At 42.8% G+C, this 57,671-nt stretch carries 46 protein-coding genes and 1 tRNA gene (1 of these 47 running past the window's edge); 32 read left to right on the forward strand and 15 right to left on the reverse strand.

Annotation, left to right across the window (positions count from 1 at the left end):
- Positions 1-201: 201 nt before the first annotated feature.
- From DXA54_RS10405 to nadB, 8 genes are all read right to left on the reverse strand, one after another.
- Complete coding sequence (locus DXA54_RS10405) at positions 202-1,905, reverse strand: hypothetical protein (RefSeq protein ID WP_117513312.1); 1,704 nt, start codon at positions 1,903-1,905, stop codon at positions 202-204.
- 59 nt (positions 1,906-1,964) lie between these two features.
- Entirely contained in the window at positions 1,965-3,518 is a 1,554-nt protein-coding gene (locus DXA54_RS10410; protein WP_117513314.1) for a RagB/SusD family nutrient uptake outer membrane protein, read from the reverse strand.
- Between the two features lie 24 nt (positions 3,519-3,542).
- Positions 3,543-6,611 (reverse strand): SusC/RagA family TonB-linked outer membrane protein, encoded by a 3,069-nt coding sequence (locus DXA54_RS10415; RefSeq protein ID WP_120079416.1) that lies wholly within the window; start codon positions 6,609-6,611, stop codon positions 3,543-3,545.
- A 17-nt stretch (positions 6,612-6,628) separates the two neighbouring features.
- Entirely contained in the window at positions 6,629-8,362 is a 1,734-nt protein-coding gene (locus DXA54_RS10420; protein WP_120079418.1) for a hypothetical protein, read from the reverse strand.
- Entirely contained in the window at positions 8,346-9,608 is a 1,263-nt protein-coding gene (locus DXA54_RS10425) for an MFS transporter (RefSeq protein ID WP_120079420.1), read from the reverse strand. Before DXA54_RS10425 ends, DXA54_RS10420 begins: the two co-directional genes overlap by 17 nt.
- The gene (locus DXA54_RS10430; RefSeq protein WP_120079422.1) at positions 9,608-10,669 is read right to left on the reverse strand and encodes a glycoside hydrolase family 130 protein; all 1,062 of its coding nucleotides are present in this window, start codon (positions 10,667-10,669) and stop codon (positions 9,608-9,610) included. The genes DXA54_RS10425 and DXA54_RS10430 overlap by 1 nt, the downstream gene beginning before the upstream one ends.
- A gap of 467 nt (positions 10,670-11,136) precedes the next feature.
- A complete protein-coding gene (locus DXA54_RS10435) occupies positions 11,137-11,412 on the reverse strand; it encodes a DUF4884 domain-containing protein (RefSeq protein WP_004312856.1) in 276 nt (91 codons plus the stop codon).
- 2 nt (positions 11,413-11,414) lie between these two features.
- Entirely contained in the window at positions 11,415-12,986 is a 1,572-nt protein-coding gene (gene nadB, locus DXA54_RS10440) for an L-aspartate oxidase (protein WP_004298834.1), read from the reverse strand.
- A 106-nt stretch (positions 12,987-13,092) separates the two neighbouring features.
- On the opposite strand from nadB, the gene DXA54_RS10445 reads away from it, so the two are divergent.
- The 4 genes from DXA54_RS10445 (at position 13,093) to dacB (ending at position 17,579) form a co-directional block, all read left to right on the forward strand.
- A complete protein-coding gene (locus tag DXA54_RS10445) occupies positions 13,093-13,503 on the forward strand; it encodes a PH domain-containing protein (RefSeq protein ID WP_004302851.1) in 411 nt (136 codons plus the stop codon).
- A 13-nt stretch (positions 13,504-13,516) separates the two neighbouring features.
- Positions 13,517-14,860: a dihydrolipoyl dehydrogenase gene (gene lpdA / locus DXA54_RS10450; RefSeq protein ID WP_004302853.1), complete on the forward strand. Its 1,344-nt coding sequence runs from the start codon at positions 13,517-13,519 to the stop codon at positions 14,858-14,860.
- A gap of 63 nt (positions 14,861-14,923) precedes the next feature.
- On the forward strand, positions 14,924-16,126 hold the full coding sequence (locus DXA54_RS10455; protein ID WP_004302855.1) for a TlpA disulfide reductase family protein: 1,203 nt from the start codon (positions 14,924-14,926) through the stop codon (positions 16,124-16,126).
- 46 nt (positions 16,127-16,172) lie between these two features.
- On the forward strand, positions 16,173-17,579 hold the full coding sequence (dacB, locus tag DXA54_RS10460; RefSeq protein ID WP_120079424.1) for a D-alanyl-D-alanine carboxypeptidase/D-alanyl-D-alanine-endopeptidase: 1,407 nt from the start codon (positions 16,173-16,175) through the stop codon (positions 17,577-17,579).
- 234 nt (positions 17,580-17,813) lie between these two features.
- On the opposite strand, the gene DXA54_RS10465 is transcribed toward dacB, so the two are convergent.
- Together DXA54_RS10465 and DXA54_RS10470 are read right to left on the reverse strand one after the other, a co-directional pair.
- Positions 17,814-19,313 carry an acetyl-CoA hydrolase/transferase family protein gene (locus DXA54_RS10465; protein WP_022198929.1) on the reverse strand — a complete coding sequence of 500 codons (1,500 nt, stop codon included), beginning with the start codon at positions 19,311-19,313 and terminating at the stop codon, positions 17,814-17,816.
- A gap of 134 nt (positions 19,314-19,447) precedes the next feature.
- A complete protein-coding gene (locus DXA54_RS10470) occupies positions 19,448-19,918 on the reverse strand; it encodes a hypothetical protein (RefSeq protein WP_004302860.1) in 471 nt (156 codons plus the stop codon).
- Positions 19,919-20,254: 336 nt separating this feature from the next.
- Between DXA54_RS10470 and miaB the strand changes: the two genes are divergently transcribed.
- A complete protein-coding gene (gene miaB, locus DXA54_RS10475) occupies positions 20,255-21,628 on the forward strand; it encodes a tRNA (N6-isopentenyl adenosine(37)-C2)-methylthiotransferase MiaB (protein ID WP_120079426.1) in 1,374 nt (457 codons plus the stop codon).
- Positions 21,629-21,702: 74 nt separating this feature from the next.
- Here miaB and DXA54_RS10480 read toward each other — a convergent pair whose 3' ends face one another.
- Positions 21,703-22,416, reverse strand: coding sequence for a S24 family peptidase (locus DXA54_RS10480; protein ID WP_022198927.1), 714 nt, complete (start codon positions 22,414-22,416; stop codon positions 21,703-21,705).
- A gap of 483 nt (positions 22,417-22,899) precedes the next feature.
- Here DXA54_RS10480 and DXA54_RS10485 point away from each other — a divergent pair, with 483 nt between their 5' ends.
- The 16 genes from DXA54_RS10485 (at position 22,900) to folK (ending at position 41,049) form a co-directional block, all read left to right on the forward strand.
- Entirely contained in the window at positions 22,900-23,301 is a 402-nt protein-coding gene (locus DXA54_RS10485) for a hypothetical protein (RefSeq protein ID WP_120079428.1), read from the forward strand.
- 21 nt (positions 23,302-23,322) lie between these two features.
- A complete protein-coding gene (locus tag DXA54_RS10490; protein ID WP_120079430.1) occupies positions 23,323-24,192 on the forward strand; it encodes a DUF4373 domain-containing protein in 870 nt (289 codons plus the stop codon).
- 204 nt (positions 24,193-24,396) lie between these two features.
- Positions 24,397-24,915: an HU family DNA-binding protein gene (locus DXA54_RS10495; RefSeq protein ID WP_120079432.1), complete on the forward strand. Its 519-nt coding sequence runs from the start codon at positions 24,397-24,399 to the stop codon at positions 24,913-24,915.
- 101 nt (positions 24,916-25,016) lie between these two features.
- Positions 25,017-25,553 (forward strand): N-acetylmuramoyl-L-alanine amidase, encoded by a 537-nt coding sequence (locus DXA54_RS10500; protein ID WP_120079434.1) that lies wholly within the window; start codon positions 25,017-25,019, stop codon positions 25,551-25,553.
- A 5-nt stretch (positions 25,554-25,558) separates the two neighbouring features.
- Positions 25,559-25,654, forward strand: a complete 96-nt coding sequence (locus DXA54_RS28190; protein WP_005681936.1) for a smalltalk protein — start codon at positions 25,559-25,561, stop codon at positions 25,652-25,654.
- Between the two features lie 119 nt (positions 25,655-25,773).
- Entirely contained in the window at positions 25,774-28,929 is a 3,156-nt protein-coding gene (locus DXA54_RS10505; RefSeq protein WP_004307786.1) for a hypothetical protein, read from the forward strand.
- Positions 28,930-28,976: 47 nt separating this feature from the next.
- The gene (locus tag DXA54_RS10510) at positions 28,977-33,932 is read left to right on the forward strand and encodes a DUF6443 domain-containing protein (RefSeq protein ID WP_120079436.1); all 4,956 of its coding nucleotides are present in this window, start codon (positions 28,977-28,979) and stop codon (positions 33,930-33,932) included.
- A 559-nt stretch (positions 33,933-34,491) separates the two neighbouring features.
- Positions 34,492-34,959 (forward strand): Imm65 family immunity protein, encoded by a 468-nt coding sequence (locus tag DXA54_RS10520; protein ID WP_008646987.1) that lies wholly within the window; start codon positions 34,492-34,494, stop codon positions 34,957-34,959.
- Between the two features lie 92 nt (positions 34,960-35,051).
- Complete coding sequence (locus tag DXA54_RS10525; RefSeq protein WP_008646988.1) at positions 35,052-35,381, forward strand: DUF6984 family protein; 330 nt, start codon at positions 35,052-35,054, stop codon at positions 35,379-35,381.
- Between the two features lie 387 nt (positions 35,382-35,768).
- Positions 35,769-36,668, forward strand: coding sequence for a methyltransferase domain-containing protein (locus DXA54_RS10530; RefSeq protein ID WP_120079438.1), 900 nt, complete (start codon positions 35,769-35,771; stop codon positions 36,666-36,668).
- 3 nt (positions 36,669-36,671) lie between these two features.
- Complete coding sequence (locus DXA54_RS10535) at positions 36,672-37,553, forward strand: cell division protein FtsX (RefSeq protein ID WP_004302888.1); 882 nt, start codon at positions 36,672-36,674, stop codon at positions 37,551-37,553.
- Positions 37,554-37,666: 113 nt separating this feature from the next.
- On the forward strand, positions 37,667-37,909 hold the full coding sequence (locus DXA54_RS10540) for a DUF3098 domain-containing protein (protein WP_004298881.1): 243 nt from the start codon (positions 37,667-37,669) through the stop codon (positions 37,907-37,909).
- Between the two features lie 2 nt (positions 37,910-37,911).
- Positions 37,912-38,766 carry an undecaprenyl-diphosphate phosphatase gene (locus DXA54_RS10545; protein WP_004313684.1) on the forward strand — a complete coding sequence of 285 codons (855 nt, stop codon included), beginning with the start codon at positions 37,912-37,914 and terminating at the stop codon, positions 38,764-38,766.
- Positions 38,766-39,488 carry a tRNA pseudouridine(55) synthase TruB gene (truB, locus tag DXA54_RS10550; protein WP_120079440.1) on the forward strand — a complete coding sequence of 241 codons (723 nt, stop codon included), beginning with the start codon at positions 38,766-38,768 and terminating at the stop codon, positions 39,486-39,488. The genes DXA54_RS10545 and truB overlap by 1 nt, the downstream gene beginning before the upstream one ends.
- A 17-nt stretch (positions 39,489-39,505) precedes the next feature.
- Complete coding sequence (gene queA / locus DXA54_RS10555) at positions 39,506-40,564, forward strand: tRNA preQ1(34) S-adenosylmethionine ribosyltransferase-isomerase QueA (RefSeq protein ID WP_004298889.1); 1,059 nt, start codon at positions 39,506-39,508, stop codon at positions 40,562-40,564.
- Entirely contained in the window at positions 40,564-41,049 is a 486-nt protein-coding gene (gene folK / locus DXA54_RS10560; RefSeq protein WP_004307794.1) for a 2-amino-4-hydroxy-6-hydroxymethyldihydropteridine diphosphokinase, read from the forward strand. The genes queA and folK overlap by 1 nt, the downstream gene beginning before the upstream one ends.
- Here the strand turns inward: folK and DXA54_RS10565 are convergent.
- Complete coding sequence (locus DXA54_RS10565; RefSeq protein ID WP_004302899.1) at positions 41,024-41,212, reverse strand: hypothetical protein; 189 nt, start codon at positions 41,210-41,212, stop codon at positions 41,024-41,026. The two genes, folK and DXA54_RS10565, sit on opposite strands and share 26 nt — an antisense overlap.
- Before the next feature lie 230 nt (positions 41,213-41,442).
- Here DXA54_RS10565 and metK point away from each other — a divergent pair, with 230 nt between their 5' ends.
- The 11 genes from metK (at position 41,443) to DXA54_RS10620 (ending at position 50,692) form a co-directional block, all read left to right on the forward strand.
- Positions 41,443-42,735: a methionine adenosyltransferase gene (metK, locus tag DXA54_RS10570; RefSeq protein WP_004298895.1), complete on the forward strand. Its 1,293-nt coding sequence runs from the start codon at positions 41,443-41,445 to the stop codon at positions 42,733-42,735.
- A gap of 180 nt (positions 42,736-42,915) precedes the next feature.
- Positions 42,916-44,580 (forward strand): tetratricopeptide repeat protein, encoded by a 1,665-nt coding sequence (locus DXA54_RS10575; RefSeq protein WP_118161564.1) that lies wholly within the window; start codon positions 42,916-42,918, stop codon positions 44,578-44,580.
- A gap of 126 nt (positions 44,581-44,706) precedes the next feature.
- A complete protein-coding gene (locus DXA54_RS10580; protein ID WP_004298899.1) occupies positions 44,707-45,078 on the forward strand; it encodes a DUF3244 domain-containing protein in 372 nt (123 codons plus the stop codon).
- A 504-nt stretch (positions 45,079-45,582) separates the two neighbouring features.
- A complete protein-coding gene (locus DXA54_RS10585; protein WP_032855770.1) occupies positions 45,583-46,170 on the forward strand; it encodes a TIGR00730 family Rossman fold protein in 588 nt (195 codons plus the stop codon).
- Positions 46,167-47,000 carry a DUF4271 domain-containing protein gene (locus tag DXA54_RS10590; RefSeq protein ID WP_004307800.1) on the forward strand — a complete coding sequence of 278 codons (834 nt, stop codon included), beginning with the start codon at positions 46,167-46,169 and terminating at the stop codon, positions 46,998-47,000. The genes DXA54_RS10585 and DXA54_RS10590 overlap by 4 nt, the downstream gene beginning before the upstream one ends.
- 4 nt (positions 47,001-47,004) lie before the next feature.
- Positions 47,005-47,751 carry a uroporphyrinogen-III synthase gene (locus tag DXA54_RS10595; RefSeq protein ID WP_004307801.1) on the forward strand — a complete coding sequence of 249 codons (747 nt, stop codon included), beginning with the start codon at positions 47,005-47,007 and terminating at the stop codon, positions 47,749-47,751.
- 5 nt (positions 47,752-47,756) lie between these two features.
- The gene (gene rnpA, locus DXA54_RS10600) at positions 47,757-48,146 is read left to right on the forward strand and encodes a ribonuclease P protein component (protein WP_004298908.1); all 390 of its coding nucleotides are present in this window, start codon (positions 47,757-47,759) and stop codon (positions 48,144-48,146) included.
- On the forward strand, positions 48,143-48,418 hold the full coding sequence (yidD, locus tag DXA54_RS10605) for a membrane protein insertion efficiency factor YidD (protein ID WP_004298909.1): 276 nt from the start codon (positions 48,143-48,145) through the stop codon (positions 48,416-48,418). Before rnpA ends, yidD begins: the two co-directional genes overlap by 4 nt.
- A gap of 24 nt (positions 48,419-48,442) precedes the next feature.
- Complete coding sequence (locus DXA54_RS10610) at positions 48,443-49,135, forward strand: TatD family hydrolase (RefSeq protein WP_008647001.1); 693 nt, start codon at positions 48,443-48,445, stop codon at positions 49,133-49,135.
- A gap of 86 nt (positions 49,136-49,221) precedes the next feature.
- Positions 49,222-50,514 carry a tyrosine--tRNA ligase gene (tyrS, locus tag DXA54_RS10615; RefSeq protein WP_008647003.1) on the forward strand — a complete coding sequence of 431 codons (1,293 nt, stop codon included), beginning with the start codon at positions 49,222-49,224 and terminating at the stop codon, positions 50,512-50,514.
- Between the two features lie 107 nt (positions 50,515-50,621).
- Positions 50,622-50,692 (forward strand) — tRNA-Gln (locus tag DXA54_RS10620).
- Between the two features lie 572 nt (positions 50,693-51,264).
- Here DXA54_RS10620 and DXA54_RS10635 read toward each other — a convergent pair.
- The 3 genes in view from DXA54_RS10635 to DXA54_RS10645 are tightly spaced (at most 27 nt apart) and all read right to left on the reverse strand, a layout consistent with a single transcriptional unit that may run on beyond the window.
- A complete protein-coding gene (locus tag DXA54_RS10635) occupies positions 51,265-53,370 on the reverse strand; it encodes a sensor histidine kinase (protein WP_008647007.1) in 2,106 nt (701 codons plus the stop codon).
- A 27-nt stretch (positions 53,371-53,397) separates the two neighbouring features.
- Complete coding sequence (locus DXA54_RS10640) at positions 53,398-54,987, reverse strand: RagB/SusD family nutrient uptake outer membrane protein (RefSeq protein ID WP_008647009.1); 1,590 nt, start codon at positions 54,985-54,987, stop codon at positions 53,398-53,400.
- Positions 54,988-54,991: 4 nt separating this feature from the next.
- Positions 54,992-57,671, reverse strand: partial view of a SusC/RagA family TonB-linked outer membrane protein gene (locus tag DXA54_RS10645; protein WP_120079442.1) — the 3' portion only. Its footprint extends 674 nt past the window's final position; 2,680 of the gene's 3,354 nt are visible here — the last part of the coding sequence; the start codon falls outside the window, past its right edge — the gene reads right to left on this strand; the stop codon is at positions 54,992-54,994.

Below are 57,671 nucleotides of genomic sequence, written 5' to 3' on the forward strand. Positions count from 1 at the left end.
TATTTATTCACAATAGAAGAAGTACCACCAAATTTGACGAAGAACCATCAGAATAAAAAATAATTGTGCGTATAAGATGTTTCTCATGTAAATGAATGTTATTTATACGGTTAGGATAATAGCAAATATAAGGAATTTATTTTATTCCGCGCATATTTTCATCGGTAACGGAGGACTTATACAATTGTGGAATAGTCAAAATTACAAACGATAATCTACGATTTCACCGTCAACAATCAATTTACCATGTTTCTTTGTTTTTTTAGCGGAAGCAGGAATACAAACAATAGTTACGGCATTGTCCGGGTTCAGGATAATGCTTGTTTCGCCGGTACAATTTTTCTTTATGTATTTTTTGGATACCAGATCGTACAAGTCCGTCGGTTCCGTAAAGTGTTGATTCAAAGTTACCTCTTTTGCTTCAAAATAAGGATTGAATAAAAGATAAGTAGGATATTTTCTTGTGGAATAAAAGTCTGTGGCATTACAATCCAATTGAAGAATACATTCCACATTAGTAGTATCTACAATAGAGGCTAGCATACCCACCCAGGCCGAGCCATACAAGCAAATATCTGTAGCTGAAGACATGGTTTTTACTTGATCCCCAATAGCATAGGGACCCTCATCGGACAATAATCCCTGGAACGGTTCAAAATGATTGCCATGATACAAATCCTTCCTCAATCCTTCATAGCAAATGACGTGTTGAGGATCACCTTCCCAGATAGAACTCGACTGACGGTTGCGGGGGTGCTCGTCTGCATAAAATAAGCGGCAGGCGTTTGCCAGGTTCAGCATCCACTTGCCTATTGTGGAAGCATAAGCCGGGTTGTATTTTACAATTGGGACAAGTGCGGCAGCTTGTGAAAAGGTGTTCATGGCAAAAGCATATTGTTCATCCTTTTTTTGTCCTACCAATCCGTGTACGTCGTATTTGTTCCAACGCTCACACATCACTCCCCATCCGTCACGGTCTGAATTATTACCGTCGAAGCACCAGTTCAGCATTTTCAGCTCATCATAAGTAGTTCCAAGTTCCGCATTCATGCACACTGCCAGATAAGCCCCATAGGGCATCATTATCTCATAGAAAGTACCTTCTTTCTGGGGACGGTTTTGCAAGAATGCCATGCATTGGCGTGTAGCATTCAGATACTTTTTATCTCCGTATTTAATCCAGGAGATGTATTGCAACCAAGCAAGTCCTGCGGCTGCATCCGGTTCACGCCATACTTTATTATGGTACCCTTTACGGTTCTTAAAGTTGAAGGCGGTGAAGTTGAAGTCCGGATATTCTCTACCTTCACTCAAGTCTTGGATAGCAGCATACCAATTGTCAACAGTGATCTTCATCGGCTCCTGCATCTCTGTTTTTTGAGGATATAAATCTACCAGCATCGAATAAGCCATTGCCGGCCATATCTCGTACCAGAAACTTTCTCCGGCTTTCCTGTCGAGGCCGTTCAATATAAGATTGGTTCCGTTCTTCTTGTTGAAGAATTGTCGTATCATTGATACATAATCTTTTCCGTCATCATTGCTTTTGTCTACTCCTATCAGACTTGCACTAATGAGTGAGCCCATAGTGGGAAGAGATTCATAAGAATTTCCTCCTAACCGTCTTTTATCTACGTAGCTTGGAAGTCCGAAAGTGCGGAATGGAAAGTTTACTTGCGAATCGTCCCACCAGATAAGAGGCAGGTTCTGCCCTTTGGCGTTGAAATCGTAAAATAGTCTGTCCTGTTTCGTGGCTATATCTTTCCAGTTTTTCATTTTATAGGGGAAAGGTATATTGGGCATATACTGTACTAAGCGGATCTCTTTTTGTTCTATCGGCTTTTGTGCCGGCAGGTTGTTGAGAAAGAAAAAACCTGCTACGAGAAATAATAATGTCTTTTTCATGGTCAGTTGGTTGTTAAAAAAGGGCGGATTTTATAATCCGCCCCCTCATTTTATTCATATTAAAAACCCGGATTTTGGGAAAGAATATTGTTGCTCTTATCCCTTTCACCTTGCGGTATCGGAAACAGATAATCTCTGTCGTCCCTAAAATTGGCACCTTTCGAGGTATTATATTTGGTTGCATAAGCACGCATAACGGTTCCGAAACGTTTTTGTCTCATCAGATCATCCCGTCTCCATCCTTCCATCGCTAATTCACAACGGCGTTCCTTCCAGATGATTTCTTTCAGACGCTCTTGGTCGGTTTCTGTTATGTCGGGCAGTGTATTAGTTGTTGTAGCAGGGATATACGCCTGTTGATCTCTTCTCGGATCTATCGGATTAGTTTTGCGGGCTCTTTCTCTTACATCATTCAGGTAAGGAAGTGCAAGCCCTGGTTTTCCATTTTCGTTTAATACTTCGGCATACATCAAGAGAACATCGGAATAACGGATCAAACGAATGTTGTAACTAATCATCCAGACGTCGAAACCTGTTTTTTCTACTGCTGGCACAGTCATCTTGTAATCATGATAACCGCTTGGAGATTCAGCATTGTCCTGCGCTTCAGTATCACCTTTATATCTATCACCAGTTTGTGTGAATACATAAGTAATACGTGGGTCATCTGCGTCAAAGGCATCATGGAGATCTTGGGTTGGTACGTGAAATCCATATCCTTGATAACCGGAGATGCGTCTGCTTGTGAAGAAGTGAGGGACATTGGTACCTGTGGCTATGTTTTTGTCATATACTTTGTTAGCAATCTCAAATACTGATTCCGAGCTGTTTTCATATTCAGTACGCCAGTTCATGCCGTAATCGCTCAACAATGTATAGTCTTTGTCTACTTCAATAATATCATGAAGTACAGTTTCGGCAGAGGCAAAATCACCTTTGAACATGTATGTTTTAGCAAGCATTGTTTTAGCAAAGCCACGTGTTGCACGATAAGCATCATCTTCAGAGTAATCTCCTTTTGCAGGAAGTGCGGAGGCATCAGTTAAATCATTTACAATACATTCATATACCTTCTCCAATGGGGAGCGGGGTATTTGCAGTATTTCAGCGGGTTGCATCGGCGTAGTGATTAGAGGCACTTCTCCGAATGTAGTGACCAGACAATAGTACCCGAATGCTCTCAATGCTTTTGCCTCGTTTGCATAACGTTTCAATAGTTCTTCGTTTCCTATTGCATCAGGAGCATAATAAATCACATCGTTACAGCGATTGATTAATCTGTACAGAATCTCCCAACGACGTCCTACTTCACCATTGGTTGTGTAGATCGTAAAGTCGGACAAGTCGCGTACTTCGGCACGGTCACCGTCATTTCCTCCTCCTTTTAGAGCATCATCCGTACTGCAATCACCTACAAAATAATGATTTAATGCATATTCATTCCAAGTTGTACGTAATTGAAGATAAGCTCCAGTCAAGGCTTGTTCAATATCGCTTTCCTTCTGATAATAATTATCGCTTGTGGTTTTACCATAACTTGGTTCGTCGAGAGAGCAGCTATACAACCCCACTCCGGCAAGAGCCCAGCATATTATAAATAATATTTTTCTCATAATGTAATGTCTTTTTAGCTAGATTTAAAATTGCAAATTAACTCCAAAAGTGAATGTACGTGAAGACGGATAACGTGTAGTATCCACTCCCATATCCAATGGGTTATTGATACCCAGTTCCGGATCAAGTCCGGAATAACCGGTTAAAGTAAATATATTCTGACCGCTCACATAGAATCTACAACTTGAAAACAGTTTGCTCTTCTGGCAAATGTGACTCGGCAGTGTATAACCTATTTGCATATTCTGCAAACGCAGGTAAGAACCGTTCTCCACATAGAAAGAAGAACCTCTCATATTGTTGTTAGAGTCAGAGTTGGTTATGCGTGGATATACAGCATCCAAATCCCCGTCTTTTGTCCATGCTTTTGTGTAAGCATCCGCCAACGCATTCTGGCGTCCTGCTGAAGCAAGGCTTCCTTTAGCAACGTTCCAGATGTCATTTCCAATAGTTCCCTGGAATGCCATACTTACATCAAAGTTCTTATAACTGAATCCTAAGTTGAAACCATAAATGAGGTCCGGATTAGGATCACCGATAAAAGTACGGTCATCATCATCGTTCAATTCGCCTGATTCTCCTAATTTGGCAAACTTAAAATCACCCGGTTGTGCATTAGGCTGAATCTTGGTACCATTCTTATCCACATAATTGTCTATCTCTTCCTGATTCTGGAATATTCCTATTTGTTTGTACCCCCAGAAACGTCCGATAGGACCTCCTACATACGTACGGCTGGTATTCCCACTCAAATATTCCGATGTAAGTTTGGTTACCTCTGTCTTATAAGTAGACATGTTCAGCCCTACATTGTAATTAAAGTCTTTTCCTATCTGGTTACGGTAGTTGACTACTATTTCAAAACCGGTATTCTTCAAGTCTCCCGCATTAAAGAAGGGGCTGTTAGGGAAGGCGCCAAAAGAAGGAATAGGCATATTCAGCAACATGTCACTTGTTTTCTTTACATAAAAGTCCATACTTACATCAAGGCTGTTTTTAAAGAAAGACATATCTAAACCGACATTGGTTTGCTGGCTGGTTTCCCATTTGATATCTGCATTTCCCACATAAGTCGGGACGTAACCTTGTGAGTACCCGTTTCCAAAGTACCACTGATTCTCATTATTGGTGCCAATCAACGTAAGAGGCGCGTCTCTATCAATTCGTTGGTTACCATTCTGTCCCCAACCTACACGCAGTTTTAAATTGGAAATTGTATTTTCAATGTTCAGGTTCTTAAAGAATTCTTCATTGCTCACTCTCCAACCTAATGAAACTGATGGGAAATAGCCCCAACGGTTACGTTTGGCAAATCTTGAAGAACCGTCGGCACGGAAATTGACTGTAGCAAGGTATCTGTCATCATATACATAGTTGATACGTCCCAGGTACGACAACATAGAAGATGTTTCTTTACCTCCCGAGGTGTTATCTCCGGCTGTTTGTGCATCAAGTATCTGATAGATTTCATCGTTACCTAAAGCCTTTCTCTTAAATGCATTAATGCCTTCGCTGCTGTTCTTCTCATAAGTCATGGCAACCATTGCGTCCAGTTTATGCCTGCCTATTGTCGTGTTGTAGTTAAGGCGTTGTTCCACTTGATAATTAGAAGTAACAGCGCTATTATTATTCAATTGAGTTTCTTTATTATATTTACTTTCCTGATTCGCTAAGTTATCTTCCGAAAAAGTAGACGAATAGACAGGGCGGAAGTCTTTGAAAGTATCATGGTATCTTTCGAAGCTATACTGTACCCGATAGCTCAATCCTTTATACAATTTGATTTGGGCAAACACATTACCAAATACATTGAATATGTCATTGTATCTATTAGGAAGTTCGAGCATGGCTACCGGATTAGGGTCGTAAGACCACTCGGTAGGCGCATATTTGTTATATTCGTAATTTTCAGAAGACGGATCTACCAACGGGCTGATAACAGGGGTAAAAGGATCAGCTTTTTGAATGAAATCGAATGAAGGAATTGCTCCTGCGTCACGTTTTCTTATCTTTGCCAGATTGACATTGGCGCCAACAGTGATAAATTTGTTAATATCATATTCAAGATTCGCTTTAAGTGAAAGTCTCTTGAATTCAGTAGTGATGATTGCACCCTGATCGTCTACATATCCTAAACTTAAAGAAGATCTCGAATTATCTGTCCCCTTACGGATGCTTAGATTATAGTTCTGGTTGAAAGCTGTACGGGTTACTTCATTCCACCAGTTGGTATTATAACCTTTCTGATACTGATTGGTAAACTTATCCTTCATTGAGTTTTGAAAGCTTGCATCATTTTCATACGCTTTCATGATGAAGTTGTAGTATTGGTCGCTGTTCATCATGTTCAATGCTTTATAACTGTTTTTTACACCTACATAAGCATCCAATGTTACAGTCGTTTCACCTTTCACCCCTCCCTTGGTAGTAATGAGGATTACTCCATTAGAACCTCTCGAACCATAGATAGCGCAGGCTGAAGCATCTTTTAATACTTCCATACGTTCAATATCAGATGGATTCAGGCTGCTGATGTTATCCATGAACTGTCCATCAACTACGTACAATGGATTGTTGTCATTGACGGTCCCTAAACCTCTCACGCGGATCACTGCATCCGATCCCGGCTGGCCGGAACTGGCGGCAACAAATACGCCGGCTGCCTTACCTGTAAGTAGTTCGGATGCATTGGACACTGCATAGTTCTTAATATCCTTACTACTTATAGAAGCCAAAGCACCGGTAAGGTCACTCTTTCTTTGAGTACCGTAACCAATCACTACAACCTCATCCAATTCATTATCGGACACTAGATTTACATTGTACGTTCCGCTATTTGTTACGTCTACAATTTCAGTTTTAAAACCTACATACGAGAATGAAATTTTATTTGACGATACTTTTAATGTATATCTACCGTCAAAATCAGTGATAGTACCATTGGTCGTTCCCACTTCAAGAACAGAAACTCCAATTAAAGCCTCTCCGGTATTACTGTCGTATACCACACCCGAAATACTCTTGGTTTGCTGTGCAAAGACATTTGTGCAAACAGCAAGAATAAGAATGAATAATAATAAATGCTTACTCATAGTTTATACACTTAGATTTAATTATATGAAATGATATTTTGTTTATTCGCAATAATCTTACCATCTTTCAGTTCTAATTCTGTTCCGGCGGGGAGTTCCACAATTACTCTTGCGTCGTTGGCCAGGATCTCAACGGAGCCATTTGTCTTTATATTTTTTGCTATATATTCTTTGGCAACAATATCAAACAAATCGCATGGTTGGGTAGCTTGATAAGTAATGGTTTTGGTCTCTTTATGAGGGTTATAATAGAGATAGACCGGATAAGGTTTCTCTGTATAGAAGTCTGTGATATTACAATCCAACCGGAGAATACCCTCCACATTCGTTTGACAAACAATGGCCCCCAAAATACCAACAGGAGAAGAGCTGTAAACACTGAACATGCTTTCCGTCGGATTACCTTTTATCCATTTGGGACCATCGCCGATTGCAACCGGACTAACCCCTTTTAATGATGCTTTTCCATAGTCATCCGTTTTTCGTAAACCTTCATAAGAAACATTATCATAAGTAATGTCCTTCAATTCCGGAGCCCATTGATGTGTTTCATCTATTTCCCCCGGATAGAACAAACGACATGCACTTGCATTGTTCAACATCCACTTGCCGATAGCTTTTGCATATTGAGGCTGATATTTCACCATCGGAATGAAAGGCCAGGCGGGTTTGATACTGTTCATAAGGAATGCATATCCTCCGCCGTCTGTGATACTTCCTTGCAGACCACTTACATCATAATCACCCCATTTTCCTACAATAATCCCCCAACCGGTTCTTCCTGCAGGGCTTTTACATCCGTCAAATACCCAATCAAGAAGTTTGGCTACATCATAGTTAGCCCCCTCTACTGCATTCAAATAGGCTGCCGTATACACTCCGAGTGGTAAAAGAGCCTCGTAAAAACGGCTTTCTTTCTGGGCAAGCAGGGCTTCGATAGCACTCTTACTATGTTGCAGATAACGTGGATCGCCAAACTTATGATAAGCACACAACAATACATAAGCATGGCCACCGGCGGCGTCTTGTTGCAATGGAATATTATTCACCATTCCTTTCATTTGTGCATAGTCAAAATAAGAATAGTCGTAATTTCCATTCAATACGGAATCTGCTTTAACAAACTGCTCCGCAATGCTTTTTTGTATCTTCTCTGCCCCGTCTACATTGGGGAAAACATCGCAAATAGCATAATATAAGGCATTGGGTAATACATCATACCACCAGTCGCGGCCATAGCCTCCTCCTAAAAGGGCTACTGACGGAGTCGTATTGTTCATGACTATATTCCAGCCGTTATCAGAATTGAAATAATTCTGCACCATTTTTACATAGTTATATCCGTCTTGATTCGTCTTGTCAATCCCTACAAGGCCGGCACCAAGAATAGCAGCCAATGAGTTCAGACTTTCATGGAACTCTCCGTTATTGGCATTCTTTCCCTGACGAATATCTTTAATGGCAGTATATAAGCCAAATGTAGTCTGGTCCATATTTCTGCGGGCGTCATCTAACCAGATTAATGGTCCGACTTCACTTTTATTATTCCAGTCAAAAATAAACTGGTCATACTTTTGGGCTTTTTGCTTCCAGTCCAGCATTTTATAAGTTTCAGGCATATCAGGCATAGAGTCTACCCTATGGATGGAAACCTGCTTTACCTTTTCACCAAAGTTATTTCCGTTGCCCGAGCAAGATGCCAGAAAACAAACGGTCATAAGTACAAAAACACCTTTACTTGTCATTTTCATGTTCAATAGTATCAGTTTGATTAGTAATATTCTTAGCCAAAGGATATGCCGCTAATTGTAATCCGGCAACAATCACCAGCGCATATTTCAATGCAAAATCCTGCGATACACAATAAGCAAGGAAGATAAACAGTAGTAAACCGAAAGCTCTTCCAAGGAAAAGGCCGAACTCATGACTTAGGATATATGCATAATCGTTTCTATTCTCAATCTTTGCAACTGCATCAATTGTTCTCATCATAATGGGGAAGTAAGCCAGGTCGAACAAAGGCTGGAATATCACTTTGCAAAGGACGAAAAGGATCACTCCCGTAGCAGAGAAGAGAATACCGTTGAATAGTGTACCGACAAAGAATACGATTAGTCCTCCTACAAATATTTTCAAACGGTCTTGCGGGCGGGCCATACGTCCTAATACATACACCAGGACAGCGGTCAATGCTCCGCTAACTCCCTGAATCAATCCTAACGCTCCTTCATCTCCTACCAGCTTCAATACCAATATAGCCGGTGCCGTTACTAAAAAACCTTGAACCATTCCTTTCAATCCGGCTAGCCACAGCATTTTTTTCCAAAGTATGTTGAAGCGGAAATAGAGGAAGTTCGTTTCTTTGGGGTTCTCGAATTTACCTTTCCACAGTGTCATGCAGGCGATAACGGTAATGACTACTGCTGCCATCGTAACTACACAGTAAGAGGTATTGATATTGAAGAGGAATCCGAAAACTTCTTTTCCATCTATCTGGCTGATAAATGCGCCTATAATTAAAGGAACACCGATGGAGGTAATAGAAAAGAAGAAAGACTCTAGTCCGAAGAAATAGTTACGGCTGTTGTCGTTGGTATTATAGAGAGCCAGCAGGTATCGGTTGGTCCAGAAGAAACCAGAAGCTGCTCCCATTAAAAAGCCGGCCAGACCAAGTTCGACGAAGCCAAGTGACTTGATAGTCATCATACCGAACATGGAAATGCCACTTACCAGGATTCCTACCGAATAAAGCGTCTTCACACTGTATTTCTTTAGCAGATAACCGTTAACAAGAGAGGTAGTAATGATGCCTATATACATTGCCAGCTGATAAAAAGCAACCATCACGGGGTCACTCGTATTTCTCATGATATAGGCTCCCACAAAGATTTCTACTATCGGTAGTACCAATGCATAAAGCATATTGGTAACCAACAGTGTTCTCATGTTAGGTTCCTGTTGCTTAAAGAACAGATATTCTTTTTTCAGTTTATTCATTACTTCTTTTGTGTCTGTTTTTTTAATACGTTTAATATCTCTGAAATGGAAAGCTCTGCCTTACAAATCACTTCATCGCTTGCTCCATAATACATGGTTATCGTATCGCCGTCCACCAAATGCCCATTAGTGAAAACTACATTTCCGAAGAAACCTGTTTGCTCATAAGCGGCGATAGGTTCCATGATAGGTTCTTCACTTCTTGCAATCACTTTCGATGGGTCATTTAAATCGAGTAATAAAGCCCCCAAGCAATAACGGTGATTAAAATCGGCTCCATGATAAATCTCCAGCCAGCCTTCTTCTGTCTTTATTGGAGCTGCCCCTGCCCCTACACGTGCGCAATCCCACATTCCGTCACGAGTGGTTGCCACACATTTGTGATTTCCCCAATGCAAGCGGTCGGGCGATTCTGCCAACCATATATAATTGCCACCAAGTTCGGGACTGCTTGGGCGATGAAGAGCGAAATACTTGTCACCTATCTTCTGTTCGAACAATGCACAATCTTTATTATGCGGTGGGAATATCATTCCATGCCGTGTATAGTTTTTCCAATCATTGGTGTGAATCAGTCCGACCCCTACAGCTACCGACGATACTTCTGTGAAAGTAAGGTAAAAACCATCTTCGGTTGTTGCAACACGGCAATCCTCAATGCCGAATGCTTCCAGCTCTCCTTTTCCGAAAATGGGTGGAAATTCCGGTTCATCTTTGAAGTGAATACCGTCGGTACTTGAAACCAATCGTAAGTAAGACATCGTAGTCAGATAATTCTTTCCTTTGTAACCGATAACGCGTGGGTCTGAAGCATCCAAATCGGGATCATTCTTTAAAAACGAAACCACTTCTATTTTTCCTTGTTCATTGTATATAGGAAAACTGATAATTCCTTCTTTCTGTATAGGTCTCTCTGCGACGCGCAAAAGTAACCAAATTTTGCCTTGATATTTGAAAACTCCGGGATTTAACAAACATGTAATTTCCATTCCGTTGATTCCCGCTTTTAAATCTTTTGGAGCCAGTAGGGGGTTCTGCTCACATCTTTTAGCTATATCCATAATATTTCGATTAGTGATTATTTCTGTGAACAAAAGTATGAGATGAGAGACAGGAAAGCGTTTACTATATTCTCAAAGAGGTGTACACATGCTCAAGAACATGTTTTTAAGAGGATGATATTAGGGAATGATTTTAGAAGAGGCAGAGATATTCGTATTTATATGCTGTTGCTATTTAAATACTTGATTTATAGATGGATGCGCAGTTCGTTGAAGTGTATTATATTCTCATAAGTGTATAGTATAGTTTCTTTGAGGAGTGCAAAAGAAACATATAAAGATAAAAAAATAAGAGGCCAAACTCAAAAATATAATTTGAGGAAGCCTCTTGTTTTTTCTTTTTAATAAAAATAATACTGTAAATCCTATTTCTTCACGTACGGATAATCTATCGTACATAATCTGTCAGAGTTTGTTTGATAGAGGTGAAGCCGTTAAAAAGAAATTTGTTAGACAGCCTCTTTTCGTTATCGGTTTGGTATACTGTCTTTATAAATAGTAATTGTCCTTTTTCTTGTTGAATCATTCTTGATACTGGTTACATCTCCCCGGGTCGTGAAATACACATAGTTTCCCAGATCGAGAAAACGGTACACTTTCACTCCGTCGTGCTCGAACAGATAACTGACTTCATAAGTCTGGTTATTTTCCGATTTTCCGCTTTTCAGTGGAATACCTGCATAGCAGGAAGCTAGTCCCGTTATGCAGAAGAAAAGAATAAAGGTCCGAATCAATGTTTTCATAATCATTTCTTCACGTGAGGATAATCTATCGTATAATGTAATCCGCGGCTTTCCTTACGTTCCATTGCTTGGCGCATAATCAGATAACCCACATTCACCATATTACGCAATTCGCAGATTTCTCTGGACGCTACGCTGCGTTTGAACAGGCTTTCAGTCTCTTCGTAGATAATATCGAGTCTGTCCCAGGCACGTTTTAGACGGAGGTCGCTGCGGACAATACCTACATACGTACTCATAATCTGGTTCACTTCCTTCATACTTTGCGTAATGAGCACCATTTCTTCCGGCGAACGGGTTCCTTCATCGTTCCATTCGGGAATATCTTCATTATAAGAATATTGATCGACCACTTGTAGACTGTGCTTGGCGGCAGCGTCGGCATATACGACTGCTTCTATCAGTGAGTTGGAAGCCAGGCGGTTGCCTCCATGCAATCCTGTGCAGGAACATTCTCCCACGGCATAAAGACGTTCGATGGAAGATTGTCCGTCCAAGTCGACAAGGATACCTCCGCAGAGATAATGGGCGGCCGGGGCTACCGGGATATAATCTTTCGTGATGTCGATGCCCAGGCTAAGACATTTTTCGTAGATATTGGGGAAGTGTTTCTTTGTTTCTTCGGGATCTTTGTGGGTGACGTCCAGATATACATGGTCGTCTCCACGGTTCTTCATCTCGTTGTCGATGGCGCGTGCCACGATGTCACGGGGAGCGAGTGAAAGACGGGGATCATATTTCTGCATGAACTCTTTGCCGTCCATTGTACGCAGTACACCTCCGTAACCACGCATTGCTTCCGTTATCAGGAAAGAAGGGCGGTCTCCCGGATGATACAGGGCGGTAGGGTGGAATTGTACAAACTCCATATCCTTCACCGTACCTTTGGCACGGTAAACCATGGCGATACCGTCTCCGGTAGCGACTAGCGGGTTAGTGGTTGTTTTATAAACGGCTCCTACTCCACCGGTAGCCATCAGCGTCACTTTAGCAAGATAGGTATCTACTTTTCCCGTTTTCGGATCGAGGATATAAGCACCATAACATTTGATGTCCGGTGTCTGGCGGGTTACAGTCACTCCCAGGTGATGCTGTGTCAAGATTTCAATGGCAAACTGGTTTTCGATGACCGTGATATTCGGATGGCGTTGTACGGCTTTAATCAGGCTGTCTTGAATTTCTGCTCCTGTATTGTCTTTATGGTGAAGAATACGGAACTCCGAATGTCCGCCTTCGCGGTGCAAGTCAAATTCGCCTTTCTCGTTTTTGTCAAAATCCACTCCCCACTTAATCAGTTCTTCAATTTGTGCGGGAGCTTCGCGCACTACCTTTTCTACTGCGGCACGGTTACTGATCCAGTCGCCGGCAATCATTGTGTCTTCAATGTGCTTGTCGAAATTATCCACCAGAAGGTTGGTGACGGAGGCTACACCTCCCTGGGCGAAGTACGTATTGGCTTCTTCCAGCCCACTTTTACAGATAAGAGCAACTTTACCTTTGTGCGCCACTTTCAGCGCAAAACTCATACCGGCAATTCCGGAACCGATAACGAGGAAATCGAATTTTCTTACCATAATCTTGTTATTTCTCACCGCAAAGCTACAAAATAAGTTACTTCGTTGTACTTTTCGTTGTCACTAATTCATAAAATTGCTACCTTGCAGGCAAAAATCTGACAAAATGAATCGAATATTTCATGCGCGCATCGCCTGGTACCAATATTTCCTGTTGGTGGTGCTTACTGTGAATGCCGTCGGCGCATTGTGGTGTAAGTATATCTTGGTGGCAGTACTGTTTATGTTGATGCTGATTGTAGTGATCGAACAAATTATACACACTACTTATACATTGACAACAAATGGTGATCTGGAAGTCTCACGTGGTCGTTTTATTCGCAAGAAGATCATCCCGCTTTCCGAAATTACTGCAGTCAGGAAATACCATTCCATGAAATTCGGCCGTTTCTCGGTGACGGATTATATCCTGATAGAATACGGAAAAGGAAAGTTTGTTTCGGTGATGCCTGTCAAGGAACAGGAATTTGCAGAACTACTCGAAAAGAGAATGTTTGAAAAGAAGATAAAAGAGTAACTGATTATATACTATGAAATATCAAGTGATTATCATCGGTGGCGGTCCTGCGGGATATACGGCTGCCGAAGCTGCCGGTAAAGGCGGTTTGAGCGTATTGCTTATCGAAAAGAATAGTCTGGGTGGCGTCTGTCTGAACGAAGGCTGTATTCCTACGAAAACATTGTTGTATTCGGCAAAGACTTATGACAGTGCAAAACATGCATCGAAGTATGCAGTCAATATCCCGGAAGTCTCTTTCGATTTGCCTAAGATAATAGCTCGTAAAAGTAAGGTAGTGCGTAAACTGGTGCTGGGAGTGAAAGCGAAGCTGACTGCCAACAATGTTACAATCGTATCGGGAGAAGCGCAGATCATTGATAAAAATACGGTTCGCTGCGGGGAGGAAATTTACGAAGGGGAGAACCTGATACTTTGTACAGGCTCGGAAACTTTCATTCCCCCTATTCCGGGAGTGGACGCGGTGAACTACTGGACGCACAGGGATGCTTTGGACAGTAAAGAATTGCCGGCTTCTTTGGCTATTGTTGGTGGCGGGGTAATCGGTATGGAGTTTGCGTCGTTCTTCAATAGTTTGGGAGTACAGGTGACGGTGGTTGAGATGATGGACGAAATCCTGGGTGGAATGGATAAGGAGCTTTCCGCTTTGCTCCGTGCAGAATATACAAAACGAGGTATTAAATTCCTGCTTAGTACGAGAGTGGTCGGCTTGTCGCAAACGGAAGAAGGAGCTGTTGTTTCTTATGAGAACGCAGAGGGAAACGGCAGTGTCATTGCAGAAAAGCTGTTGATGAGCGTCGGTCGCCGTCCTGTGACGAAAGGTTTCGGGCTCGAAAACCTGAATTTGGAGCAGACGGAGCGTGGTGCTATCAGAGTTAATGAAAAGATGCAGACTTCTGTGCCGGACGTGTATGTTTGTGGTGACCTGACAGGATTCTCTTTGCTCGCCCATACGGCTGTTCGTGAAGCGGAAGTTGCCGTACATTCCATCTTGGGAAAGGAAGATGCCATGAGTTATCGGGCTATTCCGGGCGTAGTCTATACCAATCCGGAGATTGCCGGAGTGGGTGAAACGGAGGAGTCGGCCTCAACGAAAGGAATCAATTATCAGGTTATCAAACTTCCGATGGCTTACTCCGGCCGTTTTGTGGCGGAGAATGAAGGCGTGAACGGAGTCTGCAAAGTATTGCTGGATGAACAGCAGCGGGTGATTGGCGCTCATGTGTTGGGAAATCCGGCTTCGGAGATTATCACTCTTGCGGGAACTGCCATTGAACTCGGACTGACGGCAGCGCAATGGAAAAAGATTGTTTTCCCACATCCCACGGTAGGAGAAATCTTCCGGGAAGCTCTATAAATGGATTCCGATATCTGGCATCAGTCATTGATGCGGGTATCTTACTTATAAATCGAATATATGATGAGAAAATATATAATCACTCCGGTCTTATTGGCAATAGTTTGTATGGTGATGTGTCGTTGTACATCCAATCGTAAAGCGTCAGTTGCTGCCAATGAATATTTGATTCAGGGCGAACTGGCCAATCTTCCTGACAGCATTGTGATCGGCCTGTACGAGGAAGACGGAAATATTCTCAACTGTGTCTTGAGAGATACGCTTATGAATGGGCAGTTCTCTTTCCGCGACACGGTTTCTACCACACGGAAAATGCTGATTATGTCTGATAACCGGGGCTTCCCGGGTACATGGCTGGAAGTGTGGATCGCACCGGGGGAATACATCGAAATCAAGGGGCAGGATAAACTAGTGAAAACATGGGAAGTAGTAAGCGATGTGCCGGAACAGCAGGAAGAAAATCGCTTTACGGCTTGCGCGATGGCCCAACAGAAAGAATTGATGCAATACATGGCAGCGGAATATGACTGGCAACGGATGATGTTCATAGACCATCCGGGCGACCGGGAGTTTGAAAGTCAGGCGTGGGCCAAGATAGATTCTATCCGGAAACTGTCCATGCCGTTGCAGCAGGAAATCTGGAAAAAGGAAATGGAATACATGGAAGAAGCTCCCGTCTCCCCGGTGTGGATGGATAGATTATTGTTGTTTGCTTCCATGATGAAATATGAAACCATCATGCCTTATAAAGAAGAGGTGAAAAAACTCTATGCCCGAATGTCTGAAGCCGATAAACAAACAGGCGACGGACAGGAGATTACAGCCTATGTTTATCCTCCCGCTACCGTAGGAGTTGGAGATATGATGGTGGATGGAGACCTATATGATGCGAATGATTCTCTCCGTCATATTTCCGAGTTCAAAGGAAAATTCATCTTACTCGATTTCTGGAGTAGCGGGTGTGGTCCTTGCGTGGAGTCGATACCTGAAATGGAGAAGGTGATGGATCTGTACAAGGATAAAATGACTGTGATTAGTATTAGTGAGGACCCGAAAGCACGTTGGAAAGAGTATATCAAGACGAAAGGAATGGGCGGTAACCAGTGGAACGAACTTCGTAAAGGACGTACCGGTCTTGCCCTAAACTATCAGGTACGGGGAATCCCTCATTATGTATTGATTGCCCCTGATGGAAAAATCCAGGATGTATGGTCCGGCTATGGCGCCGGTTCGCTTCTTGGACAGGTAGAGAAAAACTTGAAATAGATAGAGGTAAGATACGATCATTTGTTGATGTCATAAACAGTGTTATATGAAAAAAAGTCTTTTGTTAGTCGCCCTTTCAGTTTGTTTGTTGCCACTTTGGGGACAACAGAATTTCTCCCGGATAGATTCGCTTATCAAGAAGATGCTCCCCGAAGCATCCGAAGTCGGCATATCCGTCTACGATCTGACGGCTAAGAAATCACTTTATAACTATCGTGCGGAGAAACTTTCACGTCCTGCCTCTACCATGAAGCTGTTGACGGCTATTACCGCACTTTCCCGCCCCGAAGCCAACGAGCCTTTCCGCACCGAAGTATGGCACGATGGCGTGATAGAGCATGATACCTTGCAAGGCAACCTGTATGTGGTAGGCGGATTCGATCCGGAATTTGACAGCCAGTCGATGGATTCATTGATAGAAGAGGTAATCACTTTCCCTTTTTCGGTTATTAACGGGCAGGTCTATGGTGACGTTTCAATGAAAGACTCCCTTTATTGGGGCAGCGGATGGGCGTGGGACGATACACCTGCGGGTTATCAGCCTTATCTCTCTCCGCTGATGTTCTGCAAGGGGACTGTACAGGTTTCCGTAGTTCCATCCACGGTGCAGGGCGATACGGCAAGTGTTTCCTGCCAGCCTCTGTCTTCCTATTATACAGTGACGAATCAGACGAAAACACGTACCTCTTCTGCCGGGAAATTCTCTTTCACAAGAGACTGGCTGACGAATGGAAACAACCTCCTTATTTCGGGTAATGTCACTTCGATTCGAAAAGATGATGTCAACATCTATGATTCTCCCCGTTTCTTTATGCACACTTTCCTGGAACGCCTTCGTGGGAAAGGAATCACGACTCCCCAGTCGTATGGCTTTGCCGAATTACCTCGCGACAGTGTGAGAGTAGAGCGTATGGCTTGCTGGAACACTTCTGTGCAGAAAGTGCTGAACCAACTGATGAAAGAGAGTGATAACCTCAATGCGGAAGCATTTCTCTGTCGCCTGGGAGCGCAGGCTACGGGAAAGAAGCAAGTAGCTGCCGAAGATGGTATTGTCGAAATAATGAAGCTGATCCGCCGCTTGGGGCATGACCCGAAAGACTATAAGATTGCCGACGGTTGCGGACTGTCCAATTATAATTACCTCTCTCCTGCCCTGCTGGTGGACTTTCTAAAATATGCGTACTCGCAAACAGAAGTGTTTCAGATGTTGTATAAATCACTTCCCGTTGGTGGGGTGGACGGAACTTTGAAATTCCGGATGAAAAGTACTCCTGCCTTTCGGAATGTTCATGCCAAAACAGGCTCGTTTACGGCAATAAATGCGCTTGCAGGCTATCTGAAGATGAAGAACGGACATGAAGTGGCATTTGCCATTATGAACCAGAATGTACTTTCGGCGGCTAAAGCGAGAGCATTTCAGGATAAGGTGTGTGAGGTGATTATTGGGAAATAGGCTGATATGAATACATTAGCCCGTACAACCAAAGTGGAATTCCGTTGTTGAATCCGATTTCTATGTTGTCAAGGGGCAGGTACTATTTTCCATGGAGGGCTCTTTATTGATTCTTCTATAAAAAGACAATTGTATTCTCTAATAAGCAAAAATCGTAGGATTTTGTTTACCAGAGAATACAATTATACTTGTTTTGAATCGAATACTGTAAATTCTATACTATATATATTATATTTACTTTGAGTATTCAGCCCAATTAGTATTCTTCATATCGCCACTCTTAGCCAACTCTGCGTGCATACCAAGTGCAGCCTGAATAGCGTGTGGAGTCTGTGCCCGGTTACCGGCCAGTTTGAGGTAATCCCAAAGAAGCTCTTTGTAGTCAGGATGTGCACAGTTTTCGATGATGGCTTGTGCGCGTTCTTTCGGGCTCTTGCCACGAAGATCGGCAACACCTTGCTCGGTGATAACGATGTTGACATCGTGCTCCGTGTGGTCGTGGTGGGATACCATCGGTACGATCGCGCTGATCTTCCCTTCTTTGGCCACAGACGGACAAGTGAAGATAGAGATGTAAGCGTTGCGGGTAAAGTCTCCCGAACCACCGATACCGTTCATCATTTTTGTTCCGCCGATATGGGTAGAGTTTACGTTGCCGTACAGGTCAACTTCGATGGCTGTATTGATAGAAATGATACCGAGGCGGCGTACTATTTCCGGGCTGTTTGAGATTTCCGACGGACGGAGAACCAGTTTGTCGCGGAAGAAATCCATATCGTTGTAGATGCCTTCCAGACAGTCATTTGTAACAGTCAGTGAACAGGCGCTACCGAATTTGATGCGTCCTTCGCGAATCAATCCGATCACGGAATTCTGGATTACCTCTGTGTACATTTCGAATGCAGGAATCGTTTTATCACGTCCCAATGCACCGAGTACGGCGTTGGCGATGTTTCCTACACCCGATTGCAAAGGCAAGAAACTGGACGGGATAATACCGCGTTTCATGTCGGCTGCAAGGAAGTCGGCAACATTCTGGCCGATTTTGTCGGTCAACGGATCAGCGGCAGCGAAAGAACGCGCTTCGTCCGGCCAGTTGGTTTCCACTACGCCTATAATCTTTTTCGGGTCTACCTGAACGTAAGGCAGTCCGATACGGTCACTCGGTTTATAGATCGGTATTTCGCGGCGGTAAGGCGGGTCGAGCGGTTCGTATACGTCGTGCATACCCATACCGGATTTGCTGTGTGCGCTGTTCAACTCCACGATGATCTGGTCGGCAAGACGGCAGATGGTCGGGGCGATGCCACCGGCGGCAGTCAGATAAATTTTTCCGTCCGGAGTTACTTCGCAGGCTTCGATGATGGCTACGTTCACTTTGCCCATGAACCCGTAGCGCACTTCCTGTGCCATTTGTGAGAGGTGTATGTCGTTGTAGGCAATCTCTCCGTTGTTCACAGCTTTGCGGAAGTCGGCGTTGGTAGTATAAGGAGCGCGGTAGCGGATGGCTTTGGCACGTGACAGTACGCCGTCACAGGATTCCCCTGTCGATGCGCCTGTGAAAATTCCTACTTGAAACGGGTTTCCTTTCGCATGTTCTGCTTCAGCAATTTTTGCGAGTTCGGCTGTTACAGCCTTGGCCGTTCCGGCGGGAGTAAATCCGCTTAGGCCGATGTTGTAGCCATGTTTGATTAGGCTTGCAGCTTCCGCTGCCGAAATACGATTGAGTGACATAAATAGTAAATTTCGTGTTAAATACAGTTGATATTTTTATTGATAATTAATTCTCTGTTTGTACGGCCTTGTACCAATGCTTGGCAATGACTCGTCACATAATGATTCGAAACTCAATGAGTTTACGGGCTCTCTCAATACTTCCGTTGAAGTATCTCTCCCCAGATAATAGCGCGGCGGGCTTCTTCTGCGGAGTGAATCGTGAAATCATGTTCGTTATCAGTTGATTCGGTGTGAGAGTTATAATGAGAACCTTGTTGGGAATTTCGTTTATCTTGCGCGGCACTGTTTGCCAGGGATGCGGAAACGGATATTTCTTCTTTTTTTCTTTTCTGCTGCGCCGCTGGTTTCGCCGTCTGTTTGGGAGACTGTTGCGGTGGCGTCTGTTTCAGGGGTTTAGGCTGGAATAATTCTTCCAGCGACTTGGGGCCACCCCATGCCTCGGGCATAGGAACTGCATCCGGAGCTACTTCAACGGGGGATGGCATCGGGGAAACGGGGCGTTTATTCTTAGCTTTTTTCGATTTACTATTCTTATTCACCTCTTTGAATATTCCCACAAGAATGACACCTGCTATCAAGAGAAATTTCAAAAAATCTTCCATTGTGTTTCACTGCTAATTAGTTATCTGCCAAAGTTACGTATTTTATCTGGTTCAGGCTAACATTTTATTATGAAAAAAGGGCAGCTTCACAGCTCCCCTTAATTTTTTTAACCTAAACCTTAACTATGAAAAAATCTAATGTTTCTTTCATTGCACAAATGTGAAAAATAAATTTAAATATGCCAAGCATATCGCCTAAAAATGTTTATTCTCTTAACATAAATTACAAATTTGCTTGCCAAATCATAAGTTTTTGCGTTATTTTGATATCAATTCACTACTTATTGAAAGCGAAGCCGTATCTTTGCATCCGAATTTTTAAACTAAGATTTGAGTATGAACGAATTAACGGGAGCGGACTTTAAATCCGCAACTGAAATGAAGGATGACAACAAAAAGTTGTTTATCGAAACCTATGGCTGCCAGATGAACGTAGCCGACAGTGAGGTGATTGCCTCGGTGATGCAAATGGCGGGTTATTCCGTAGCCGAAACGCTGGAGGAAGCCGATGCCGTGTTTATGAATACCTGTTCCATCCGCGACAATGCGGAGCAGAAGATTCTGAATCGCCTGGAGTTTTTCCACTCGCTGAAGAAAAAGAAAAAGCATCTGATTGTAGGTGTACTGGGCTGTATGGCCGAACGGGTAAAGGATGATCTGATAACGAATCATCATGTAGACCTCGTTGTGGGGCCGGATGCTTACCTGACGTTGCCCGACCTGATTGCGGCCGTAGAAACCGGTGAAAAAGCAATCAATGTGGAACTATCTACTACCGAGACTTATCGGGATGTGATTCCGTCGCGTATCTGCGGCAATCATATTTCGGGTTTTGTATCCATCATGCGTGGCTGCAATAACTTCTGCACCTATTGTATCGTGCCCTATACTCGTGGACGCGAGCGCAGCCGTGACGTAGAAAGCATCCTGAATGAAGTAGCAGACCTCGTGGCGAAAGGCTATAAGGAAGTCACCCTGTTGGGGCAGAACGTCAACTCTTACCGTTTTGAAAGACCGACAGGCGAAGTGGGTACTTTCCCGATGTTGCTCCGAACAGTGGCCGAGGCTGCTCCGGGAGTGCGTATTCGTTTCACGACTTCCCATCCGAAGGATATGAGTGATGAAACGCTGGAAGTGATTGCGCAAGTTCCGAATGTGTGTAAACATATCCATCTGCCTGTGCAGAGCGGCAGTTCGCGTATTCTGAAACTGATGAACCGTAAGTATACCCGTGAGTGGTATCTGGACCGGGTGGCAGCTATCAAACGTATCATCCCCGATTGCGGACTGACTACCGATATTTTCTCCGGTTTTCATTCTGAAACGGAAGAGGATCATGCCTTGTCACTTTCGCTGATGGAAGAATGTGGATATGATGCTGCTTTCATGTTTAAATACTCCGAACGTCCGGGAACGTATGCGTCCAAGCATCTCGAAGATAATGTGCCCGAAGAGGTGAAAGTGCGTCGCCTGAACGAGATTATCGCTTTGCAGAACCGTCTGTCTGCCGAATCCAACCAGCGTTGCATCGGTAAAACCTATGAAGTGCTTGTGGAAGGAGTCTCCAAGCGTTCGCGCGACCAGCTGTTCGGTCGTACGGAGCAGAACCGTGTGGTGGTGTTCGACAGAGGTGCGCACCGTGTCGGTGATTTCGTCAATGTGCGTGTCACGGAGGCCAGCTCGGCTACGCTGAAGGGGGAAGAAATCTGATTTCACCACAGAGGACACGGAGGTCTTTTTTCTTCCTTGAAACTCTGTGTCTTCTGCATTCTTTGTGGTAAAACTTACATCATCATGTGTCTCCTGATGGAGAACTTCACAATCGCCATCGCATTGATGGACGCGAATGGAATATCCATCGGCTCATGATGAGTATTATAGCTCACGAGCTTGAGATACCCTTCTTTTTCCGAACGATTCACGTACTTCACCGCCAGATACTCGTCTCCGTCAATCATAAACGACACCAGGTATATTTCCCCGTAAATCACGTTGTCGAAACTGCTAATTTCCTTGTATCCGATAATATCTCCCGATTTCAGTATGGGATACATGCTGTCTCCGTTGACGTAGACCGCCCCGTCGCAGACGGAAATATTGGGAATCCATATCTTCCCCAGTGCATATTGCTGTTTGTTGGTGAATAATGTTTTCAGGTTCGCCGCCGCCGTAATATCGTATAATGTCACGCTACGGTCGTCTATTGGTTCGGGCGTTTTCGGATTGTGTATAATTTCGACTTCTCCCTGTACCAGCTCGCTTTGGCAAAATCTCGGCTGATGTTTCGGATTTCCTTTTCCCAATAATAGCCAGTTATAGTCCACCTTGTCTCCGAATTTGTCAAGCAGCAGACGGAAATCAATACTGTTTCGTGCTCCCCAATTGGTAACTGTTGCTCTCGAAACTTCCAGGTATTCAGCTAGTTCGCTGTCTCTCTTTAAGTTCAATACCTGTTTGGCACGCTTGATGATACCTAATACATCCAAATTTGTATCCATTCTGTTTTTTTTATTTAAAAGACTAATCTCGGATTTACAAATGGCAGCTATAAAAATGGCTGCCTCAAAAATATGTTTACTATATGTTTATAATCAATGATTTGTGAAATAGTTGAGGTTTAATATTGAAAATTGATATTTTATTTATGAAAAATATTCTATCTTTGTCCCATTGATTAATAGAAAACGTTTCAAAAATATAAATTAAAAACGGATATGCCATGCAATACTTCAAGAAAAACACAAAAAACTTGAAATTTTCTCATCCGCCACCTGCGGAAAGCTTACTGATGCCTGTTAACAGCTATTCTCTCAAGTATTAATAGCTATTTCTCTAACCATTAATATCTGAAACGCCAGATGTTAATACCTGGCAATAGGATAACAAAAGGATAACATATTGTATACGAATACTCCGTATTTGAATGATTACAGACCTGACTGATAAAAACTAGCATTTATAATTTATAATTGGATAACAAAATGAAAAGCTCAAAAGTACAAACACTGTGCGTTTGCGGATGTTGCAAACGCTCTCTTCCGGCAAGTGCCTTTTATATCAATAAGAAAACCGGCCTTCCCGGCAACTACTGTAAGGAATGTCGTAAAACTGTCAGCCGGAACCATCGGAAGAACGAGAAACGCTCCCTTGCATGCGACAGGGAAAGCAATTATCCGGTAATAACCTCTACGGAAAATCCCACGTTGCGACGGGAACTTATTCTGCATGCCCTTGAAACCGTAGCTGCCAGCATTGAACGGAAAAGGCGGAAAGTCCGTGAATCGGAATTTGAATCCGAATCAGGTTCTGAATTCCAATCCGAATCAGTCTTTGAATTGGAATTAGAATTAAAATCAGGATCAAAATTAGAATTGGCAGACTGATTTATAAAAACAATTTATATCATGGGACGAATAAAACAAGGGCTTGACTATTTCCCTTTGAATACCGATTTTATGCACGACCGTGTCGTACGCCGTGTGATGAAGCGTGAAGGCGATTCCGCCTTCACGATCCTGCTCTATACCCTGTCTTATCTATATTCGGGCGAGGGTTATTATATTCATGTCGATGATGACTTCTATGACGAACTCTCCGACCAGCTCTTCAGCACGGATAACGATAGTGTCCGCCGGGTGCTTCGTCTGTTTGTGGAGTACGGTTTCTTCGATTCCTCTCTCTACGAACGTTACGGCATCCTGACTTCCGCCGACATTCAGCGGCAGTTCCTTTTTATCACTAAACGCCGCAGCCGCCGTCATATTTCTCCGGACTACTGTCTGCTGCCGGATGAGGAAACCGTACACTCCACCCTTCCGGATGCTGTTGCAGAAACCCCGGATATTGTAACGCAAACCCTCGATACTGTAACAGAATCCCCGGGTACTGCAACAAAAAGCACCTTCATAAAAAGAAAAGAAAAAGAAAGGAAAGAAAACATCCTCCCTAACCCTCCTTTGCCCAAAGGAGGGGATGAGGGAGAAGAAGGAGGAGATTTTTCTAACAGAAAACCGGCGAAGAAGAAACACGAACTGACACAGTCGGATATTGACCGGATGCAAGCTCCTGCTGACGGACACCCGCGCAACCTTTCCGGACTATTGGATAACCTTCGCCTTTATCATATTCCTCCCTCCGAACAGTATGCAATCGTGCTGAAAAGTAATTACGGAGAAATCGGTGGTAAGGTTTGGAAGGGTTTCGGTGTCATTCGGGCAAGTGCCGGAAAGATCAAACTGCCCGGCCATTATTTGTTGAGTGTCCTGAATAACTGAATTAATGAAGGTTATGATGCTGTTGTATTGTGTAATATGTTGTAAATTAGTAATATAACAGCAAGTTCCTATATTAACGAATTTATTAACGCACACTTTTAAAATCTCTTGCACAGACAGAAATAAGGTCTTATATTTGCATTGTCGATAAGCTTAAAGACACAGACAAACTAGAATTATTAACGACTAAAAACTATTACAATTATGCCAGTATTGTACAAACCCTTCCAGTCAACTCTGGAAGACAAAAAAAGCGGTAAAAAACTCTTCTACCCCCGAGTTGTACGTTCGGGAAACGTAGATTCCGCACAACTTTCGAAAGAGATAGCAGCCTACTCTTCCCTCTCTCCGGGTGACGTAAAAAACACACTCGACAACCTGGTGACGGTGATGGGTCAACACTTGCAATCTTCGGAAAGCGTAAGCGTGGACGGTCTTGGTACCTTCCGTATGGTGATGGTGGCTCGTGGCAAAGGTGTGGAAACCTCTGACGAAGTGTCGGCTGCACAGGCTACGCTTACCGTCCGTTTCCAACCGGCGACTACCAGGAACCTTGACCGCACTACCGCTACCCGTTCGATGGTGACCGGTGCGAAGTGTGCCCGTTATGATAAACTTGTTTCCGATGCGGGTAGTGCGGAAGGCGGCAACTCCGGTGGAAGCGACAAGCCCGGTGGAGGCGGTAATGAAGGAGGCGGAGAAGCGCCCGATCCGGCTGCATAAATGGCGTCACAGCAGTGAAGAGTACACAAAATGTAAACGACAAACTTCGTAGGCTTAACTAAACATTTGACTTTTAACTAAACTAGAAATCATCCACTAACATGAGGATTATCAACTTGATTGTGGTGCATTGCAGCGCCACGAGGGAGGATTGTACACTTTCTCCGGAAGATTTGGACTGGTTGCACCGGCGTCGCGGATTCAATGGAACAGGCTATCACTATTATATCCGCAAGGATGGAACAGTGCACCTTACCCGGCCCGTGGAACGCATCGGAGCACACGCCAAAGGTTTCAACGCTCACTCGATAGGTATCTGCTATGAAGGTGGTCTGGACTGCCGGGGACGCCCGACAGATACCCGGACTCCGGCACAACGGGCTACGCTCCGGCAACTCGTTGGGCAACTACAGGAGAAATTCCCTGGCTGCCGGGTATGCGGACACCGGGATCTTTCACCGGACTTGAACGGAAACGGTGAGATAGAGCCGGAAGAATGGATTAAACAGTGCCCGTGCTTTGAGGTGGCAAAGGAATTCAATGAGTTCGGAGCATTTGCCGATAGAACTGATGAGACTGGAAGTACGGAGAAACACAGAGTAACACAACACATTAAAGAACAGAAAGGAGGTAAATGATGGCAATGAAGAAATCAGTATGGGATATGATCCTGAAGGTGGTTATCGCAGTGGCTTCGGCTTTGGCAGGCGTTTTGGGCGCTAATGCGATGAATTTGTAAAGCAGAAAATTAAGTAGTAGTCCTTCCATAGATCATGATTGTGTGAAATGGAAGGACTCTGCTAATTCATTTTGTATTGACTAAACTATTTTATTGATAAATAATAGAAAAAACGAGTTATGAATAATCTATATACGAATAAAAAAATAATACTAAAGAGGCTGTTTCTTATATTATCAGCCTTTTTCGCGGTTTTATCTGCTAAGGGGCAGAGTGAAGATGGAATAAAGCTGGATGTTCCACGACTTGTACCACTTTCCCCAACGGCTACGGCTATGGTGAAATATCAGTCTTATCCTATAGATCATTGCACAGGAGTGCCTGACATAACAATTCCCTTGTATGATATAGTTGCAGGGGAGGTTACCATACCTGTTACTTTGTCTTATCATGCTTCGGGGCTTAAGCCCAAAGAAGGAAGCGGATATGCGGGAGCAGGATGGACATTGAATCTCGAACCGTCTATAGCCCGCCAGGTGATCGGGGTAGCAGACAATGACTATTATGGATGGTTTGATCGATATTTTTCTCAAAATACAGTCCCCGGTGATGAAAGAGACCGATTGATTTATTATGGGGAGATGGTAGATAATAAACGGGATACGCGTCCGGATAAGTTTACTTATAAGTTGCCGGGTGGCGGTGGAAGCGGATATTTTTCAGACAGGTCTTCCCCTCTTATTACTGTGCCTCATAACAGCGATGTGGTAAGGTATGCTGAAAGTGATATGAATATAACAGATGGAAATGGAGTCAAATATCTGTTCAATGGCGTACACGAGACGATGAATGATATTATTACCCGCTGGATGTGTACCTCTATTTGTTCAGCCCGTTATCCACATCCTACATTGGTTAGTTTTCAGTATCAAACCCTTCAGAATCAATGGGAACCTAGTGCTTATTATAATTTGAATGACAGGCTGGTCTTTGATGAAAGGGATAAAGACGGGAGTCCCAAATTGTATCTGATGGAACAAAAAAGCGGTGGCAATAACTATTATCAAATTACGGCAGGCAGATCGTCAGGTTCTTCCTCCTTGCCCAATGCCAATAAAGAGAGCGTTTCGAGCTATGTAGCGAATATGAGTTACCCGTCAGGTAGTTACTGTGCGGAGGGTAGGATGAGTACTACCCGATTGGCACAGGTGAATTTTATGGGAAACAGATTGTCTGTCAGTTATAAAGCAGTAGGTGAAGTGCCTAACAATACAAGTGTATTAGATAAAATGCAAGTGACGGATGAGAATGGAGAACTGGTGCGTACCATTAACTTTTATGTAACTCCCTATAATGGAAAAACCTCTTTGACTAAACTTGATTCTGTACGTATCTCCGCTCCCGGTGTAGAATCGCAAACTTATTCATTCAGGTATGTGGGTGTAAACAGCGTTCCTTCCATCTATACGAAGGCTGTAGATCATTGGGGATTTATGAACGGTTCGGAAGCGAGTGCTAATGGTAGTAAGTTGACAGTGCCGAACTTTTCGAAAAGAATACCTTTACCGGATACCAATAACACGGGAAGAAAAGACACTGTATTATTTGAGAATGCAGTCGGAATAGACCGTGAAGCGTCTGGTAACATTGTGGGTATTCTTGACCGGATAACAGATCCGCAAGGTATTGAAACCTCTTTCTCTTACGAAGGCAATTACGGCGCGTTTCGTGACAATAGCCAACAGCCGGAGTATCGAGACTACCTCTATCCGGTTGGCGGATTGCGGGTGAAGAGTATAGAAACCTATGATCCGAAGACAAGGAAAAGGCTCTGTAAGAATTATAGATATGGCCTGACGGTTATCAATAATGAGAAGTATGAATCCGTTTGGGGCGGCGGTGCTATTAAACACATAGTTACAGAGCGTGATTATTGTTCTACGGTAACGCAAGTAATGGACGACGGGCAAAGCCTTTGGAACGAATATTTGACAGTCTATCATTCGATGCCTGTCTCTAATATTACCTTTCGTAACGGAAGTCCGGTAATGTACAATATTGTCAGTGAAGAGATATTGGGAGGAGGCATTTCACAAAAGACCGTCTATTACTATGATGTGGATGCACATGCTTTTGAGGACGTTCTGCATTGGGAAAGTGGGGAGAATACATCCGCTTCTGTCCGGGAGTTTATGTTGAATCAACCGGAAAGCGTATTGAATCGACTTGGGCGGATGCTTCCCGGACATCCTTATGAACCTTCTGATGATTTTGTTACAGGCTATTTTGAGACCAATCAGAGAAATGGGGCTCTTATGGGTATAGACCGTTTCGACGGGCAAGAGCTAGTGTCATCTACCCGATACGAATATAAAAAAGTAATCGCGGGCCCGTATAATATTCCTGTGGATCTTCCTGTCCGGAAGCTGATAGTGGATGTTGATTTGTACATGAAAAAACCGAATAGCCTGCTTGGCAAGCCGGTATTTGTGGCTGACAATGACAATACCCATTCTGCTACGAATATGAGGACTACTTATTATTTGGATTGTGAAACGTATTGGGCACTTGATAAAGAAACGACACAATATTATTGCAAAGTGAACGGGAGACAACGGGTAATGTCGACGGAAAAGCAATATGCGTATGACGACCGCCATCTCTCCAATCCAGGTTCTTCGTTGAAGCCACGTAGGGTGGACTTTACAAACAGTGACGGCGTACAATTCTCGGATCATTATACTTATCTGGATGGTTATCCTGCCATACTCTCTTTGCATAAACACGTCGAAGACGAGCAATGCACGGAAAAGAGGATCTTGTTTAAGTCCGGCACCTGCCTCCCGGTGAGGGTGCAATTTAAAACTGACCGAATGGCGGACTTTCGTGATGAAGTCGTTTACCAATCGTATGACAGTAATAGTAATGTATGCGAAATTATGGCAAAAGACGATACGCCTGTTCTCTTCATTTGGGGATATCGCAACCGCTATCCTATAGCCAAGATAGAGAATGCTACCCGGCAGCAGGTGAGTGTGGCGCTTGGTTATGATGGAGACATCGAAGACGTTTTCGGTGATTGGGCCTCACTTGCCGTACCTACTGAAGAGATATGGGATAAGATAAACTCTCTTCGTGAGAGACTTCCCGGTAATACGCGGGTTACCACCTATGAATATGTCCCTTTGCAGGGAGTTGTTTCCATTACCGATCCCAATAATGTCATAACGAAATTTGAATATGATAATTATAGTCGGCTGACAGATAGTTATTATCTGGATGCGGACGCCCGTAAGGTAATGCTTCAACAGTATATTTATCATTTTGGTAAATGATAAGTAATTCAATGAATGGTTTAACTTGATAATGAAATTGATTTTTTATGAAAACTTATATATGTTTATTTTTCTTGTTATTCTGCTCTGTCTATTCGTGGGGACAGTCTTTGGAAGAACGAATGGCAACAGCTATTGACATTGGTACCTATTCGGAACCGTTTACTTATGAAGATACCCAAAGTACAGCTAATTTTAACTGTGGATTTATACCTCCGACCGATATGGATGATACGAGGGTGTTTATATCCAAGGATATTTTTTACAAACTAACAGTGACGCAGCCTATGAAGATTAGAGCCAGTGCAAAACCCAGTATCACTGATAGTGGTACTGTTTTCTTGCTCAATTCTTCGGGCATCCTCTTGAGTCGTACGATTTATGTGGAGGAAGCATGGGGAGATTATGGATATGGTTTGCTGCCTGGCGTGTACTATCTGGTTGCTAAACCTAACATCTATGAAGGGTATAAACCGGTGGATGCGGAAGATGTTACTATTTATGTAAAGACAACCCCTCGTGAATTGGGTGAAGATTTTTACAATCCGTTTGAGTTAGGGACATTTGGTGAGAATTTTGCATTGGCTGATTCTGCAAATACGATAGATTATCAATGTGATTATAATGCCAGTGATAACTATTGGGATAATTATTCTCGGCATGATGTAGTTTATCGCTTCACCCTGACAGAACCGATGGAGATTTGCCTGGATGATGATGGAACTGAATGTCCTTGGGAAGGGGATTCTTACAGTGTTCACCTTCTTTCAGCTTTGCATGATCCTGTTGTTCCCATCCGCACGCAAAAGCTTGGTACAGACTACGAGCTGAATGTGTATGATTTGGGAGCGGGCACCTATTATATTTATGTTTATGCTGACACGCCTATTTGGGCCGTGTATTATAGAATGAACTTGAGTGGGCGTACGTATGCTCCCGGAGTCAGTTTTTCTCGTCCTATTGATATAGGTAGCCGGGCGGACAGCTTTCAATATACAGATGTTCAGAACTCGGAACTCATGTCCGGCAATTTTCCGGAGAAAGCCGGCAATGAAGTTTTCTATCGGTTGGAGATTGAAAATCCGATGGAACTGACCGTTGATAATTGCGGTTCGGAAGTTGCGGACACCTATTTGAAAGTGTTTTCCCAAACGCAGAAGTTGCTGTATTTCAATGACGATTCGGATGGTGACGGAGCTTGTGCAAATGCCAAAAGTGCCCGTATTCATATACCCGTGTTGCTCCCGGGCGTCTACTATATTGTGACCGACGCGGAAAAGAACGGCAACATTTCCCTGTCCATAAACGGGCGACTTCTTGCACAAACGGGAGACACAAAAGCACTTGCTATCGACGCTGGAACATATAAGGCGGGACTCTTCTTTTCCGATACCCGAGATACCTCTGTAGACTATACGGATGCTTATCCGGCAAGACCTGCGAATGACGTTTTTTATAAGTTGGTATTGCAAAAGGAGATGGATGTGGTGTTTAGTCACTGTGGTTCGGAACTGGAAGATACTTATATGAGCATCTTGAATGGAGCCGGTGAGCTCCTTTACAGCAATGACGATTATGCGGGAGAAGGTCAGTGTGAGAATGAGAAACATGCCCGCATTGAGGTCAAGAAACTTCCTTCAGGCACCTATTATGTTGTTTCGGAAGGCAGTGTCGATAACGGACGGATCACGACGACGATAGAGGCACCGAACTTTAGTGATGCTTTGTGTACGACCGAGGGGCAGCCCTGTGTGATTACTCTGACTCCCACTGTCTCCACAGATGATCTCTCCCAATTGCACACCTGTGATTATCTTCGCGAGATACAGTATTTTGACCATTTCGGGAATCCTTCACTTCATATATCTCATGGCTTCACTCCTTATAAAACCGACCTGCTCACATTGCAGGAGTATGACGGAATCAACCGCGAATCTAAACTTTGGCTTCCGGTAGCAGAATCGACTGGTGGCGGTGCTTTTCTTCCATCCGCAGAAGTCAGTGAGGCCGTTTGTAAAGCAAGCTATTACGAGAAAGATAGCTCTCCCTTCAGCTATCCTGAATACGATAGTTCTTCATTGAACCGAATTGTCAAGAAGTATGGTCCCGGAGTTGCTTGGCAGAATCATCCGGTCAAAACAGACGTGTTGACCAATATAGAACGTAAAAACGCAGTTGATCGGGTAGACAGTTGCTTTATCGTGTGCCGTTATAGGATAAAGAATGACAGTTTGGTTTGTGCGGGTGAATATGATGCCGGAACATTGGAAGTGGTTCGTGCGATAGACGAAGACAATCATGTGAGTTATGAATTTAAAGACAAGGCCGGTCGCATAGTTCTCGTTCGTCAGTCTGATGATAATCAACTATCTTATGATACGTACCATGTTTATGATAACTATGGCAACCTGTGTATGATGTTGCCTCCGATGGCAGCCGATTATTTTTTCGATGAAGGAGAATGGTCTGAAACGGCTCCCGTTCTTCAGCAATATGCCTATATTTATCATTACGATAAGTATAACCGCTGTATTTACAAGAAACTTCCGGGATGCGATCCTGTTTATACCGTTTATGATGCTGCCGATCATCCTGTCTTTACTCAAGACGGCGAACAGCGTGAGCGGAACGAATGGAGTTTCAGTATTCCCGATGCTTTCGGTCGGACAGTATTGACCGGAGTTTGTACGAATACGTTGGATTATGTTTCTAATTCTTTAGATACTATCGTCGTGTATGCCGATTGGGCAAAAGAAGAGAACGGGTTGAAAGGCTATCAATTGAAAGGTGTAACCTTAGAGTCTCCGTGTCTCCTTTCTGCCAACTATTACGACCACTATGAGTTTTTGGGCAAGAACGGCATCCCTAATGATATGACCACTGTTTACGTAGAGGAAACAGGCTATGGCAAGCGGAATGCAGGTGGTTGTAAAGGACAGCTGACCGGGATTTGGACATCGCTCCTCTCTGCCCGTCCGGGTACTTTTACGTATTCGGTAATGTATTATGACGACCGTTACCGGATAATCCAGCAAAGGGGTAATAATGAGTTGGGTGGTACGGAGATTGTCCATACAGCTTATAATTTCTCGGGAAATCCCTTGGAAGAAAAACGTATACATACATTTCCTGGTACTGGACCAACCGTAGAATTGCACCGGCATACGTATGACCATGCCAACCGTCTATTGAAGACTAGCTATCAGTTGAATGATAATACTCCTATTGTTTTAGTAGACAATGTGTATGATGAGATAGGTCGTTTGAAAACAGATAAACGTAATGGTGTATATGAGTTACGAACCGACTATGCATATAATCTTCGTTCGTGGATAAAAGGCATTAATGGTCCTTTGTTTAACCAAACGCTTAACTATCAGGAAACGCTAGAGGGGACTACTCCCTGTTATAATGGTAATATCAGCCGCATGTGTTGGCGTAGTGGCGAAAATGGTATGGCTACAGTTATTGATCCGCAAGAAAAGGGTTACAGTTTCACTTATGACGGTCTTTCCCGTTTGAAAGATGCTATTTATGGAGAAGGTACTAACTTAAAACAGAACCGTAACCGTTTCAACGAACAGATAACCGGCTATGACAAAATGGGTAATATCTTGGGGCTGCTTAGATACGGTCAAACGGGTACGGATTCTTATGGTTTGGTTGATAATCTGAATTTGATCTACCATGGCAATCAATTACAGTCGGTTTATGACAATGCCACCAACTCTGTATTTGGTAACGGTATGGAGTTTAAGGATAATGTCAATGAAACGGTAGAGTATGAATATGATAAAAATGGCAATCTGGCTAAAGATTTGAACAAAAAAATATCTGAAATTCAATATAATATCTTAAATTTGCCTAGTCACATTAGCTTTGCTGATGGAAGTAGTATTGAATATGAATATGCTGCAGACGGCAGGAAAGTCCGTACCACGCATACTATAAACAATAACGTCACGTCCACCGTTTATTGTGGTAATGCGATCTATGAGAATGGCAGTTTGAAGATGCTCTTGAATGAGGCGGGATATTATAGTTTCCAAGATAATAAGTTTCATTTCTATCTGAAAGATCATCAAGGTAATGTAAGGGTTGTTACTGACGAGGCCGGTAATGTTGATGAAGTGAATGATTATTATCCTTTTGGTGGTTTAATGTCTAATGGATGTAATAACGTTCAGCCATATAAGTATAATGGTAAAGAGTTGGATCAGAAAGGTGGATTGGATTGGTATGATTATGGGGCAAGAATGTATGATGCAACATTGGGAAGATTTATGAAGACTGATAGATTTTTAGAAAAGTATGTTTCTCTATCTCCTTATCAATATGGAGCAAATAATCCAGTGAATAATATAGATATAAACGGAGATAGTATTTGGTATACTTTAAATGACAATATTGTGACTATGCATGTAACTGCCAAAATATTCAATAATTCAAGTGATAATATAAATATGAAGAGAGCTGCCAAAGATATAGTTTCTGATATAAAAAGTACTTATGAAGGAGAATTTGAATGGAGTGATGGCAAAACTTATAATTTAAAGGTTGATATGGATCTCAAAGTGGTAACTTCTATGAAGGATGTTGAAAGTGCAGACCATTTATTTGTATTGGCGGATAGTGATGGTGAAGGGGCTCGTGGAGTTACAAGTATGTCTGGTGGAAAAGTAATGACTTTGGCGTCAAGGGATTTTGCGAATAATAATTTATTGTCTAATAATCTGTCTCACAATAACACCTTTACTGCAACTCATGAATTTGGACATGCAGCCGGATTGCTACATTCAAAGAATCCATTTAATATAATGAAACAAGGAGGTGTTTTTCACAATAGTAATTCAACACAAAGAAAAGTTATGCTGCAACAACAATATAATATAAATAGAGGTAGTAATTCCTTGAATTATATGAATAGAAAAATACCTTATCCATATGTTCACTATGATAATAATATTGTTGATGTCTATAGTTTAGGTCTTAAATGGAGATGATATAAATGAATTTGAAAAATAGAAAAGTATTAATGGTAACAGTCGGGCTGATGTTATTATGTGTATGTATTGTTTGTTTTGCATCTAGATCTACATTGATCTTTGTAGGGAACTCGTATGAAAATAGCCAAGATATTAATACTATTATTTCATTGAATGATAAAATAATATATAGTGGTTTTATAAAGGCTTATGAACTTCCAAGATTGTTAGAAAAAAGAAATATGAAAATTGGCTTTTATAAAGTTTCTGCAAAGCTAAATAATGTATTGATAGAACAGCGATTTTTTTATTTTTTACAAAAAACTATTTGGATAGATTTTGATTGTGCAAACAGTAACTCTTTATTAATTTCGAAATATTACAGGCAAATTCCATTGTAATTTAGCACTATCTCCTACCCAGCGCAGAAATGCAGTTTATCTAAAAGATAATGGACTAAAGAAAGATAGAAAAGGAATGTTGTACGAATATACTAAAAATCAAAGTCGGGTAAAATCTATTCGAATATTGGGTAATACAGATTTAGTACGATATGTAAAATATTAATAATATACTTATGAAAAACTTGGTTTATGTTATCTTATTTATTTTATTGGGAGGATGTGTTTCCCCCTCTTTTTCGCCAGTGGAGATACATCAACGAGTGGCAGAACAAGTTAAAGTATTGATAGATAGTGGATATCTACAAACTCCATATATTGAAATAAATGAAGTATTATCAAATGATTCCAGCATTATTTATAGTATTAAAGGGGCGGATTCTCCAGGTTCGGATGGTGCAGAGTTACCTTCTAAAGTGATGACCTATAAAGGGAAATATCTTTGTTTTATAGAATTAGATGAGCAGGAAATGTCGCGAACTGAATTGTTTGAAAAAGGAATTGTGGCAGATTCTAATTTTCATGAGAATCTCCATTTGGACGATGGGTGGGTATTGGCTCTTCGAAAATATGAAAATGGGTCAACTTTGGTAAAAAAGGTATTATCATCGGCTTTTCTTTTTGAATATCCGCAACTTTGGTAGACCTTTCAATCAGATTATTAGAATAGGTGGTCGAAATATACAGTATACAGCTTTTAAACTTTCTGATGGAACATTTAATATAGGAAGAATACATGAAATTTTATAGAATACCGACTAAGCAAGAGGAACAACTTATTGAATTACTTGTTCATAAGTCATCTTTAGAAATGTCTGAAGATTGGAAGAATGGCTTATTAGTATGTCCAATGGATGATGGGGAAATGGGTAGTTTGTATTTGTTTCCACAGGGGAAAATAAATGAAAGTAGGAAATTGGGTAGACAAATTAGTGAATTTCAATTTACAGATATTGATGGAGTTGAGGTTATTGCATCCTTAAATGTGGATGTTGATGGAGTTCTATTTGAACTTGATATATGGAAAACTAATTTTGAAAAACTTGTAAAACTCCCTGATTTATAGCTCGATTACTACCTTGACATGTTATAGAAATATTCTTAAGTGTCAGGGTAGTTTTTTATATTATTGTTCGATAAAACAGAGTGTCTTACCCTGATATGGAATTAGAAAATATTCTGTGTCAGGGTATCTTTTTATAAATGCGGAAATGAAAGGTTGCTTTCTCAATATAATAGATTAAATTTGCCTAGCAACATGTCTACGCATACAGAATATGTACTTGATATTTCAGCTAGCCTAATTGTAGATACTGATGTCTTAATTGGTTTATCTATTAAAAGTCCTTAACGAAACCCCAATCCATCACTTTTTATTTGTTTCTTTGCACCAAATTCGGGTATAGTGTTGTCTTGTCATTCGAGGCAGCACTTAATTTTGCTTAGATAGTTAATGGAGAAACTCAGTATAAATGCTTGTCCGGTGTGTGGCGGTGCGCACTTGAAACGCGTCATGACTTGTACGGATTTTTATGCTTCGGGCGAACAGTTTGAACTGTATTCGTGTGAGGACTGTGGATTTACATTCACACAAGGAGTCCCCGTGGAAGCAGAGATAGGCAAGTATTATGAGACTCCCGACTATATCTCTCACACTGATACGCGCAAAGGCGCGATGAATAATATCTACCATTATGTACGTTCCTATATGCTGGGCCGCAAAGCGCGCCTGGTAGCTAAGGAAGCGCATCGTAAAACAGGGCGTTTGCTCGATATAGGTACGGGAACCGGTTACTTTTCTGATGCGATGGTTCGCCGGGGATGGAAAGTGGAGGCGGTGGAGAAAAGTCTGCAGGCACGTGAGTTTGCGAAGTTGCATTTCGATCTGGACGTAAAGCCCGAATCGGCTTTGAAAGAGTTTGCTCCCGGCAGCTTTGATGTTATCACTCTTTGGCATGTGATGGAACATTTGGAACACCTTGATGAGGTGTGGCAGCGACTTCATGAGTTGCTGACAGAAAAAGGAGTATTGATTGTAGCTGTACCCAACTGCTCTTCTTATGATGCTCAACGTTATGGCGAGTATTGGGCGGCATACGACGTTCCCCGTCATCTCTGGCATTTTACTCCGGGCACTATACAACAATTGGCTTCCCGTCATGGCTTTATTATGGCGGCGCGTCATCCGATGCCGTTCGATGCGTTCTACGTATCCATGTTGAGCGAAAAACATCGTGGCAGTTCGTGCAGTTTCCTGAAAGGGATGTTTGTCGGAACGTTAGCATGGTTTAATGCTTTAGGACGGAAAGAACGCAGTAGTTCCATGATTTATGTATTCCGAAAAAAGAGATAACGCATGGGAGATCAAAACAAATATAAGTCAGGTTCAATCTTCGACATGCAGTTCATTACGTCGAGTATCAGTACGACATTAGTGTTGCTGTTGCTGGGACTGGTTGTCTTCTTCGTATTGACAGCACACAATCTTTCCGTATATGTCCGCGAGAATATCAGTTTCTCCGTTCTTATCAGTGACGACATGAAAGAAGCGGATATACTGAAACTTCAGAAGAAGCTGAATCAGGAACCTTTCGTGAAACAATCCGAATATATTTCTAAAAAACAAGCACTGAAAGAACAGACGGAAGCAATGGGAACCGATCCGGAAGAATTCTTGGGCTATAACCCTTTTACCGCTTCCATTGAAATCAAACTCCATTCCGATTATGCAAACTCCGACAGCATTGCGAAGATAGAGAAAATGATTAAAAAGAACACCAACATACAAGATGTGCTCTATCGAAAGGAGTTAATTGACGCCGTGAATGATAACATACGAAATATCAGTCTGGTACTGCTTGCCTTGGCGGTAGTGCTTACTTTTATCTCTTTTGCCCTGATAAACAATACCATAAGACTGGCTATTTACTCCAAACGCTTCCTCATTCACACCATGAAGTTGGTAGGAGCGAGTTGGGGATTCATCCGGGGGCCATTCCTTCGAAAGAATGTATGGAGCGGGATATTGGCAGCCATCGTTGCCGATTCCATATTGATGGGGACCGCTTATTGGGCCGTGACGTACGAACAGGAATTGCTTCAGGTCATCACGCCTGAAGTCATGTTGATAGTCTGTGCAAGCGTATTGGCGTTTGGAATTGTAATAACGTGGCTATGCGCCTATTTCTCCATGAATAAATACTTGAGAATGAAAGCAAACAGCCTGTACTATATTTAGCGGATGGCGAATGGCTGACGGCAAACCTGTGTTTGCGTGTGATTAGCATCCGTAACAACCGACTGATAGATTAAGGGAATGATTGAAATTAGTAATTTGTAATTAAATAAACTATGTCTGACAAGCAGAAATTTGCCTTTGATAAAGTGAACTTTATCTTGCTCGCGATAGGGATGGCGATTGTTATTATCGGCTTTCTATTGATGACGGGACCTACATCGTCCGAAACCTCTTTTGAACCCGATATTTTCAGTGTACGCAGAATCAAGGTAGCGCCAGTCGTTTGCCTGTTTGGCTTCTTGTCTATGATTTACGCTGTATTACGCAAACCTAAAACACAAAAAACAGAAGAATAAAGATGGGGGATTTAACAACATTTGAGACGATTATTATTGCTATTGTAGAAGGGTTGACAGAGTTTCTACCGGTTTCTTCTACAGGACACATGATTATTACACAAAACATATTAGGAGTAGAAAGTACAGAATTTGTAAAAGCATTTACTGTAATTATTCAGTTTGGCGCAATTCTTTCAGTTGTCTGCCTTTACTGGAAACGCTTTTTCCGGTTGAACCATACACCGGCTCCTGCGGGTGCTTCCGCTTTGAAGTGTTTTCTGCATAAATTCGATTTTTACTGGAAACTGCTGGTAGCTTTTATTCCTGCCGCCATTTTGGGATTCCTGTTCAGCGATAAGATAGACGAGATGCTGGAGAGTGTAGCAATAGTGGCAGTGATGTTGGTGATCGGCGGTATATTCATGTTGTTCTGCGATAAGATCTTTTCGAAAGGAAGCGAAGATACAGTGCTGACAGAAAGAAAGGCATTCAATATCGGTTTGTTTCAGTGCATTGCCATGATACCGGGAGTATCCCGTTCGATGGCTACCATCGTTGGAGGTATGGCCCAGAAGCTGACTCGCAAAGATGCTGCCGAGTTTTCATTCTTCCTTGCCGTGCCAACCATGTTTGCGGCAACCGGTTACAAGGTGTTGAAACTATTCTTAGATGGTGGTACGGAGATTCTTCTCAACAATATGCCGGCACTTATTATAGGTAATGTAGTAGCTTTTATTGTCGCTTTGCTGGCTATCAAGTTCTTTATTAGCTTCGTTACGAAATATGGCTTTAAGGCATTTGGCTGGTACAGAATTATTGTTGGCGGAACCATTTTGGTAATGCTGCTGCTTGGATACAACTTAGAAATTGGCTGATGGATTTTAAAAAAGGAGAAGTACTGTTTTTCAATAAACCTTTCGGATGGACTTCATTTAAAGTAGTAGGGCATGCCCGCTATCATATTTGCCGCCGGATAGGAGTGAAAAAACTAAAAGTCGGCCATGCCGGAACACTGGACCCGCTTGCAACAGGGGTGATGATTTTATGCACAGGCAAGGCGACAAAACGAATAGAAGAGTTTCAATATCATACGAAGGAGTACGTCGCAACGTTGCGTTTGGGTGCCACTACTCCGTCATACGATTTGGAACATGAAATAGATGCCACCTATCCTACCGAACATATCACGAGGGAAATGGTGGAAGAAGTGCTGACGCATTTTATCGGTGCCATCGATCAGGTACCTCCTGCCTTCTCTGCCTGTATGGTAGACGGCAAGCGTGCTTACGAACTGGCCCGGAAAGGAGAGGAAGTCGAACTAAAAGCAAAACAGCTTGTTATCGACGAGATTGAATTGCTGGAATGTCGCCTGGATGATCCGGAACCGATGATTCAAATCCGTGTCGTATGCAGCAAAGGGACCTATATCCGCGCCTTGGCCCGCGACATCGGCGAAGCACTCCATAGCGGAGCTCACCTGACAGGATTGATCCGTACCCGTGTAGGTGATGTCCGGTTGGAAGACTGTCTGAATCCCGAACACTTTAAAGAGTGGATCGACGGACAGGAGATAGAAAATGAGGAAGAAAATAATTAACGTAATAAGGAATAGATATGAAATTATCACAATTCAAATTTAAGTTACCCGAGGATAAGATCGCTCTACATCCTATGAAATATAGAGATGAGTCGCGTTTGATGGTATTGCATCGTAATACAGGTAAGATTGAGCACAAGATGTTCAAAGATGTGTTGGACTACTTTGATGATAAAGATGTGTTTATATTCAATGATACGAAGGTGTTTCCTGCCCGCTTGTACGGTAACAAGGAGAAGACAGGTGCTCGTATCGAGGTATTCTTGTTGCGTGAGTTGAATGAAGAACTTCGTTTGTGGGACGTATTGGTTGATCCGGCACGTAAGATACGTATCGGTAACAAGCTGTATTTCGGTCCGGACGATTCAATGGTGGCTGAAGTGATTGATAACACCACTTCTCGCGGACGTACGCTCCGTTTTCTTTATGACGGACCTCATGACGAGTTCAAAAAGGCACTGTATTCTCTGGGTGAAACTCCACTCCCCCACTCTATTATCAACCGTCCCGTAGAACCGGAAGATGCTGAACGCTTCCAGTCTATTTTTGCAAAGAACGAGGGTGCGGTGACTGCTCCGACTGCTAGTTTGCACTTCAGCCGTGAGTTGATGAAACGTCTGGAAATTAAAGGTGTGGACTTCGCATATATCACTTTGCACGCTGGTCTGGGTAACTTCCGTGACATTGACGTGGAGGACTTGACGAAGCATAAGATGGATTCGGAACAAATGTTTGTAAACGAAATGGCGGTGAAAACCGTGAATCGTGCCAAAGATAACGGTAGAAATGTATGTGCGGTAGGTACGACAGTGATGCGTGCTATTGAAAGTGCAGTCAGCACTGACGGACATCTCAAGGAATTTGAAGGATGGACTAACAAGTTTATCTTCCCTCCGTATGAATTTACCGTAGCCAATTCAATGATTTCCAATTTCCACATGCCACTTTCTACCTTACTGATGATTGTAGCTGCTTTTGGTGGTTATGACCAGGTGATGGATGCTTATCATGTAGCATTGAAAGAAGGTTACCGTTTCGGCACGTATGGAGATGCAATGCTGATTTTGGACAAATAATGGCAAAAGTTTATCTGGGACTCGGCACTAATCTTGGGGATAAAGAACAAAATCTTCGGGATGCCGTGCAAAAAATAGAAGAGCAGGTAGGGAAAATAGTTTCCCTGTCTGCTTTTTACGTTACTGCTCCTTGGGGATTTTCTTCCGATAACAGTTTCCTGAATGCGGCGGTTTGTGTAGATACCGAATTGGCTCCCATAGACGTTTTACAGAGAACGCAGGCGATTGAACAGGAATTGGGACGTACGAAGAAATCCGTCAACGGCATATATAGCGACCGCCTGATTGATATTGATCTGTTGCTTTATGGTGATTTGATACTTTCCACCACTTCTCCTTCAGGAGCAAAGTTGATCCTCCCCCATCCGTTGATGGCAGAACGTGACTTCGTCATGAAACCACTGGCGGAAATTGCTCCCGGATTAGTGCATCCGGTACTTGGAAAAACGATGAAGGAGCTTACTTCTTCTTTTTCTCCGCAATAAATACCGGTAAATAGGCAATGCATCCTATCAATACTGCATACAGCAAATGAATCTCCTGAAACGGCTTATCGATGAAATGGCAGACAATGGCATAGATGGCAATCGTGAAGCCTATATAAAGAGCCAGCACCAAAAGCGTTTTTAATTTCTTATTTAGAATCATTATAAATCTATTTATGTGTTAAATACGTGGCAAAGATACTCATTATTTCCGAAATCTCTTTATCTTTGCAACCGAAATGAAAGTGTGGACAGATTTGAGTAGCTTGCAACCACGGAAAAAAATGCTAAAACACGTCTGATTGACGCCTTTCGGTTTATCCTTTGCAGCACTCGCCTCTCCTACTCTCTCTCATTTTTTAATTTTCAATTTTTAATTCTTAATTTAAAAAGATGGGATACTTATTTACATCCGAATCGGTGTCAGAAGGACACCCCGACAAGGTAGCCGATCAAATATCGGATGCTGTGCTTGACAAACTGTTGGCTTACGACCCCAGTTCGAAAGTAGCTTGCGAAACACTAGTGACTACCGGACAAGTGGTGCTAGCGGGTGAAGTGAAAACAAAAGCGTACGTTGACCTCCAGCTCATCGCGCGCGAAGTGATTAAGAAAATCGGTTATACCAAAGGAGAGTACATGTTCGAAAGTAACTCTTGTGGCGTACTTTCCGCTATTCATGAGCAAAGTCCCGATATCAACCGTGGTGTAGAGCGTCAGGACCCGATGGAACAGGGTGCAGGCGACCAGGGTATGATGTTTGGCTACGCTACCAATGAAACGGAAAACTATATGCCGCTTTCTCTTGATCTGGCACACCGCATTCTGCAAGTGCTGGCCGACATTCGTCGTGAAGGAAAGGTGATGACTTACCTCCGCCCCGATGCCAAAAGCCAGGTTACTATCGAATATGATGACAACGGAACTCCTGTTCGCATCGATACAATCGTTGTTTCTACGCAACATGATGACTTTATCCAACCGGAAGATGATTCTCAAGCCGCCCAGCTGAAAGCTGACGAAGAAATGCTGTCTATCATCCGCCGTGATGTGATTGAAATTCTGATGCCTCGTGTCATTGCTTCTATCCATCACGATAAAGTGTTGGCACTGTTTAATGATAAAATCATTTATCATGTGAATCCTACGGGCAAGTTCGTAATTGGTGGTCCTCACGGAGATACCGGTTTGACAGGTCGTAAGATTATCGTTGATACTTATGGTGGTAAAGGTGCTCACGGTGGTGGTGCTTTCTCCGGAAAAGATCCTAGCAAGGTAGACCGTAGTGCAGCTTATGCAGCACGCCATATCGCAAAGAATATGGTTGCGGCAGGTGTAGCAGATGAAATGCTTGTACAGGTGAGCTATGCTATCGGTGTGGCTCGTCCGATCAATATTTTTGTAGATACTTATGGCCGTTCCCACGTTAACATGACGGATGGTGAGATTGCCCGCGTTATCGATCAGTTGTTCGATCTTCGCCCGAAAGCAATCGAAGAACGTCTGAAACTTCGTAATCCTATTTATCAGGAAACAGCCGCTTATGGTCACATGGGACGTGAACCGCAAGTGATAACGAAGAAGTTTTCTTCTCGTTACGAAGGAGATAAAACAGTGGAAGTGGAACTCTTTACATGGGAGAAACTCGACTACGTAGATAAAATTAAAGCTGCTTTTGGTCTGTAAAACAGTCTGAAAGCGAGCTTAGCTCATTCGATAAGAGCCACAATCTCAACTCCTTCTAGTAGGATATGAGGTTGTGGCTCTTGATTTTAAATAAGTTATATTTAAATAAATATCTTTTGGATATTAAACTTCTTTTGCCGGAATTTGCTACTTTTGACCTGTAAATAAACGGACTGCCTAATGAAAACAAGATGTTGTTATCCTAAACGCTATTTATTGTTGTTCTTTAGTTTACTTGTCAGCGTAGGTAGCATTCTGATGTCTGTCTCTCTATCTTCCTGCTCTTCTTCGGTGAAGAGTCCATTGCTACTATCTGCTGACTCATTGATGGAAATATATCCTGATAGTGCATTATCCATTTTGGAATCAATTTCCTCCCCACAGAAATTACCACGTGCTGACAGAGCACTTTATGCGCTATTGCTTACGCAAGCAAGGCATAAAAATTATATTGCTTTAGGAGATGACTCGCTGATAAAAACGGCTGTTGAATACTATGGTGATAAGAAGAAAAGTGTACGTGCTGCAAAAGCTCATTATTATTGGGGAGCTACTTATTTAGAGAAAGGGTATACTTCATTTGCTGTAGACGAGTATCTGACGGCAATTCGGTTGATGCCTGTTAGGGATGAGTTCTTGGCAATGATATATGATAATCTTGCGGACTGTTATGAAAAAGATGATTTGTATGATATAGCGATTGAGGCTTATCGCCAAGCTTATCAGATATTAGAGGGGGGCAGTCAGCAGACATATCCATTGAGAGGTATTGCACGTATCTGTTTATTACAAAATAAAAAGGATAGCGCATTGTTGTATTATCAAAAAGCTCTTGATTATGCATTAGCAGAGCAAGACTCTAGTTTGATAGGAGCTCTTTATCATGACCTCGCTATGGTTTACAATGAAAAAAAAGATTATGTTCAAGCCGATAAATATGTATCGAAAGCAATGATTATGCAAGGGGATGATGCTGTTAATGTCTGTTTGTCAAAAGCTCAAATTATGTTGAATTTGAATAAACTTGATTCTGCCAGTTATTTCTTTAGTAAGAATATAGACCAACTTAATATTTATGGAAAGGCTGTTTGCTATGATGGAATGCATCAAATAGCAAAGAAAAGAGGTGAATGGAAGATTGCGACAGAAAATATGGATGCATATAGAGTGCTTTATGATTCTATGCAGATTATGAATGACAATGAAGAACTCAATCGACTTATGGATAAACATCAATTAGAAGAACATAGGAGGCTATTGTCAGAACATACTAAAATGCTGGTTTTTACTTTGGTTTCTGTATTCTTTTTCTTAATGATTATTTGTGTCTTTTGTTTTATGTGGAATGATAGGAAAAGGAAAAAGCGTTATATAGCATTACAACGTGAATTGACCCAAAATCGGGTAGATACTATGCTGCTCAAAGAGGAAGAGGTCTCGGAAACTAATAAAGAAGATTTAGATAAGAAAAGGTCGAAGTTAACAGAGCAGCAAATTCAATTATGTATATCTGTACTTAAAACAACTAATTGTTACGATCAATTGGAAGCATTAGAGAAAGCGACTCCTAAACAACTATTGGTGATGCGTAGTTTGAGAAAAGAGATACGTTCTGAAATTTCTAGTGCATTTGTTGATGTGATGATGAATTTGAAGGAGCGTTATCCGGCTTTAACTGGTGATGATATATTTTATTGTGTTCTTTCATTGCTTTGTTGCTCGAAAACTGTCATGATGGAGTTGATGGATGCTACGTCAGATGCTCTTAAAACCCGTAAAAATCGTATAAAGAACAAAATGGATGCTCAAATTTTCGATCGCGTGTTTGGTGTTGATATTCAGTGAGATATGCTGATTCCTCTAGGTTTGTTTTGCTTCTAAATGAAAGGCTGTTACCATTGTTACCGCATAAAAATCGTTTCTTTTGCTTCATCTGTGTATTTTTGGAGCGAAATTTTAAACCCATTTATTATGAAAGCTAAATTTTTACCTTTTTTGTTGTTGACTGTCTTACTTCAAGTAAGTATGTTTTCTTTTGCACATGAAATGATATCTGCACGTCAAATCAGGCTAAAGAATAAAACTGAGGTACAACATCGGTCTATCCCTGTTACTCCTGATGCTTTTATTGAAAACTCATTGTTATCTATTGACCTTCTTTCTACTGTTCCCACTGTAACTGTTACCATCAAGGATGCAGAGACGGGAGAAGTGGTTTATACATCTACTGATTTAAATGTAGATAAGGTTTATATTGATCTTGCAGGTGAGGAAAAAGGTAAATATACTCTGGAGATACAACTTCCGAAGGAAGCCTTTATCGGAGATTTTGAATTAGATTAAATCTTTGGAATATATATTATTTGCAACTAACATAAGATGATATACCTAAATCATTAACTGTTGAAGCCCCGCTGCTGAAATATATGGCGCATTGCTGAAATGACGATTTAGATGACCGAAAGGGGAAAGAGTCGGTTAACTTTTATTCGTGGGCTTAATAAGCCTTGTGAAAGGCTCATTAAGGTATATTGAAACGTAAAATTAAAATCACTTTTTAATTGTGTGCTGGATTACTACTGGTAGGGTATTTGAACAATTTTATGGTTCAGATAATGAAGTTTATTCAGCAACAATGTGATACACCTGTTAGTAGATGAGAAATCTGTGATAGATGTATTCTCTGTGAGAAAAGCTCTTGGACTTCTAAAAAGTAAGAAGTCCAAGATTTTTTTTATGAAGATAGATAAATGCGGAGATAAAAATGATCTCTGATTAAGTTGAATATGAATAACGGAATTTTTTCGTAATTTTGCCTTCTCGATATAATAATGGATAGTGATGAAGATGAACCAGATAAATTCCGTATGCGTATATAGCGCTTCCAGTACCAAGATAGATGCTGTTTACTTTCAAGCAGCCGAGACTCTCGGCCGTCTGCTTGCCGAACACCATATCCGTTTGATAAACGGAGCTGGAAGTATCGGTCTGATGTGCTCTGTGGCAGATGCTGTGTTGAAAAATGGCGGTGAAGTGACCGGAGTGATTCCCCGCTTTATGGTGGAACAAAACTGGCATCATACTGGACTGACAGAGCTGATCGAGGTAGGATCCATGCACGAACGCAAACAGAAGATGGCCAGTTTAAGTGATGGTATCATTGCTTTGCCGGGTGGATGCGGTACCCTTGAAGAATTGCTGGAAATTATCACTTGGAAACAATTGGGATTGTATCTCAATCCGATTATAATCCTAAATACAAACAGATTTTTCGATCCATTGCTCGAAATGCTTGAAAAAGCAATCGATGAAAACTTTATGCGACGCCAACACGGTGATATATGGAAAGTGGCGCAGACACCGGAAGAAGCAGTTCGGCTGCTTTATGAGACTCCTGTATGGGATATTTCCATTCGTAAATTTGCAGCGATATGATAGGTGATACATTAAGTTCCCAGAACACGGATACCTTGTCTCTTCTCCAGCAGGAACAGATTAGTCCGGCAAAGGCAGACGGTGGTAGTCTGCAGTTGGCCGATCTTCATGCTGTACAAGAGGTTGATTCCGGCTTTGAAGGAACCCCTATCTCCTACTCTCCCCGTACGGACGATGCTATCGCACTGACATTACTGGCTTGCTTCTTTCTTTCCTCTATTGCCTTGGCACGCGGAAAGAAATTTCTCTCCCAACAGGTGAAAGACTTTGTGTTGCATCGCGAACGGACGAGCATTTTTGATAGCTCTACGGCGGCTGATGTGCGTTATCTCCTTGTGCTTGTATTGCAGACCTGTGTCTTGTCGGGCATCACATTTCTCAATTATTTTCATGATACATGTCCCGCTCTGATGGACCATGTATCCTCCCTCCTTTTGCTAGGTATTTACGTTGGTTTTTGCCTCGCTTATTTCTTACTAAAATGGTTGCTTTATATGTTTCTGGGGTGGACGTTTTTTGATAAAAATAAGACAAATGTATGGCTGGAATCGTATTCTGCGCTCATATATTATGTCGGATTTGCCCTTTTCCCGTTCGTGCTTTTCCTGGTTTATTTTGATTTGAGTCTAACGAATTTGGTTATAATTGGGTCTATTATTTTAATTTTCACTAAAATATTGATGTTTTATAAGTGGATAAAGCTTTTTTTTCATCAATTTAGCGGGCTTTTCCTATTAATTTTGTACTTTTGCGCTCTTGAAATAGTACCTTGTCTTTTACTGTATCAGGGTATGATTCAAATGAACAATATTTTGCTAATAAAATTTTAGGACGTTGAAAATTAAAAAAGTACTAGTGTCGCAGCCTAAGCCTGCGTCAGAGAAATCTCCCTATTACGACATAGCTGAAAAGTATGGCGTTAAAATAGATTTCCGGCCTTTTATTAAGGTTGAAAGTCTTTCGGCGAAAGAATTTCGGCAACAGAAAATTTCGATTCTCGACCACACTGCCGTAATATTCACTTCGCGCCATGCCATTGACCATTTTTTCACTTTGTGTACTGAATTGCGCGTGACAATTCCCGAAACTATGAAGTATTTCTGTGTGACGGAAGCTGTTGCATTGTATATTCAGAAATATGTGCAATATCGTAAGCGTAAGATCTTCTTTGGAGCTACTGGAAAGATTGAAGACCTAATTCCTTCCATCGTGAAGCATAAAACGGAGAAGTATCTCGTTCCGATGTCAGACGTACATAATGACGATGTGAAAAACCTGCTCGACAAGAACAGCATTCAGCATACGGAAGCTGTGATGTATCGCACGGTGAGCAACGACTTTACACCGGACGAGGAGTTTGATTATGATATGTTAGTGTTCTTCAGCCCTGCCGGAGTGACTTCTTTGAAGAAGAACTTCCCGGATTTTAATCAGAAAGAGATTAAGATCGGAACGTTCGGATCTACTACCGCACAGGCTGTACGTGACGCAGGTCTCCGTCTGGACCTTGAGGCTCCTACGGTGCAGGCTCCGTCAATGACTGCCGCACTTGACATGTTTATCAAGGAAAACAATAAATAAACAGAGTGGGTATATATACTTTGTGTAAAGCCGAAAGGCTGAATAGTAAAATTTTGATCGGAAAGATGTTTGAAGGCGGTGTTTCTAAATCGTTTTCCATCTTTCCGATACGCGTTGTATATATGCCTGTCGAGCAGGGCGAGGCTCCTGCCTCCATATTAATCAGTGTATCGAAACGTCGTTTTAAACGGGCGGTGAAACGCAACCGGGTGAAACGCCAGATACGTGAAGCCTACCGGAAGAACAAGTCTCTTCTGGTGGATGAACTGCAACGCCGGGAGCAACGGTTAGCCGTTGCCTTTATCTATCTGTCGGACGAGCTTGTTGCTACTGCCGAGCTGGAAGAGAAAATGAAAATAGCGCTTGCGCGCATCTCCGAAAAACTATTCTCATGAAACCTCATAACTCCCGGATATCTACCGCGTGGGTATTCGTTACGGGAATTTTGAGAAAGGTATTTTCCTTCTTCCTGCTTGTTCCCATCTATTTTTACCGGATTTGTATTTCACCCCTTACTCCTCCCTCTTGTCGGTTCACGCCTACTTGTTCAGCGTATGCGCTCGAAGCAATTAAGAAACATGGTCCTATAAAGGGGCTTTATCTTGCTGTGCGGCGTATTCTGCGATGCCATCCCTGGGGTGGTTCCGGTTATGATCCCGTGCCTTGAGACAACTGAAACGAGAAATAGAAAATGAAAAAGAATGTGACTGATATTTTAGATATCCATACTCATAAACAGGAAGTTGATACCCAAGGAAAATCCATCATCAATTATCCGTTATTGGCAGACTCTCCATTGTATATGCCTCTGGCAGAGAATGTGGAAGTGGCTGTGGGTAGAGGATCTTATTATTCTATTGGTATTCATCCTTGGGAGGTGAGAAAGAGTAATGTCAGTCAGCAATTGAGCTTTCTTCAACAGCAGCTACAGAGAAAGCAGTTTGTAGCTGTAGGAGAGGCGGGGCTGGATAAATTGGCAAAAGCTCCGATGGAGCTTCAGTTAGCGGTGTTTAAGGAACAGGTAAAGTTGTCGGAAAAGCTCGGTTTGCCGTTGATTATTCACTGCGTGAAAGCAATGGAAGAACTGCTGGGTGTGAAAAAAGAATCTCGCCCCCAACAACCTTGGATATGGCATGGCTTTCGTGGAAAACCGGAGCAGGCGGTACAGTTGTTGAAGAAAGGGTTTTATCTTTCTTTTGGGGAATATTATCCCGATGAAACGATGCAGATAGTCCCCGATGAACGCCTGTTTTTGGAAACGGATGACAGCTTGCTTGATATTGAAGATATCCTGTGTCAGGCAGCCAGGGTGCGTGGGGTAGAAGTGGAAGCGTTGTGTGAGGTGATTCGCCGGAATATCCAAAATGTCTTTTTTAAGGCGTAAGAGTTGTATCTTCCGAGAAAGAGTCGTACTTTTGTCGCACATGGAATTGAAATACAATAAAAACCAAATAATTAAAGAGTAATACGATGAATTTTGTAGAAGAATTGAGATGGCGTGGCATGTTGCAGGACATCATGCCGGGAACAGAAGAGTTGTTAAGCAAAGAGCAGGTGACTGCCTACTTGGGTATCGACCCGACTGCCGATTCGCTACACATTGGTCACCTTTGTGGAGTGATGATCCTTCGTCATTTCCAACGCTGCGGTCATAAGCCGTTGGCATTGATCGGTGGCGCTACAGGTATGATTGGTGACCCTTCCGGTAAATCGGCAGAACGTAACCTGCTGGACGAAGAAACATTGCGTCACAATCAGGCATGTATCAAGAATCAGCTTGCCAAGTTCCTCGACTTCGAGTCGGATGTACCTAACCGTGCCGAGCTGGTGAACAATTACGACTGGATGAAAGACTTCACTTTCCTCGATTTTGTTCGCGAAGTAGGTAAGCACATCACTGTAAACTATATGATGGCGAAAGACTCTGTGAAACGTCGTCTGAATGGTGAAGCGCGTGATGGATTGTCATTTACCGAGTTCACTTACCAATTACTTCAAGGATATGACTTTCTTCATTTGTATGAAACAAAGGGTTGTAAACTCCAAATGGGTGGTTCTGACCAGTGGGGAAACATCACTACCGGTGCCGAATTGATCCGCCGTACCAATGGGGGAGAGGTGTTCGCATTGACTTGCCCGCTGATTACAAAGGCTGATGGTGGTAAGTTTGGTAAAACAGAATCCGGAAATATCTGGCTGGACCCTCGCTATACTTCACCATACAAGTTCTATCAGTTCTGGTTGAACGTAAGCGACTCCGATGCCGAACGTTATATTAAAATCTTCACCTCCATCGAGAAAGAAGAAATTGAAGCATTGATTGCCGAACATCAGAAAGCTCCGCATTTGCGTCTTCTCCAGAAACGTCTGGCTAAGGAAGTGACTGTGATGGTTCATTCTGAAGATGATTATAACGCAGCAGTAGACGCATCGAACATTTTATTCGGTAATGCGACTTCGGAAGCTTTGCGCAAACTGGATGAAGATACGCTGCTTGCTGTATTCGAAGGAGTGCCTCAATTTGAGATTTCCCGTGATGTATTGGCAGAAGGAGTAAAGGCTGTTGATCTATTCGTTGATAATGCGGCCGTATTTGCGTCGAAAGGTGAAATGCGTAAATTGGTTCAGGGCGGTGGCGTTTCGCTGAATAAGGAGAAGCTGGCAGCCTTTGATCAGGTAGTTACGACTGCTAACCTGCTCGACGAGAAATATCTGCTTGTTCAGCGCGGCAAAAAGAACTATTATCTGCTGATTGCAAAGTAATAATGCACGATTCATTCGATAGAATATAAAAAAGTGAACGAAATATTTGGAGGTTTGCTTGCAAACCTCTATCTTTGCACCGCTTTTTAACAGAAAGCACATAAGTTTGGACTATGGTGTAATGGTAGCACAACAGGTTTTGGTTCTGTTTGTCCAAGTTCGAATCTTGGTAGTCCAACGAAGAAAAGCCCTGAAAGAGATATCTTTCGGGGCTTTTTCTTTTTTTGTGGATGCAAAGTCACTTCTTAAGTCATTAGAACGTTCACATACGGAACAACAACATGATGATTTCTATAGTTTGGTTGCAAAAACGGAGGAAGATGCCTTGAAGAAGTATCTCTCTATTAGGATGTAAGAAATTTGTTATAGCTTATTTGTACGTAATATTGACTGTTTCGATGTTTGCCTTACTCATCTTTGAATAGACTTCTATATTGTTAGCAACAATATATTTACATTTCTATAATAAATCCGAATACCGTTTTTAATAAATAGTGAGAGAGTTTATTAAGAACGGTATCTGAGTTTATTAGAAACTATTTTCAGAGAATTATTGGAATATGTGGGATTTATATATACAAAATGGGAGAAAATCAATACTGATTTTCTCCCATTCGGTTCTTCCATATATGGAAATATATGTTTTGATAATGTGTTATTATGTCTTGATTTTTATATAACTCATATTGCTTTTTTCTTTTTCTGTTCCTCAAAGATACAAAATAAAAAGAGGAAAGTCAATAGCTAATCTTATTTTAATGGAAGTATAAGCAGAAAACGTGCACCATTGGTGTAGCTCTTGTCTACTTTGACTTCTCCATGTAATCGTTCGGCTATGGTGCGGCATATATTCAGTCCCAGTCCTGATCCCTGTTTGAACTCATCCAACTTCTTGAAGCGTTCGAATACACTATCCATCTTATCGGCAGGGATGCCCGGCCCGGTGTCGCTGACAGAGAACGTGATTCTGTCGGGATACTCGGTCAGTGAACAATGCAGATGGATTTCCCCTTTTTCTGTGTGCTTCTCTGCGTTGGTAAGGAAGTTGATAAGCACTTGTTGCAGGCGTTGTTCATCTGTGGTGATCTGGAAATCGTCTGCCACTTCGGAGGTATAATAAAGCTTCACTCCTTCCGCTTTTCGATCCATTACGGTAGAGAGTATGAGCCTGCACATTTCGTTGCAATGGCAGGAAGTCAGGTTCATGGTGTATTTGCCGCTTTCCAGTGCGGAAAGGTCAAGAATATCGTTGACAAGCGTGGTGAGCAGTTCGGAGTTGTGTTGGACGAGCGAGCTGAATTCTAGCTTTTCTTCATCTTCCAATGGCAGATCCGGGTTGGATAATAATTGTGAGAATCCTACGATGGCATTGAGCGGGGTACGGATTTCGTGGCTCATGTTCTGCATGAAATGAGTCTTCATCTTGTCTGCCTGTTCGGCACGGTCGCGGGCAATCGTCAGTTCTTCGTTCTTCTCTTGCAGTTGTCTGATTGATTTTCTGCGTAGATAAAGGTAGAGCGTGAGGGCTATGGCAAAGAAACAGAAGAATATCAGGATGAATTTCAATATCATCAGCTGGCGTTCGGATTCTGCCTGTTTAGCTACCATAAGACTCTGTGTACGTTCGGTTTCCGCTTTGAATTGTGCGAGCTCCAGGTTACGGTTTTTTAGTAGTAGCTCGTTATTTTCGGCGTTCATCTTCTCGATTTCCACTTGTGATTTTGTTTGTTGTAGTTCGAGCGTTGTCTTTTGCAGGTTTAATTGTGTGTTTTCCAGCTGCAAGGCTTGCGCTTTTCTTTTCAGTTGTTCGTTGCCGATACGCACATTCAGTTCCGACAGGTCGGCAGTCTGTATAAGCTGATTCAGAGAGTCCTGTAGGCTATGGAGCTTCTGTAGTGACTCGTAAGCGTCTTTGTATTTCTGCTCTTTTGCGTAGATATTTGCCTGATAAGCTATTCGTTCATGTAAGCTGGAAGTGGAATCGGCAAGAGCATGCGCTTTATCATATTGTTGGTTGAGTATATAATTGTATATCTTCAACTTATTCAGTTCATTCCTTCTGGTTTCACCATGTTTTTCGGTCGCTTTTAAACATTCCTGATAATAGCTTTTGAACTCTTCCTCCCTGTCGAGCGCGTATAAAAGTGCGCATTTGCGCAGCATACAGGCATATTTGTTGGTTGAAGTCTTGGCACACTTGATTCCTTTCTCGGCATTTTCGTAGGCTGCTTCATATTGTTTCAGGTTTTGTTGGAGCATGGATATGTTCCAGTATATATAAGATATATCCTGTTCAGGGAGCTTCTCCTGTGTGTATACCAGTGATTGTTGGTAGTAATCCAGTGCCGTCCGGTATTCTCTGCGCGCAAAGTAAATGTTTCCCATCATTCGCAGGCAAGTGGAGATACCGTAGGGATAGTCGTCGGCAAATGCCTGTTCTTTAGTCAATTCAGCCTCCTGGAGCGCACGCAGGGTATTACCTGTGTTCATCAGGTAATTAACTTTGTAGATGCTGCCAAAGTAGTAATATTGCAGGTAGTTGTTCTTTCGGGATATCTCCTGAAGCCTGCTGATTGCTTTCTCCAGTAATTCCGTTTTCCCATTATTGAAATAGTAGATTACCGGAATGGTAAGAGCGAGGCATTGTGCCTTTTTATCGTTGATCCGGATGGCTTTGGTATAGATAGTATCAGCTATTTCCAGTCCGGTTGCGTTGTTACGGTGTTTAGTTGCCTCCTCATAAAGTAGATAAAGAGAGTGGTCTATCTTGTACGGATTGTCCTGCGCCTTGGTTGGAAGGAGAGATCCGATAAAGGTGAACAACAAACATATACTGATATACCTGACTATTTTCATCTTGATTACTATGGATTTACAGTGTTCTTATTGTTTATTTATGGCATTGTTATATTCGTACTCTTTGGCGGGAATCACCCACATCCAGTTGTTGGCGTCTTCCGGGTTGATAGTTACGGCTGCGTTGGTCATGTAGTTTCCTCCGTCTTCGAAGGTGTGGCGTACGATGGTGTCTTTGCGCCGTTTGAAGTCGAACCAGCTGAATCCTTCGCCCCATAGTTCGATGCGGCGGTAGAACTTTATTTCGTCGAGCAGTGCCTGACCGCTCTTATCGCAAATATATTGAGGGTCGCGTCCGCTGTCGCGGATCAGTTCTTTCAGTAATTGCCTTGCTTCCGCTTCTTTTGGAGGCGTCAGGTGGCAGTTGGCTTCTGCTTCGATGAGATACATCTCCGAACTGCGGAAAAGATTGAAAGGCATGGCACCTACTTTGTCGATACACTTAAATTTGAACGACATATAAGCGTATATTTTTGCCGAAGTATTCAGGTCGGGATGCAACCCTTGGGCGTAACTGGTGAGTGCACTTCCGCCCAGACCATTGTTTGTTATACCACCCGTGTTATAAGTATATTCGAGCGGATCGAGAAAAAGTCCCCTGCGGATATCACTTTCCGGTAATGCATCGTACAGTTCACGGTTGATACAGGCCGGATAAGTGCATACAAGAGTAGAGGAGGAGTTGTATGCAAGGCGTGCGGCGAGGGATGAGTTTCCCAGCGATTCTTCTTCACTGTCATAGATACTCCATATCCATTCGCGGTTGACGGTACTGAATCCGTCGAAATATTCATCGGCATTCATAAGCGGATAACCGGCACGTGCCAGTGCAGCGTAATGGGCGGCAGTACTCCAATCCTCACGGGTGAGTGCGGCACGGGCATAGGTGGCGTAAGCGGCATTCACATTGATTTTGTGATTCTCGTCTTCTTTACGGGCAATTCCGGATGCCTGATAATAGGTGATGGCCTGGTTAAGGTCGTTGTAAATCTGTTCGTAGCAGGCCAGCATAGAAGAAAGAGGACAGTCGCCGGTAGAAGATGTATTGAGCCGGAGAACCACCCCTTCAGCACTGCCGTTTTGCGAATCACACCAGCGTGGCGAGTAGAACTGCAGCAGTTGCAGGTAACAATAGGCACGGTAGGTTAGTGCCTGCGCATAAATATATTTGAATTTATGACTACCTTCGGGGTCGACATAATTTATAATAGCGTTGGCATTACTGATTACTTTGTAGTAATAATGCCACATATACTCCGTGTAACTACTGGTAGGTATGGCATGAGAAGCCCCGTTGAATATCGTATAGAAATTGTTGCGGGGACAATACATGTCAGCCCCCTGATACTCGGCATACATCAGTTTGACAGATCCTTCACCGTTGAATGACACGCCATCGAGTTTATTAGTGGGGTAAGTGGTTTTCATCAACTTCTCCAATCCGCTGACAGCATAGGCAGCGTACGCTTCATCCTTGAATAAATCGGCAGGAGATACCTGATTGGTAGGGGCGGTATCCAGATAGTCGCTGGCGCAGGAGTAACACAACAGCGTCAGGAGCAGGCAGAATCCTATGGAGTGATTCAGGAATTTCATGTGTATGGCTTTTTTCTTCATAAGGCTATAAGTTAATGTTGACTCCGAACGAGAAAACACGGGCGATACTCGTATAATTGTTGACGATTCCGTCAAAGGTCTGTACCGGGTTCAGCCCTTTGCGTTTGCTGAACAGGGCGACATTCTCTATGGCAGCATGTAAGCGGATGCCGCCGAGTTTCAATCGTTTGCTCCATGTGGCGGGCAGCCGATAGGAGAGGGTAATGTTCTTGATGCTTAGATAGTCGCCGCTTACAATATAGCGTGTAGATGCTTTCTGGCTGTTATATCCATTGATCGTTGCATCCAGATTCACTTGCGGAATACCCGATGGATCGAGACGGTTGGGCGATGTGGGCGTCATGCCTTCAGGGATTGCTGTCCATGCATTCAGTAAATCGGGAGTCAATGAATGTACGCCTACCGATGTCAGAGTCTGATAAGGCTGGTCGAAGACTTTGGAACCGCAACTGAAAATCATCAGGGCGGACAGAGTCAGGTCTTTCCAGCGGAGAGAGGTGGTGACCGAGCCGTTTATCTTCGGTAATGAACTGTCCGACCAGTCTTTGCGTGCATATCTCGGGTCGCCTGTATAATATTGTCCGTTGATGTCTACCCAACTGTCTGTCGGAATCGGATTTTTGCCTTCGGTGCTCTCTTCTCCGTTTACGGGTGTTTTTCCATCCTCTCCGGCAATGTAATAAGCGTTGAAGTCCGGCAGATATACACTGCGACCTGTCATCTGGTCTACGCCAGCATACTGGTACAGCCAGAATTCATAAATGCTGTGTCCCTCTTTGAACTTCTGGAAATCTCCGTTCGTAATTCCCTCTTCCCGATCTTTATCCGGCAGTTTTCCGATCTTGTTTTTCACTTTGGAAAGGTTCAAACCTACATTCCATTCCCATTCCCGGTTGCGGATGATATCCCCGTCGGCAGAGAATTCCCATCCTTTATTGGAAACGTCTCCAATGTTTCGCCAGACGGTGGAAAGGCCTGTCGATGAGTCAGTGGCACCGGCAGATAGTGGTTGGATAAACTTGAACAGCAAGTCGTCCGAATGCTTGTTATAGTATTCGAAACTTAGGTTCACACGGTTGAAAAGACGAGTTTCCAGACCGATATTCAGCGAAGAATTCGTTTCCCATTTTAGTTCCGGGTTTTCGTTCTGCACTTTGTAGTAAGCGGCTTCTCCACCGTTGACGGCAGAGCCGTAGAGAGACATCCACTGGTACAGGCCATTACTGCTTCCGAAGTTATCGTTTCCCACTTGCCCGTAAGAAACCCGTAACTTGAGGCGGTTCAGCCACGACACGTTTTTCAGGAACGCTTCGTTGGAAAGCATCCAGCCGATACCTACGCTCCAAAAGTTACCCCAGCGATGGTCTGTATGGAAGATGGAGGAACCGTCGCGCCGGAAAGAAGCTTCGGCAAAATAAGTTTCGTTGTAGTCATACCGGGCCCGTGTGAAGTGACCCTCTGTACGATAGGTGTCTTTATATCCCTCACTGTAAGTTGTGGTGGTGAAATTTGAAAGTTCGTCTATTCCGGGAAAGCTCTTATTCTTTTTCTGTATGGCGTCGAAATTAAGCTTGTAATCATAGTTCTCGTGCCCCACCATCCATTCTACGAAATGCCTGCCGAACTGGTGTTTCCATGCCAGTAGCTGTTGCAGGGTATATTCCTGATCGATCTTGCTGATAAAACCAGTGTCCTTGTAAGCGCCTATTTCCGCATTTCCGTATTGGCTGTCCTCGATATTGCGCAGGCTGATATTGCCTTTCAATGAGAATGTAAAATCGCGTAGGAAAGAAACGTCCACATAGGCATTTCCTTGCAAGGTATTGGCAGCGTTCCACAACTTGTTCTTTTCGCTTTCCCACAGTAGATGGCGTCCATTGCTGGCGGCATCCGATTCCGAACGGCTTTCCGAACCGTCATCATATTGTTTTCCGCCTTCTTCGTTCAGGATATAATCTCCTTTGGAATGAAGCAATGAGCCGTCGCTGGCAAATACATCCTCTGTATAGTGGAGATGCACCGGATAGATAGGTGCTATTCTCCGTGCAAAGTAAAATGCATTCGACAGGTTATTGGATTGCGCACTTCCGGCGGCTCCTACATCCCAGTTCGTTTTCTGGTGCGTGCCTCCGAGCGACAAGCCCGTTTTTAGCCATGGGCGTGGGGTGAAGTCAGCGTTGAGTGAGCCGCTAAGACGATTGAAATCACTTTTCCTGGTATATCCGTCTTCATTAAGATAGCCTAGCGAGAAACGGATCCGGCTCTTTTCATTGCCGGATTCTCCGCTTAGGTTGTATTCCTGGCGGTGACCGTTACGTGTGTAGGGAGAATACCAGTCGAGATCGTCCTTATATCCGTCCAATATCCGGGCGTCGGATACCAGATGACCGTTTGCGTCGAAAAGGGCATTATCGGCTTTGTTATAGATGTTGATTCCTACTTTGCTGATAATGTCATTGTTGGTGGCGATGGTCGCTTCTTCGGGACTACTGCCGTTGCTGATAAGCTGGTTGCGATACCCCTGCCACATCGTTTCCATGAATTGATTGGCATTCATACGTTCGTAATCACCCTGTCCACGCGCGCTGAAGCCGTGGCGAATGTCCAGTTGAAGGGAAACTCCCTGTTTCTTCGCCTTTTTGGTGGTAATTAAAATCACACCATTCGAAGCCCGGCTACCGTAC

The organism is Bacteroides sp. OF03-11BH (genome assembly GCF_003604005.1).
Taxonomy (GTDB): Bacteria; Bacteroidota; Bacteroidia; order Bacteroidales; family Bacteroidaceae; genus Bacteroides; species Bacteroides ovatus.

Bases quoted from the DNA above. Each gene is read 5' to 3' on its own strand.
- metK (WP_004298895.1), top strand. From the start codon at position 41,443: ATGGGATACTTATTTACATCCGAATCGGTGTCAGAAGGACACCCCGAC.
- DXA54_RS10430 (WP_120079422.1), bottom strand. From the start codon at position 10,669: ATGGATATAGCTAAAAGATGTGAGCAGAACCCCCTACTGGCTCCAAAA.
- DXA54_RS10580 (WP_004298899.1), top strand. From the start codon at position 44,707: ATGAAAGCTAAATTTTTACCTTTTTTGTTGTTGACTGTCTTACTTCAA.
- DXA54_RS10540 (WP_004298881.1), top strand. From the start codon at position 37,667: ATGTCTGACAAGCAGAAATTTGCCTTTGATAAAGTGAACTTTATCTTG.
- DXA54_RS10585 (WP_032855770.1), top strand. From the start codon at position 45,583: ATGAACCAGATAAATTCCGTATGCGTATATAGCGCTTCCAGTACCAAG.
- DXA54_RS10575 (WP_118161564.1), top strand. From the start codon at position 42,916: ATGAAAACAAGATGTTGTTATCCTAAACGCTATTTATTGTTGTTCTTT.
- DXA54_RS10510 (WP_120079436.1), top strand. From the start codon at position 28,977: ATGAAAACTTATATATGTTTATTTTTCTTGTTATTCTGCTCTGTCTAT.
- DXA54_RS10455 (WP_004302855.1), top strand. From the start codon at position 14,924: ATGAGAAAATATATAATCACTCCGGTCTTATTGGCAATAGTTTGTATG.
- DXA54_RS10535 (WP_004302888.1), top strand. From the start codon at position 36,672: ATGGGAGATCAAAACAAATATAAGTCAGGTTCAATCTTCGACATGCAG.
- DXA54_RS10470 (WP_004302860.1), bottom strand. From the start codon at position 19,918: ATGGAAGATTTTTTGAAATTTCTCTTGATAGCAGGTGTCATTCTTGTG.
- DXA54_RS10480 (WP_022198927.1), bottom strand. From the start codon at position 22,416: ATGGATACAAATTTGGATGTATTAGGTATCATCAAGCGTGCCAAACAG.
- DXA54_RS10435 (WP_004312856.1), bottom strand. From the start codon at position 11,412: ATGAAAACATTGATTCGGACCTTTATTCTTTTCTTCTGCATAACGGGA.
- yidD (WP_004298909.1), top strand. From the start codon at position 48,143: ATGAAACCTCATAACTCCCGGATATCTACCGCGTGGGTATTCGTTACG.
- DXA54_RS10445 (WP_004302851.1), top strand. From the start codon at position 13,093: ATGAATCGAATATTTCATGCGCGCATCGCCTGGTACCAATATTTCCTG.
- DXA54_RS10590 (WP_004307800.1), top strand. From the start codon at position 46,167: ATGATAGGTGATACATTAAGTTCCCAGAACACGGATACCTTGTCTCTT.
- DXA54_RS10640 (WP_008647009.1), bottom strand. From the start codon at position 54,987: ATGAAGAAAAAAGCCATACACATGAAATTCCTGAATCACTCCATAGGA.
- DXA54_RS10530 (WP_120079438.1), top strand. From the start codon at position 35,769: ATGGAGAAACTCAGTATAAATGCTTGTCCGGTGTGTGGCGGTGCGCAC.
- DXA54_RS10415 (WP_120079416.1), bottom strand. From the start codon at position 6,611: ATGAGTAAGCATTTATTATTATTCATTCTTATTCTTGCTGTTTGCACA.
- dacB (WP_120079424.1), top strand. From the start codon at position 16,173: ATGAAAAAAAGTCTTTTGTTAGTCGCCCTTTCAGTTTGTTTGTTGCCA.
- DXA54_RS10490 (WP_120079430.1), top strand. From the start codon at position 23,323: ATGGGACGAATAAAACAAGGGCTTGACTATTTCCCTTTGAATACCGAT.
- DXA54_RS10410 (WP_117513314.1), bottom strand. From the start codon at position 3,518: ATGAGAAAAATATTATTTATAATATGCTGGGCTCTTGCCGGAGTGGGG.
- folK (WP_004307794.1), top strand. From the start codon at position 40,564: ATGGCAAAAGTTTATCTGGGACTCGGCACTAATCTTGGGGATAAAGAA.
- DXA54_RS10465 (WP_022198929.1), bottom strand. From the start codon at position 19,313: ATGTCACTCAATCGTATTTCGGCAGCGGAAGCTGCAAGCCTAATCAAA.
- DXA54_RS28190 (WP_005681936.1), top strand. From the start codon at position 25,559: ATGAAGAAATCAGTATGGGATATGATCCTGAAGGTGGTTATCGCAGTG.
- queA (WP_004298889.1), top strand. From the start codon at position 39,506: ATGAAATTATCACAATTCAAATTTAAGTTACCCGAGGATAAGATCGCT.
- tyrS (WP_008647003.1), top strand. From the start codon at position 49,222: ATGAATTTTGTAGAAGAATTGAGATGGCGTGGCATGTTGCAGGACATC.
- DXA54_RS10565 (WP_004302899.1), bottom strand. From the start codon at position 41,212: ATGATTCTAAATAAGAAATTAAAAACGCTTTTGGTGCTGGCTCTTTAT.
- DXA54_RS10495 (WP_120079432.1), top strand. From the start codon at position 24,397: ATGCCAGTATTGTACAAACCCTTCCAGTCAACTCTGGAAGACAAAAAA.
- DXA54_RS10500 (WP_120079434.1), top strand. From the start codon at position 25,017: ATGAGGATTATCAACTTGATTGTGGTGCATTGCAGCGCCACGAGGGAG.
- miaB (WP_120079426.1), top strand. From the start codon at position 20,255: ATGAACGAATTAACGGGAGCGGACTTTAAATCCGCAACTGAAATGAAG.
- DXA54_RS10525 (WP_008646988.1), top strand. From the start codon at position 35,052: ATGAAATTTTATAGAATACCGACTAAGCAAGAGGAACAACTTATTGAA.
- DXA54_RS10505 (WP_004307786.1), top strand. From the start codon at position 25,774: ATGAATAATCTATATACGAATAAAAAAATAATACTAAAGAGGCTGTTT.
- nadB (WP_004298834.1), bottom strand. From the start codon at position 12,986: ATGGTAAGAAAATTCGATTTCCTCGTTATCGGTTCCGGAATTGCCGGT.
- DXA54_RS10545 (WP_004313684.1), top strand. From the start codon at position 37,912: ATGGGGGATTTAACAACATTTGAGACGATTATTATTGCTATTGTAGAA.
- truB (WP_120079440.1), top strand. From the start codon at position 38,766: ATGGATTTTAAAAAAGGAGAAGTACTGTTTTTCAATAAACCTTTCGGA.
- lpdA (WP_004302853.1), top strand. From the start codon at position 13,517: ATGAAATATCAAGTGATTATCATCGGTGGCGGTCCTGCGGGATATACG.
- DXA54_RS10520 (WP_008646987.1), top strand. From the start codon at position 34,492: ATGAAAAACTTGGTTTATGTTATCTTATTTATTTTATTGGGAGGATGT.
- DXA54_RS10420 (WP_120079418.1), bottom strand. From the start codon at position 8,362: ATGAAAATGACAAGTAAAGGTGTTTTTGTACTTATGACCGTTTGTTTT.
- DXA54_RS10485 (WP_120079428.1), top strand. From the start codon at position 22,900: ATGAAAAGCTCAAAAGTACAAACACTGTGCGTTTGCGGATGTTGCAAA.
- DXA54_RS10610 (WP_008647001.1), top strand. From the start codon at position 48,443: ATGAAAAAGAATGTGACTGATATTTTAGATATCCATACTCATAAACAG.
- DXA54_RS10405 (WP_117513312.1), bottom strand. From the start codon at position 1,905: ATGAAAAAGACATTATTATTTCTCGTAGCAGGTTTTTTCTTTCTCAAC.
- DXA54_RS10635 (WP_008647007.1), bottom strand. From the start codon at position 53,370: ATGAAAATAGTCAGGTATATCAGTATATGTTTGTTGTTCACCTTTATC.
- DXA54_RS10425 (WP_120079420.1), bottom strand. From the start codon at position 9,608: ATGAATAAACTGAAAAAAGAATATCTGTTCTTTAAGCAACAGGAACCT.